Source organism: Proteiniclasticum sp. C24MP (assembly GCF_043951855.1).
GTDB lineage: Bacteria > Bacillota > Clostridia > Clostridiales > Clostridiaceae > Proteiniclasticum.
This window is the reverse complement of record NZ_JBINJW010000002.1, coordinates 173015-230685: the sequence shown is the minus strand read 5'-3', so window position 1 is coordinate 230685 and position 57671 is coordinate 173015. Positions and strand designations below refer to the sequence as shown.

Sequence of the window (57671 nt, the reverse complement as noted above, 5' to 3'; positions counted from 1 at the left end):
AGAATTGGATCTGACTGGACTGGAAGTGATCGGAACCTACAACAATGGCGAGAAGAAGATTGAGACAATTACGATGGAAAACGTCAACGGATTCGACAGCAGCATTGAAGAAACAGGACAGATCGTTACAGTAACCGTTGATGGCAAGACAGCCGCTTTCACAGTGGATATCATATCCATCGTGCTGGAATCCATAGAAATCACGAAGCAACCAGCCAAGCTGAGCTACTTCGTGGGAGAAGAACTGGATCTGACAGGACTGGAAGTGACCGGAACCTACAACAACGGAGACAAGAAGATTGAAGCCATCACCATGGATAACATCACCGGATTCAGCAGCAGTCAGGCGGAAACCGGACAGATCGTCACAGTAACGGTTAACGGCAAGACAGCCACTTTCGCAGTGGACATCATAGCCATCGTGCTGGACTCCATCGAGATCATGAAGCAGCCAGCCAAGTTGAGCTACTTTGTAGGCGAAGAGCTGAATCTAACTGGACTGGAAGTGACTGGAACCTACAACAATGGTGAGAAGAGAATGGAAACCATCACCATGGAGAGCGTTACAGGCTTTGACAGCAGCAAGGCGGAAACAGGACAAATTGTCACAGTGACAGTTGAGGATAAGACAGCCACTTTCACAGTAGATATCATAGGGATTATGCTGGAGTACATCGAGATCACGAAGATGCCGGAAAAACTGAGCTACTTCGTGGGAGAGCAGCTGGATCTGACAGGACTGGAAGTCACCGGAACCTACAATAACGGTGAACAGAGAATGGAAACCATCACCATGGAGAACATCACAGGCTTTGACAGTAGTAACGCAGAAACAGGTCAGGTGGTTACCGTGACAGTGGAGAGAAAGACGACTACCTTAACGGTGGACATCATAGCCATCCTTTTAGACTCCATCGAGATCACGAAGCAGCCAACCAAGCTGAACTACTTTGTGGGAGAAGAGTTGGATCTGACTGGACTGGAAGTGATCGGAACCTACAATAACGGTGAACAGAGAATGGAAACCATCACCATGGAGAACATCACAGGCTTTGACAGCAGCAACGCAGAAACAGGTCAGGTGGTTACCGTGACAGTGGACGGAAAGACGACTACCTTCGAGGTGGATATCATCGCCATCCTTTTAGACTCCATCGAGATCACGAAGCAGCCAGACAAGCTGAACTACTTTGTGGGAGAAGAACTGGATCTGACTGGACTGGAAGTGATCGGAACCTACAACAACGGTGAGAAGAAGATTGAGACCATTACAATGGAAAACGTGGCAGGTTTCAACAGCGGCAATGCAGAAGCAGGACAGGTTGTTACAGTATCCGTTGATAGAAAAACAGCAACCTTCACAGTGGAAATCATAGCGATTCTGCTGGAATCCATCGAGATTACGAAGTATCCTGCTAATTTGAGCTACTTTGTGGGAGAAGAACTGGATCTGACTGGACTGGAAGTGATCGGAACTTACAACAATGGTAAAAAGAAGGTTGAAACCATCACTATTGACAACATCGCAGGATTCAACAGCAGTCAGGCGGAAGCCGGACAGGTTGTTACAGTAACCGTTAATGGCAAGACTGCCACCTTCACAGTGGATATCATAGCCATCCTTTTAGACTCCATCGAGATCACGAAGCAGCCAGCCAAGCTGAACTACTTTGTGGGAGAAGAACTGGATCTGACTGGACTGGAAGTAACAGGAGTTTACAATAATGGTGAGAAGAAGGTTGAAGCCATCACCATGGATAACATCACCGGATTCAACAGCAGTCAGGCAGAAGCAGGACAGGTTGTTACAGTAACAGTAGATGGCAAGACAGCCACCTTCACAGTGGACATCCAAGCGATCCTGCTGGACTCCATCGAGATCACAAAGAAGCCGTCTAAACTGAGCTACCTTGTAGGAGAAGAACTGGATCTGACAGGACTGGAAGTGACCGGAACTTACAACAATGGTGAGAAGATGATTGAGAACATTACGATTGGAAACTTAACCGGATTTAACAGCAGTCAGGCAGAAGCAGGACAGGTTGTTACAGTTACAGTAGATGGCAAGACAGCATCCTTTGCAGTTGATATTGCAGAGAAGCTGAGTGTTCTCTACAGGACCCATGTGCAGTCATACGGCTGGCAGGATTTCGTGTCTGACGGAATGCTGAGCGGAACAACAGGAAAGGCTAAAAGGCTGGAAGCCATTGAGATCAGAACCGAGGGCAATGAAAATCTTGGGATCAAGTACTCTACACATGTGGAGAAAATCGGATGGCAGAACTATGTCGAGAATGGAGCACTCAGTGGAACTGAAGGCAGAGCATTGAGACTGGAAGCCATCAAGATTGAGCTGACAGGAACAGATGCGGACCGATATGACATCTATTATCGTGTTCATGCGGAAAAGTTCGGCTGGATGGGCTGGGCCAAGAACGGTCAGGCTGCAGGAACAGCAGGATATGCTTACCGACTGGAGGCGATTGAAATCAGTATCGTGGAGAAGGGGGAAAATCCTTATCCAGTCAATGTAAGTGCCTACAGAGACAAGAATACTGTTGAGAACATCTCTTACAGAACCCATGTGCAGTCTGTAGGCTGGCAGGACTTTGTATCGGATGGAGAAATGAGTGGAACCGAAGGACAAAAACTGAGGCTGGAAGGCATTGAAATCAGTCTCGGAGACCACCTGCCAAGCGGATCTGTGGAATACAGCACCCATGTGCAGAGCATCGGCTGGACTGATCCTGTAAGAGATGGTGCCATGAGCGGAACGGAAGGCAGAGCGCTAAGACTGGAAGCGATACGCATCAATCTGACGGGTGAAATATCCAGACAGTACGATATCTACTATAGAGTCCATTCAGAGAAGATCGGATGGATGGGATGGGCCAGGAACGGCGAAGACGCCGGCACATCCGGATATGCCTACAGACTGGAAGGCATTGAGATCATGCTGGTTGAAAAAGGTGCAAATGCACCTGGACCGACACTGGATCATTACAGAACCAGATAGCTAATAACAATTAAGTAAGAAAAGTGATTACAGTAGAAATGATGCTGTAATCGCTTTTTTTCATAAAATTTTATCATAATAATAGTACCAGATTAAATCAGGTTCATTTCTTGCGACTAAAGGTATACCGGATCTTTTTGCTTCTAAAGGAAAGTGATACTATTATTTGCGCGAAAGAATTAGAAAATACAATTGAATCATTACGTTCGATTCAAAGTGGATTGGTTTCATGGGTCTTTTAGCGCTAGAAAAATCCATATGTACATGCCTATAACCGTATGAGGAAAGTATTCAAATTGCTATGGATTAGTGAAGCTTTCAGAAAATACGATTGTGAAATTATTAGAATAACTTTTTTAAAACTATATGATGGGTTAAAATAACACTTGACGACTATATTTATTACAAGAGGAGAAACTGTTTATGAATAAAGCCATATCCTTTTTATTGTGTTTCATTTTATCTTTCAGCTTAGGTGTCACTACTGAAAAAAGTAGTGCAACGACGCAACCTGAGGATTTATCCGTTCAGGAAGGCCAGGAATCCAGATACGCTGTCAGGACAGATGGCGATGAATATTCTTTGTATGTTCCATCTGATGAGTTTGAAAGGCTGGAAGATGTCATTTCATCAGATGCAAACGGAGAATACAGATTCAATTTCATCGACTTCAATGACCTGGGACAAAAACACGAAATCGTGGATCATGTATTTCGTGTTCTGAATGAGGAGTTCAGAGAATCTGAAAATATCTATGTGTATGAGAGTGTGTTTCAGTTCCTCTCCAACGAGCATGAGATCACTGGTGAGGAGACGATCATGATATCTTCTGAAGAGAGACTGTTTCCGTACCTGGAAGTGGCGGAGGATGGTATTGTGCCAGAGGAAGAAGAGAAATCTGAGCGTGATACAGTCCATACTGGCGAAGTCGTTGACGACGAAACACCCGTAGTGGAAGAAAGGCCAGTCCTGGAGGAAGCTGTAGTCACCTACAGAACTCATGTGCAAAGTATCGGGTGGCAGAACTATGTGGAAAATGGAATCGTAAGCGGCACCGTAGGTGAAAGGAAAAGAGTGGAAGCCATCGAGGTCAATATAGAATCAGAGCTTGATCTGGGTGTGCGATATACGACGCTCGTCAATGGTCTGGGATGGCAGGAATACGGTTCAGACGGAAGTGTCAATGGTACCACAGGTCAGGGAAGAGCGATTGAAGCAGTTTCCTTGGAACTAACGGGAGAAGGCAAAGAGGCTTTTGATCTTTATTATCGTGTGCACTCAAGTAAAGTTGGCTGGCTTGGCTGGGCGAAAAATGGTGAAAAGGCAGGGACAGAAGGGTTCGGCTATCAGATGGAAGCCATGGAGATCAGGCTGATAGAAAAAGGTGAACCAGCACCAGGGCAGGATGATGATTCCTATATGGTATATGGAGAGATCGTCCAGATTGGTTACGAGTATCTTAATGATATGAATGAATGGAAAGAAGGAAGCGACGAGGAAGATCTTTCTTCACCCTTTATGAATCTGAGAATTGGTCTCACGACCAATCAGAAACTGGACATCAGGTATAGTGCCTACTATGAAAATTCGGGATGGCAGAGTTATGCAGGAAATGGGGAGGCAGCAGGAGGAAGCGATGCTTACGATAAACTCAAAGCCCTGAAGGTTTATCTCTCTGGAGAGGATAAGGACAGGTATGATATATTATACCGGGTCAGAATGTCACAGCGTGGATGGATGGACTGGACGAAAAATGGCTTTGCAGCCGGCTCAGAATCAGTAGGGGACTATGTGGTGGACCTGGAAATCAGAGTGACGGAGCGAGATACTGAGGGAATTCAGGGAGGAATCTCCTATATCGGCAGCGGGAAAGAGCATCTGGTGTCCTATGAGACACATATACAGAGAAGAGGCTGGCTGGATCCTGCCTATGATGGGGAAACGGGTGGAACGCTGGATAATCTGAGAATGGAAAGCATGAGGATTTCTTTGGGTCAGCAGCTGCCTGAAGGAAGCATTCATTACAGTGCACATGTGCAAAGCTATGGCTGGATGGAAGAAGTCAGCGATGGACTGCTTAGTGGAACAGTGGGTGAAGGGAAAAGAATGGAAGCCATTTCAATTGCCCTCTCTGGTACAGTCTCTGAACTGTATGATGTGTACTACCGTGTGAAAGTCCAGAACCTTGAATGGCTAGGCTGGGCGAAAAACGGTGAAGCTGCAGGAACTGAATCTTTTGGTCTTTTCATCGAGGCAATAGAAGTGAAACTTGTGGGAAAAGAGGAGCGTAAGCCTGAATCCATGCGAATGCCCTATAGAAGAAATGAGGGGAATCCGATTCTTCTATACAAATCCTCATCCTCGGGATATAGCGAAGAGCAGTATCTTCTTCAGGAAGAGACAAGTGGCACGGTGGGAGAAAGACTAGGACTTACAGATCTTGACGCAGCAGTGCTTGGTTCCTCCGGACTTACCATAGAGTTTGAGGGGTACAAGACTGGAGATGGATGGGTCAGAGGCAAGTCTGGTGATGGCCTCACCTTGAAGAATGCAAATCTCCTGGAATCGGTGAAGTTTGAACTTCATGGAGAACAGAAGGACAAATATGATATCTACTACAGAATTCATGTCCAGAAGCTCGGCTGGATGGGCTGGGCGAAAAACGGATTTGCTGCAGGCACCCTGCATCTGGGGCTTCGTATTGAAGCCATGGAACTGAAACTCCTTCCGAAAGATTCTGAAGCTGATATCATTTCAGAAGGTTATTTCAAGACGACTACAGAACCTGCTCCTTTCTCCTATCGTGCCCACATACAGAAAGTGGGTTGGGTGGACTCGGAAAATACCGGTGAGATCATCGGTACCATGGGGCGGAGCTTAAGACTGGAGGCACTGGGACTCACATTAGGGGAACATATGCCTTCCGGCAGTATTGAGCTTGGCGCCTTTGTAAAAGGACTCGGCTGGATGGAAAGTGAAGAGGATACTCTGGTGGGAACGTCAGGGGAAGGAAGGAGACTGGAAGAGGTTTCCATGCATCTTTCGGGGTATATAGCTGAAGTCTTTGACATCTACTACAGAGCGCATGTTCAGAGACTAGGGTGGCTGAGCTGGGCTAAAAATGGAGAAAAGGCTGGAACCGCTTTTTACAACTATCAGATTGAAGCTGTAGAAGTGAAGCTTGTTCCCAAAGGGGAGGTTTTCTCCGGAGATGTTACAGAATCCTATGTCATGAAGATCCCTGCCTACATCAAGACAAGATATATGACCCGCAACGACTGCTATACTAGGGACAGGCAGATCATACCTCAAGGTCTCATGGTGCACTCCACTGCATCACCTGGCGTCATGGCAGGTCAGTGGTTCGACAGGTGGAACAAGTCCTATGATGCCGGAGAAATAAACAGGCAGGCTGCAGTACATGCTTTTGTGGATGACAAGGAAGTGTGGCAGTATCTGCCATGGAATCACAGAGGATGGCATGCCGGTGGAAAGGCCAATGATACCCATATCGGCATCGAGATGGTGGAACCTGCAGGTCATGGCTACAGCGGCAGCAGAATGATCGGGTATGATCCAGTGAAAAATGCGGAGTTCTTCAGAAATGTATGGGATAAGACAGTGAACCTGTCAGTAATACTGGCTAGAATGTACAGTTTCGACCACAATGACATCATCAGCCACAATGAAGGCGGGAAACTGGGGGTAGCAAGCTACAGCGCGGATGTCGCGCACTGGTTCCCATATCACAACAAGAGTATGGATGATTTCAGATTGGCTGTTAAGAAGGGACTGGGTCTGGAATAGAGCCTCCTGTGCTTGATAAACTGTATACTTAATTAGCAATATATCTAATTCAACAGAGAACAGATCAGCCAAAAAGGTTTCTGTTCTCTGTTTTCAATTGCCATTAAAACTATCTGACATTTGTCTTTCATAGCAAAATTCAACATAGGTGAAATCACCATATGAAATACTAATAAAAGTAATATAGAATAATGGATTTTCATATTTCAGAAACATCATAATTATGTTGTTCACTACCATCATTGTTGATATACTGAATTCAATTAGGTTTACTATCATAATCACTAGATTCATCAACTTATTTAGGGGGAAACATGTATATGAAAAAATGGTCGAGAAATGTATCATTTATTTTAATAATCTTAATTATGGTACAGGCATTATATGGAGGGTATTCATATAGAGAAGTATCTGCGGATGAGATTGAGAAAACTGTTGCTGAAGAAGTTGACGCAAGAGAAGTTGTCACACCAGATGCTGCAGATATTACAGCACCAGTCGCAGATTTGAGTACATTGGAAGTGAGCCAGAAGACAGCGGTTCCTGGAGATGTGGTCACTGTAAGAGTAAAAGCGAGTGATGTTGGAACTGGTATAAATCAGGTGAGTATCAGTGTCAAAAATGCACTCACAGATTACAGCATCACCGAATACATAAAAACAGCCGATGAAGATGGATATTACAGCTTCAGGATGGAGGTAACGGAGAATACTCAAAGTGGTTTATGGAAGGTTTATTGGATTGTTGCATACGATAATAACGGGAATAAGACAGCTTATTATAGTAGTTCATATGATTTCAGTGTGTCAGACTTCGAAATCATCAATGAATCAAGTGATATAACCCCACCAGTCGCAGATTTGAGTACATTGGAAGTGAGCCAGAAGACAGCGGTTCCTGGAGATATGGTCAATGTAAGAGTAAAAGCAAGTGATGTTGGAACTGGTATAAATCAGGTGAGCATCAGTGTCAAAAATACACTCACAGATCACAGCATCACCGAATACATAAAAACTGTCGATGAAGACGGATATTACAGTTTCAGGATGGAAGTAACGGAAAATACACAAAGTGGGTTATGGAAGGTTTATTGGATTGTTGTATACGACAACAACGGGAATAAGACAGCTTATTATAGTAGTTCATATGATTTCAGTGCGGCAGATTTCCAGGTAATCAACGAATCAAGTGACATAACTTCTCCAGTGATTGACTTAAGTACATTAAGTGTTGATAAGAAAGAAGCGGTTCCGGGAGACTGGGTAAGCGTAAAAATAAAAGCTAGTGATGTTGGAAGTGGAATACATCAAGTCAGTATCAGTGTCAGAAATGTGCTCACAGGATATAGTATGACCGAATACATAAAAACTACCGATGAAGATGGTTATTACAGCTTCGAGATGGAAGTAACGGAGAATACACAAAGTGGGGATTGGAAAGTTGAATGGATCATACCATATGATAACAATGGGAACCAAACAGCTTATTATAGTTTGTCTCATGATTTCAGTGCGGCAGATTTTTCAGTGCTACCAGCGGGAATCTTCCCTAATAAGATTACAGCAATGTATATAACTGAGAATACTTTTTGGACGAATAGAACTATTGATACAGATATCTATGTTGGTCCTGATGCAATTCTTACAATTGATGGCAATGTTGAAATGAACGGAAACCTCTATATACTAGGTTCGGTAGTCTCTTATGGAAATCTCACAGTGAATTCAATATTTGCGAATGCAGTATATTATGGATACTCCACCCCGGTTTATCAGGGTTCCATGAATTTCAGAGGAGGCACTCATTCTGTTTCGAAACTTACAGTAACAGATCAACCGATACCGAGTATACCAATTGAAGTATACAGCGATAATACTGTAGGTGAAAATAGGGTTCTTCCCATTCTAAAAGGAGCCACTTTACCCATAGGAGATCTATACATTGAAGGTGAGAAAGTTGACTATAATTATAATGGAACTTTCTCAATTCCTGACTATTTCGTAGGATCCAAGAAAATTCTGGAACTGAAAGTGATTGATGTCTTTGGAAAAGAGCATATTCAGATGTATGAGCTGATTAATCCCAATGAGCGGGAGCTTCTTGAGGTTGTGCTTGTATCTCCACCAGATAAGACAGAGTATGTGGTAGGCCAGAGTATTGATGTGACTGGTATTGAAGTGGTTTCTGTATTTGATGATGGAACTAGAGAGTTTATGGTCATTACGGAAGATCAGATTTCCGGTTTCAATAGCAGTCTTCCTGCTGAGGGGCAGGTTGTCACAATAACTATTGGGGATAAAGTTATCACTTTCCTAGTGGATATTATTGCTGAAGAGTTGGAATCAATTGAAGTTACATCAATTCCGGATAAGCTAACCTATGTTGTAGGACAGGAGATTGATCTCACTGGACTAGAAGTCACAGGTACCTACAACAACGGGGAGAGAAAGATTGAAACAGTCACACTGGAAAATATTACCGGATTCAACAGCATTCAGGCAGAAGCAGGGCAGATTGTAACGGTAACTGTCGATGGAAAAACGGCGACCTTCATCGTGGACATCATACCGGTCATGCTGGAAAAAATTGAAATTGCAAAACCGCCGATAAAGCGGAGTTACTATGAAAGTGAAGATCTGGATCTCACCGGACTGGAAGTCATTGGATCCTACAACAACGGTGAGAGAAGAATTGAAACCATTACGATGGACAACATCACCGGATTCAATAGCAGAAACGCTGAAGTGGATCAGATGATAACAGTGACAGTCGGCGGAAAGACCGCCACCTTCACAGTGGACATCACAGCCATCGTGCTGGACTCCATCGAGATCACGAAGCAGCCAGCTAAGTTGAGCTACTTTGTAGGTGAAGAACTGGATCTGACAGGACTGGAAGTGACCGGAACCTACAACAATGGTGAGAAGGTGGTTGAAGCCATCACTTTGGACAACATCACCGGATTCAACAGCAGCAACGCTGAGGCAGATCAGCTCGTTACAGTAACAGTAGATGGCAAGACAGCAACCTTCACAGTGGATATCATAGCGATCCTGCTGGACTCCATCGAGATCACAAAGCAGCCGGCTAAGTTGAGCTACTTTGTAGGAGAAGAACTGGATCTGACTGGACTGGAAGTGACGGGAACCTACAACAATGGCGAGAAGAAAATTGAGTCAATCAGCATGCTGAATATAACAGGATTTAAAAGTGATATAGCAGAAACAGGTCAGATTGTTACTGTTAATGTGAGGGGGAAGACAGTTACCTTTATGGTGTCTATTATGGATATTGTTCTGAAATCCATCGAGATCACGAAGCAGCCAGCCAAGCTGAGCTACTTTGTAGGCGAAGAGCTGAATCTGACTGGACTGGAAGTGACTGGAACCTATAATAATGGTGAGAAGAAGGTTGAAACCATCACGATGGACAACATCACCGGATTCAACAGCAGTCAGGCGGAAGCCGGACAGGTCGTTACAGTAACCATTGATGGTAAGACAGCCACTTTCACAGTGGATATCATACCCATCGTTCTGGAATCCATCGAGATCATGAAGCAGCCAGAAGCGTTGAGCTATTTCGTAGGTGAGGAACTGAATCTAACCGGCATTGAAGTGACCGGAACCTACAACAATGGAGATAAGAAGGTTGAAGCGATCACCATGGACAACATCACCGGATTCAACAGCAGTCAGGCGGAAACCGGACAGATCGTCACAGTAACCGTTAACGGCAAGACAGCCACCTTCACAGTGGATATCATAGCCATCGTGCTGGAATCCATCGAAATCACGAAGCAGTCAGTCAAGCTGAACTACTTTGTAGGAGAAGAATTGGATCTTACTGGACTGGAAGTGATCGGAACTTACAATAACGGTGAACAGAGAATGGAAACCATCACCATGGAGAACATCACAGGCTTTGACAGCAGCAACGCAGAAACAGGTCAGGTTGTTACAGTAACAGTAGATGGCAAGACAGCCACTTTCACAGTAGATATCATAGCCATCGTGCTGGAATCCATCGAAATCACAAAGCAGCCAGACAAGCTGAGCTACTTTGTGGGAGAAGAACTGGATCTGAATGGACTGGAAGTGACTGGAACCTACAACAACGGCGAGAAGAAGGTTGAAGCCATCACCATGGACAACATCGCAGGATTCAACAGCAGCCAGGCAGAAGCAGGACAGGTTGTTACAGTAACAGTAGATGGCAAGACAGCCACCTTCACAGTGGACATCATAGCTATCGTGCTGGAGTCCATCGAGATTACGAAGATGCCAGAAAAACTCAGCTACTTCGCAGGGGAAGAATTGGATCTGACAGGACTGGAAGTGACTGGAACCTATAATAATGGTGAGAAAAAAGTTGAGACCATCACTATGGACAACGTCGCAGGATTCAACAGCAGCATTGCAGAAACAGGACAGGTTGTTACAGTAACCGTTAATGGCAAGACAGCCACCTTCACAGTGGATATCATCACCATCCTTCTGGACTCCATCGAGATCACGAAGCAGCCGTCTAAACTGAGCTACTTTGTAGGAGAAGAACTGGATCTGACCGGACTGGAAGTGACCGGAACCTACAACAATGGTGAGAAGAAGATAGAAGCTGTCACTATGGACAACATTACCGGCTTTGACAGCAGCATAGCTGTAACAGGCCAGATCGTCATAGTATCAGTAGATGGCAAGACAGCATCCTTTGTAGTAGAAATTATTGAGAACCTGAGTGTTTCATACAGGACCCATGTGCAGTCATACGGCTGGCAGGATTTCGTGTCTGACGGAATGCTGAGCGGAACAACAGGAAAGGCTAAAAGACTGGAAGCCATTGAGATCAGAACCGAGGGCAATGAAAATCTTGGGATCAAGTACTCTACGCATGTGGAGAAGATCGGATGGCAGAACTATGTCGAGAATGGAGCACTCAGTGGAACGGAAGGCAGAGCATTGAGACTGGAAGCCATCAAGATTGAGCTGACAGGAACAGATGCGGACCGATATGACATCTATTATCGTGTTCATGCGGAAAAGTTCGGCTGGATGGGCTGGGCCAAGAACGGTCAGGCTGCCGGAACAGCAGGATATGCTTACCGACTGGAGGCGATTGAAATCAGTATCGTGGAGAAGGGGGAAAACCCTTATCCAGTCAATGTAAGTGCCTACAGAGACAAGAATACTGTTGAGAACATCTCTTACAGAACCCATGTGCAGTCTGTAGGCTGGCAGGACTTTGTATCGGATGGAGAAATGAGTGGAACCGAAGGCAGAAAACTGAGGCTGGAAGGCATTGAAATCAGTCTAGGAGACCACCTGCCAACCGGATCTGTGGAATACAGCACCCATGTGCAGAGCATCGGCTGGACCGATCCTGTAAGCGATGGTGCCATGAGCGGAACGGAAGGCAGAGCGCTAAGACTGGAAGCGATACGCATCAATCTGACGGGCGAAATGGCCAGACAGTATGACATCTATTACAGAGTCCATTCAGAGAAGATCGGATGGATGGGATGGGCCAGGAACGGCGAAGACGCCGGCACATCCGGATATGCCTACAGACTGGAAGGCATTGAGATCATGCTGGTTGAAAAAGGTGCAAATGCACCTGGATCAACACTGGATCATTACAGAACCAGATAATTTAAAAATGTAATATCAATAAGGCGATTATAGTTTGAAATAAAGCTATAATCGCTTTATCTTTTCTACACTATGTTCAATATTAATATAACGCCACTAGATCACTCTGGGACTTTGAAGAAAGGCTACATTATCAATAAGTGGTTATAAGCTGTGTGCTGATGAGATACACTTCTTACTGAAATGTGTGAATTTAGAAATATCAATTCCCATTAGGTGTATAAGTTGCTAAAATGGAAATATCAGTTTGATAAAAGGGGGACAAAGTATTGTATTCTAAGTTGACGAAGCGTATTTCAAGCATACTGATCCTATTGATCCTATCCATAAGCATTGTGATGCAGAACGGAGGTGGACATGTATTTGCAGATGAACTCATAGGACCTGTAGAGAAGAGACCTTTAGAGGTGAGGGAAAACCTCACAGAAGAGCTCTTTCAGGAAGGTTCCTTCACTGGGAATGTGGAAGCGGATGCCATTGCAGATGAGAATCTGGAAAAACATCTCAAGGACAACATGAGAATGTTCCAGTCTGAAATCAGTCTCACCGGCTATTCACTGCCAAGAGAAGAGTTCAGCAGCTTCTGGAAATCATTCATTAATACAAATCCCGACCTCTTCTATCTGTCGGGTTCGGTCAGTTACTCCATCGTGAATAATATGGTGGTGAAAATCTATCCAGGATATCGCTACACCAAGGCAGAGGGAGAAAGAAGGATCACAGAGTTTGAAAATGAGGTGGAAAAAGTAAGGGGAATCGTGAAACCTGGTATGTCCGACCTCGAAACCGCCCTTATCGTCCATGATTATCTGGTGAATCAGATCTCTTACGATTATGACAACTATCTTGCGGGGACAATACCTGGAGACTCCTATACCGCATATGGTGCCCTTGTGCTTGATAAGGCAGTATGCAACGGGTATGGACTTGCATATCTGCATCTCATGAAAAATGTATTTGACATTCCAACGCTGTATGTTGTCAGTGCTGAAATGAATCATGGCTGGAATATGGTCATGATTGACGGAGTCTACTATCATGTGGATGCGACCTGGGATGATCCTGTGCCGGATCAGCTTGGTTATACAGGCCATGATCATTTCCTGGTCAGTGACAGGAGAATCACAGAACTCAATCATAGAGGATGGAGTTCACCTGTAAGCGCCCCAAGCACAAAATACGACAACTACTTCTGGAAAGATGTCAGGACATCTTTTTCAATGATTCTTGATGAGTACTATTATGTGTCTCAGGATCAGAAAATAAGAGCATGGTCTCCTGAAAACAACACAACTAGGGATATCCGCACCATTACTAGTTCCTGGAGAGCGCAGAATGGCGGATATTATGCGGGCGCATTTCAGAAGCTTCAGACTGCGAGGGGGAGGCTTTTCTACAGTCAGCCCGATGGAATCTATTCTGTAGACAGAAATGGTTCCGACCTTAGAAAAGAATATGGCGCAGATCCCACGAAGGGGAATATCTACGGATTCAGGCTTTCAGGCAGTCAGATGGAATATGTCCAGTCCTTTGATCCTCGACTATCAGGAAAGGAACAAGTGATCCGTGTGGAGCTCAGTAGAGGTCCTGGGGTGACAGGCGTTGCTTTCAGAGAATCCCGTTATGAACTAAACACTGGAGAGACCATGGACCTTGTACTGGATTTCACGCCACTGAATGCAGAGAACAAGGACTATGTGGTTGAAATACAGAATCCTGCTGTTGTCGGTTTTGAAAATGGAAGACTTACGGGGAGAGAAATCGGGTCAACCGAAATTCTGATCAGAACGGTGGATGGGGATCATCGAGCCAGAACCACAGTAACAGTGACAGAAGCATACACAAGCATAGAGATTGGAAGCGTTCCAACCAATACGACGTATTATACGGGAGACCTTCTTGATCTGAGCGGGCTGGAGGTTTACGGCATTTTACCTGATGGAAGCAGAAAGGTTATTTCGGTCACCATGGAGCAGATCAGCGGATTTGACAGCAGCGCTCCTGTGGAGAATCAGGTTGTGTATGTGCATGTGGGTGGCAAAACCGCTGCTTTCACTGTAAATATCCTGCAGAGACAAGAAGCGGGACTGCTCTATAGAACCCACGTGCAATCCATTGGATGGCAGGACTTTGTTTCCGAGGGAGAAATGAGCGGAACAGAAGGAAGAGCGCTGAGACTGGAGGCTATTGAAATCACAGCAAATGGGGTTTCGGATCTTGGCATCCGGTACTCCACACACATAGAGCGGATCGGATGGCAGGATTACGTGTCAGATGGAGCGCTTAGTGGAACGGAAGGCAGAAAGCTGAGACTGGAAGCCATTAAAATGGAGCTGACTGGAGAAGAGAGCAGTCAATATGATCTCTATTACAGGGTACATGCAGAAAAATTCGGATGGATGGACTGGGCGAAGAACGGAAGTGCTGCAGGTACGGCAGGATTTGGTTACAGACTGGAAGCCATCGAAATCAGGCTGGTGGAGAAAGGGACCAATCCCGATCTTTCAGTAGAAGCGTCGTACCGGTCAAAAACAGACCCCAAGGATATCCTCTATAGAACCCATGTGCAGTCCGTGGGCTGGCAGGATTTTGTTTCCGATGGAGAGATGAGTGGAACCGAAGGCAGAAGGCTGAGACTGGAAGGCATTGAGATCCTTCTGGGGAATCATCTGCCTACGGGGTCGGTTGAATACAGTACCCATGTGCAGAAGCTGGGCTGGCTGGATCCTGTAAAGGATGGAGCCATGAGCGGAACGGAAGGCCAAGCCTTGCGGCTAGAGGCCATACGCATCAGCCTCAGTGGAGTGGTGTCCAACCATTACGACATCTACTATAGAGTTCATGCGGAGAAAGTAGGCTGGATGGGCTGGGCAAAGAACGGGGAAGATGCAGGCACAGCAGGATTTGCCTACAGACTGGAAGGCATTGAAATCAGGCTGGTAGAAAAAGGCGGACCTGCTCCAGGCAGTACCTCTGATCATTTCAGAGTGAAGTAAACAGAAGTAAAACGAATTTAGAAAATATGCGAGGCCATGAACTGAGAGTAGTTCATGGCCTCGTTTCATGCAGTAAGACAATTTACTGTTAATACTACTGGACTGCTATAGTCGCATAGAGGGTGGTTACGTATGCTATTTTACAGTTTTATGGATGAAATGAATGAATAATATACTCGGTTTCGCTTGAAATCATACTTTTTATTTGTAAAATATAAACAAAATACGTTTTTTATAATAAGATAGATATGAAATCATAGAGAGGAGTTTTTTTATGAGAAAAACCGCTATTTTAGTTCTATTTCTATATTTATGTTTCTCTGGTACCAGTATTGTTCATGGAAGCCCTGCGAATACGAAGTCTCAGGAGACAGATGCCTCTTCCGAAATGGACGACGTTTTGCATAATCCTGAAGCAGAAGAGCAGAAGGACCTGAAGAATGAGAAGGGTCCTGATGAAGTAAAAAACATGAAAGATATGAACAGTTCAGATGTGTCAGAGGCGCCAGGAGAACCAGATGAAACAAGTGAGAAAGAGCAGAATGATGAAGAAGCTATCGATATCGGACTCACCTACAGAACCCATCTGCAGAGCAAAGGATGGATTGGGTTTAAGGCGGCAGGCGAAGTCTCAGGATTTCCTGAAAGTGGGCTTAGAATGGAATCCGTAGAAATTGCAACCTCATCTGACATCGGATTGAGATACGGAGTTCATGTACAAGGCATGGGATGGCAAGGTGAAAGAAGATCTGGTGAGATAGCAGGAACCACAGGGGAAGCAAAGCGTATAGAAGCCATCTGGATCGATATGGATGAGAAGACCAAGGAAGCGTATGACATTCTCTACAGCGTCTTTGTGGAGGGGTTTGGATGGCTCGACTGGGCAAAGAACGGAGCGCGAACAGGATCCATGGGATTGGCAAGAAGGATGGAGTCCATAAGAATCAAACTTGTGCCGAAAGAGGAGGTGGCAGATTATAACGTGAGAAATCTGCTGCTGGAAGAGAAGGAAATTCACTATACCGCTCATATGGAGAAGCTTGGTTGGAGAAACAAACCTGAGAGTCAGTTTTACGCAAGAACCATAGGAGAATCTCTCAGGCTTGAAGCACTGAACTTTGAAAAAGCGATAGATGGTATTGAAATACTTCATACTTCCCATGTTTCGAAAATCGGATGGAGTGAGGAGCGGTCTTCCGCTTCCATTTGCGGTACGACAGGGATGGGGCTTTCCATGGAAGCCATAAAGCTTCGTCTTGAAGGCAGTGACTACTATGAGGTCTACTACCGTGTCCATGTGCAGAGTATAGGCTGGATGGGATGGACAGGAAATGGAAAAATGGCAGGAACTACAGGACTGGGTCTTCGTATTGAGGCCATCGAGATCAAAGTTCTGCCCAAAGGTTTAAATAAGATCAAAGTGGATGAGAAGCGTTCGAGTCTGGTGTCTGATCAGGTGGGAATCGAATACGGTGCTCATGTTCAGAGTTTCGGGTGGATGAAGGTGGTGTCTGATGGAAGTACTGCGGGCACCCTAGGCCTGGATAAGAGAATGGAAGGCTTCACAGCCTCTGTGAAGAATAATCCATGGCTTCAGGTCAGCTATTCAGCGCTTGTATCTGGCGAAGGATGGCAGAGCTCTGTAGTAGAGAAGCAGGTGGCGGGTACAACTGGACAAGGTGGCGCCATTGAAGCAGTACGGTTTGAACTGAAAGGAAGCCTTGCGAAATACTATGACATCCTCTATCGAGTCTATACGCCTGAAGCGGGATGGCTTGGCTGGAGCAGTAACGGCAGACCCAACGGAAGCAACGGATTCGAGCAGATCATAGAAGCTATGGAAGTTCTGATTCAGCCGAAGAAAATGAAATCAGAACATGAGATCACGAATCCCTTTCGAGAAAACCTGATTCCGGCGGCGAAAAAAGTTACGGCTTATTATACGACTGAAGCAAGTGCACTTTACAGTGCTGCGGGAAGTGATAGGATCCTCAGCAGCATTCCCAGGTCCGTATTTCTTTTCGGCCGTGTTAGAGACGGTTATTGGCTTGAGACAGAGTATAAGGGGATAAAGGGATACGTGCGCATGAGTCAGGTCTCAGGGCATCAGGTGACTGCGGCAGGAAGCACAATCATCGTGAACAAAGGACATGGACTTCCTTCTTCCTTTGCACCCGGAGTGAACCATGATGCGAATACTGCATTAAACAGCATGGTCAGAGCTGCCTCTTCCATAGGCATTCAGCTGAATGCGTATTCCGGATACAGAAGCTATACCTATCAGAGCACATTATTCAATCGATATGTGAGAAGAGATGGAAGGGCAGTTGCAGAAACCTATTCCATGAGACCGGGCTTCAGTGAACATCAGACAGGTCTTTCCTTTGATATCGGTGGAAGAGATTCTTCCATGTGGACCAGTTCCTCCTTTGGTAGAACGACCGAAGGAATCTGGTTAAGAGAAAATGCGCACAGATTCGGATTTATACTAAGATACCCCGATAAGAAGCTGCCTGTCACGGGAATCAAGTACGAACCCTGGCATTTCCGGTATGTCGGCGTGGAACTGGCGGAGGAGATCAGAAAGAGTGGTAAGACCTTGGATGAATATTTCGATGTGGTTTCCCCGACATATTGAGAGTAATTCCGGTTGGTTCTATAGTGATTAAATAAAATGATAGAAAGAGTGCATACAGATTCTGAGAATCCTGTATGCGCTCTTTCATTCTCTCATAATCACTAAAAATGTACTGATAGAACTATAAAGAATGTTATCTAAAGAATAGATTTAATATATTAAAAAAGGGATACAACAAACCTATAAACCGGTGATATCACGATGAAATGTTAAAGAATTATTCAGGTTTCTGAAATTCATAAATTCAATGAATACGAACGATTACATTGACTAATTCTGCAAATATAATGGCAGTTACTTTAAGTTTATTAAAAATACTCTGCTTTGATAAATAATTTATCTGGGATGTTATAATATAAAGGTATTATTTTTTTGTGTAAGTACGATTCTGATACACAATCTGATTAGATTTCATGCGATATATGTGGATGTAGAAAAGAGATATTCTGCTGAAAGTTGAGTCTTTTGGATACGATTTATATTGAAATGTAAACTTTAGTTTAAAGAAGTCGAATCATGAAACTAGTTATTACCCTAATACTTATATAGATTCTGTTTCTTTCTTATAATTTCTAAAGAAAATGAAGAAAAAGTTCTATTTACAGATATTCCCCAGTGTAATTTAATATGAGCTAAAGCTTTGCCTTCAACATTGCGAAGCATGTAGAAGGAAAGCGCTCAAATAGAATAGATAGTATGTTATACTGTTATCTTGAGAGCTGATTCATGGAAATGACATGAAGCAGCACAATATTTACTTTAATTAGAAGGAGCTAACAATGAACATGAATGAAGAAACAATAGATCTCAGTACCCTCTGGCAGATTATAAAGAAAAAACTCGGACTGATCATCATAGTAACGATTCTCATCACCATGACTGCAGGAATCTTTACTTTTTTCTTTGTGGAGCCGGAATACCGCTCTACGGTGGCGGTCTTCATCAGTGATGAAAGGTCAGGGACCTCTGCTACAGAAACCATCAATGACATCAACATGTATCAGAAGCTGGTAGACACCTATGCGGAGATTGCAAAGTCAAGAACCGTGTCAGAAGATGTCATAGCGAATCTGGAGCTGGATATGACTGTGGGAGACATTCAGAACATGATCACAACTTCTCCTAAGGGGAATACACAGTTTCTGAACCTCAGCGTCACATCAACGGACAGAGAGCTTGCTTACAACATGGCCAATCAGATGGCGAGAAGCCTGAAGGCTGTGAGCAGAGAACTGAGAGGAACGGATATCGTGCAGATTCTGGATCCTGCCAATGTGCCTGCAGGACCCTCCTCACCGAATATCAGGATGAACCTGGCCATCGGCTTTGTACTGGGTCTCATGCTTTCCGTATTCTTTGTATTTCTTCTGGAATTCCTGGATAAGACTGTAAAGGATCCAGAGTTCATCGCAAATGAGTTAAGACTTCCAGTTCTTGCAGCAATCCCTTATTCGGAAAACGAATCCTATAATTAAAAAGTAGAAAAGTAAGCTAAGGAGATGATCCCTTTGATATTAATGAAATTCAGACAGTATAAAAAAATAGTCATGTTTTTAAGTGATATAGGGATCGTTTTCCTTCTGTATTTTCTATCCTCATTATTGATTCATGATTTCCGTCTGCCTGGTGCTGATGGAAATGGATTCTACAGATATGTCTTTGTGATTTCGCTGATCTATGTATCAGTATTCTACTTCTTCAGGCTCTATGGAAGTCTCTGGACTGTGGCAGGCTATTATGACTACATGAACATCGTACTGGCCAATATTCTTTCCGGGTCCATCGCAGTGTTTTATGATCTTCTGATTCTGGATGAGAAACTCTCCTTGCCAGTGATTATCATTTCCAGTGGGGGAGTACTTCTTGGAACATTGGGTAACAGAATGTTCTTCAGAATCTATAGAAGGCTTCTCTATGAGAAGAAGAATATTAAAGGGAAAAACCAGTCTCGAAATAAGAATATCCTCATTGTTGGTGCAGGGGAAGCTGCGGCGCTCATCATCAAGGAAATCAGAAACCATCCGGAGCTTTCCATGCAGATTGTGGGACTGGTGGATGATTCAGACTATAAGCAGTACGCGAGAATCAGCGGACATAAGGTTCTAGGAAAAGTCCGAGACATACCGGAGATTGTCGGTGAGTGTGCAGTGGATGAGATTCTTCTTGCCATTCCCAGTGCTTCGCATGAAGAAAGAAGAGAGATTCTTGAAGTTGCGAAGAATACCCCTGCAAAGCTGAAGACCCTTCCTGGTGTCTATGAGATGGTGGATAAAGGACTAAATATCAAGTCCATCAGAGATGTAGAAATATCGGATCTATTAGGTAGAAAAGAGATTCATCTTAACAATGGAAAAATCTCTGAGTACATCGAAGGAAAGACCGTCCTTGTGACTGGTGGAGGAGGCTCCATTGGAAGTGAGCTTTCCAGACAGATCGCAAAGCTTAAACCAAAGCAGCTGATCATTGTGGACATCTATGAGAACAATGCTTACGCCATTGAGAATGAGCTGAAGAGAAATCACCCTAATCTGACCCTTCTGGTACTCATTGCCTCTGTAAGAGACAAGAAGAAGATTGACTGGATTTTTAAAACCTACCGTCCTGAGACAGTGTTTCATGCGGCAGCGCATAAGCATGTACCGCTCATGGAAACCAGTCCGGAGGAAGCCATTAAGAACAATGTTTTTGGAACACTGAATGTATCTGAATCCGCTCATAAGTATGAGGCGGAGAAGTTCATACTCATCTCCACAGATAAGGCAGTGAATCCCACGAACATCATGGGGGCTTCCAAAAGGCTCTGTGAGATGATAGTCCAGACTATGGACAGTACATCCAGTAAGACAGACTATGTGGCGGTAAGGTTTGGAAATGTACTAGGATCAAACGGTTCCGTGATTCCGCTTTTCAAGGAGCAGATCCGAAATGGTGGACCGGTCACCCTGACGCATAAGGATATCGTACGATACTTCATGACCATTCCGGAAGCGGTGCAGCTGGTGCTGCAGGCTGGTTCCTATGCCCAGGGAGGAGAAATCTTTGTGCTGGATATGGGCGAACCTGTGAAGATTTATGATCTGGCGGAAAATCTCATCAGACTTTCCGGTTATGAGCCTCATAAGGAGATCCAGATCAAGATTACGGGTCTTAGACCTGGTGAGAAGCTCTATGAGGAACTCCTCATGGCGGAAGAAGGTCTTGAAAGCACACCGAATGAGCTGATTTTTGTAGGAAGACCCAATGGTTTTGACAAAGGAAGTCTTAAGACGACCCTAGAGAAGCTGGAGGTTGACATTCATGATGAACGTATTTCAGGCGATCAGCTGAAAGAAATCATTCACGAGATTGTTCCCACCTATAAGCCGGACATAAGAAAAGAGTCACATTCCGTAATTTAAAAGATTGCTGCTATGCCTAAAGCATTAAACGCATGATGCACTGACTATTGAATATTAAAGCAGTTTCGTGTTGCTAAACTTGTATATTTTAAACTGTTATAGGATTTCTCATTTGTCTTAAAGGGGTGAAGTCTCATGAGAAAAATTATTGCGGACAGTCACGGTCAGGCAAAAGTTGAATATGGACTGATTCTGGCACTGGTGGCTGTGTCTGTAATGCTTGTAATAAGCAGTCCGAAATTCCGTTGTGCTTTAAAGAGCATCTACATTAGTACAGCATATCATTTGTATTTGGCAGGAGCTGATGCAGGGGATAGTGAGCAGTTATTTCAGCAGTTTATGATTGAAAATGGACTGGACTCATCAATATTTGATTACAATGACGGGAAAATTGACTGCAGTGATGCTCCAGGTAATAATGAGCCTGATCCTGAACCAGAACCTGATCCAGTTCCAGTTCCTTGGCTTTGATTGGATGAGAAGAACGACGTGAGTATGGTGAAAGGATTACAAGATATAGTAGGTCAAAAATATCGGACCACAATATGTAGTTTTACAAAATTTGATTTTGTAGTCTATAAAAAAGTCAGACTACAGTCTCAAAGCCAGTGAAATCAATGGTTTCAGTATTTTGTAGTCTATGTAGTCTGAGAAATCGCAAACTTTTATGTATTTAACGCCGATTCGACGTGAGTATGGTGAAAGGATAAAGAGGCTGTAAGTTAGTAATATCAAGGGTTTCAAGGGTTGCAGTATAAGGGTGAATGTTACAGAAGCATTACACGACTAAGCATCCAATCAAAGCATACATTTATGCAAGATTTAGTGCTGAATGAAGTGCCGCATACAACATATAGATTTGAGGTGTATGGAATGGATTTTTTAATAGTAATAATATCTTCATTAATATCGGGAATCTTGGGTGTGATAATATCCACTCTTTATTATAAAAAAGCTGAGCGTCGCAAAGAGAAGATGAATTTGATAATGCAATTATTTGGAAATCGGTATGACATAAATGGTGATAGATTTTCAGAAGCTTTAAATAGCATAGTAATTGTTTTTCATGATTCGGATGATGTGATTAAAAAGGTAAAAGCTCTTCATGATATAGCATCAGCTAATGCTTCGAATAAATCAGAAAAAATAAACTATGCTTTGATTGACTTATTTAAGGCTCTTGTTACTGATGTGAAGCTTGGAAATAAGGAGCTGAATGATAGTTTTATGCTCAATGTATTCAATAATAAGCAGAAAATTAATATCAAGAAATAAACTGGAGGCGTCATATGTTTTTAAAGACTGCTGAAGATGTAGTTCAAGTTTTTGAAAAACTAAATAATGAATCAAATTTTTTCAGAGGTTATAAGGATTACGATTACCATATGAAGCCTTCATTAGGTCGTGGTGATTATATTGAGTTCGAGATTTTACATAGTTATTACAACTCAAATAAACAAAAAATTGAGTTTAATACTTTTGTAGATGTTATAGAGCATGCTCAACATTATGGAGAAAAGACGAGGCTGTTAGATTGGACGTCAAGTCCTTGGGTTGCGTTATACTTTGCAAATTTTAATTGCAGAAATAATGAGGAACTAACTTATTTAGCTGTTTTAAATTCTGAAATACCAAGTTATGTAGAGGTTCCGGATTTACCAATCACATTATCATTAATCGATGAATTTACTTTGGGAGAGCTTGATCAATTTACACTTGATGAATTGGATAAATTTATGATAGAAGGCAACACAAAATATTTATCTAACATTAAATTTAAAGCTTTATATGACAACTTTATTGAAAGTTTACCAAAGGACAAATATTTGGTAAATAGATATAGCGATGAACAATCAAATTCAAGAAAAAAATCACAAAAAGGTCTTTTCACTTTCCATAAAGACCCAAAGGCTCCGATGGGAAAGAAAGATTTTGATCTGTATACACTTGAATTACCAAAAGAGGAAAAAGTTAAATTGCTCGATATAATTTCTGAGAAATATGGTGTTAATGGAATCACATTAGGTTTTGGCGTTAATTAAAGGCAGGAGGAACTAACATGGTTTATTTAAAAATCAAAAGATTAATAGATATCATACTTTCAACACTCGGACTTATTATTTTATCTCCTGTTTTTTTAGTACTCATAATAGCGATTAAACTAGACTCTCCAGGCCCGGTGCTGTTCAAACAAAAACGTGTCGGAATCCACAAGAGTCATTTTCATATATTGAAGTTTCGTACCATGAGAATTGATACGCCGAAGGACACGCCAACTCATCTATTAGAGAATCCTGATCAGTGGATCACAAAAGTTGGTAAATTTTTAAGAAAGACAAGCCTAGATGAACTACCACAGATTATCAATATCTTTAAAGGTGAGATGAGCATTATCGGTCCGAGGCCAGCTCTTTGGAATCAGTATGATTTGATTGAAGAAAGGGACAAATATGGTGCCAATGACGTGCCTGTAGGTCTTACAGGCTGGGCGCAGATTAATGGTAGAGATGAGTTGGAGATAGAAGTCAAGGCTAAACTAGATGGAGAATACGTTGAGAAGATAGGATTCTGGATGGATGTTAGATGCTTCTTTGGAACGATATTTAGTGTCCTGAGAAGTGATGGTGTAGTTGAAGGTGGGACTGGAACAAAGAAAGCTGATAAAGAGTCAGTGAAACATTAGGGGTGAGCAGATGTTATTAGTGACAGGGATTACAGGACATACAGGCAGATATTTCTTGCAAGAACTTATTGATCATAAATATGAAGGACCAATCCGCTGCATAGTTAGGGAAACATCTGACACTTCAATGTTAGATAACAGCGGATTAAATATTGAGAAAGTTTATGGAGATCTAAATGATCAAGAATTTATGAATGAATGTGCTAAAAACGTTGATTCAATTATGCATATTGCAGGGATTCAAAACAGTTTAAATGTAGTTGTTGCAGCTAATTTAAACAAGGTTAAAAATGCTGCGTTAGTACATACGACTGGAATATATTCTAAGTACAAATCTGCTTCAGAAATCTATCAATATATCGAAGAAGAGATAAAGTTATTAACTAAAAAAAGTGATCATAAGCTTAATATAATTATTTTAAGACCTACGATGATATATGGTGACTTGTGTGATTTAAATATGAGTAAATTTATAAAAATGGTTGATAGATTAAGATTATTTCCAGTGATAAATGGAGGTAGAGGTCTGATTCAGCCAGTTAACGCAAGAAGCTTAGGGCAAGCTTATTTTCTTGTTTTAAAGCATTTATCAAAGGCTACAGAAAAAGAGTATATTATTTCTGGTGAAAAACCAATAAGTATGAAAGAAGCATTTGAACTTATTAGTTTACACCTCAATAGAAAAACTTATTTCATAAGCGTTCCGCTTACGGTAGGAGTTGCATTTGCAATTATTTTAAAAGTAATTAGTGTAGGGAAAATTGATTATGTAGAAAAGGTTCAAAGAATGGCTGAAGATAGAAGTTTTAGCCATGAATTAGCACGAAAAGATTTTGGGTACAAGCCAATTGCTTTTAAAGAAGGTATTGGTATTGAAGTGAAACAGTACTTGGAAAAGAAGAAATAACGCTATATAGCTGAAGGAGCTTTAAATATGAAAATGCTATTTATTACAACAGAAGGATTTGATACTCCTGGACCTAACAATCAAATGGCGATGACGATGATAAATGATTTTTTAGAAGAAGGCTTTGAAGTTCATTTAGTACAAAGCCGACGAAAAAAAATAAACCCTGATATACCCGATTTGATAAAAGATAAACCGGGTTTTTCTTGTGACGTAGTGGATCGAAAAGTCATTGATAAGTCCAGATTTGTTAATAGATACATCGATGAAATGAAATATGCCTTTCAGAGCTTTACATACTGGAGAAAAGTCAAAGATGCAGATGTGATATTTTTACAATCTTGTCCAACGGTTGTATATCAACTTTTACTTCTGAAAATATTCAGTGAAAAACCTATTGTTTATAACATATATGATATATTTCCAGGCCATGCGTATGACATTGGCGTAATGAAAAGTAAAACTTTATACGAAATCTTACGATTAATACAAAAAATCTCTTATAAATTGAGTACCGTAATAACTGTGCTGTCTGAGGACATGAAGCGAAAAGTTGTTGAACAAGGAGTAAATCCTTCTAAAGTCAGGGTTGTACCAGCTTGGTATGATGATAGGGCAGTTAAAGAAATTAGCGATGATGAAAACAGGTTTATTAAAAAGTATAAAATACCAACAAATAAATTTATAGTTCAATTTGCTGGTACAATCGGTTATGTGTTTAATTATAAAGCTATACTCGAAGCCGCGGAATATTTAACAGATTATAAAGATATAGTATTTCATATGATAGGAGACGGAAATGTAAAAGAAAAGTTTATAACGGAAGCTAAAAAAAGAAAACTTAGTAATATAGAGTTTTACCCTCTCCAACCTATTGAAATAGTTCCAGACGTATATAGCGCATGTTCAGTTTGTATAATACCCTTAAATAAGGGTGTAATTGGTAATGGAGTCCCAAGTAAAGCACCATTATTAATGGCCTGTAGGCGAGTAATTGTTAATTCAGTCGAGAAAGACTCTGAGTATTTTAGAATGTTCAATGCAAATGATATTGGTATATCTGTATCTAATGATGATCATAAAACTCTAGCTAAAGCAATCTTGGACTTATACAATAATTCAGAAAAGTTAAAAACAATGGCAGATAATGCCAAAATATTTGGGGCAGAGAATTATTCTAGTACTCAAAATACTCGAAAGCTCATTGAACTATTTTATGAATTCATAAATGATAATTACTAAAAGGAGACTAAGAATGTTTAAAAATAAGACTTTGTTAATAACAGGCGGAACAGGTTCTTTTGGAAATGTAGTGTTAGAAAAGTTTCTAAATACAGATATTAGGGAAATAAGAATATTTTCAAGAGATGAAAAAAAACAAGATGATATGAGAAGGTACTATCAGAATGACAAAATAAAGTATTATATTGGAGACGTTAGAGATTTATCTAGTTTAAAAAATGCAATGCACAATGTCGATTATATATTTCATGCGGCAGCATTGAAACAAGTTCCTTCTTGTGAATTTTTTCCAATTGAAGCTGTTAAAACTAACGTTATTGGAACAGACAATGTATTAACTGCGGCTATAGAGGCTGGTGTAAAAAAGGTGATTTGCCTATCAACTGATAAAGCCGCCTATCCAGTTAATGCTATGGGGATTTCCAAAGCCTTAATGGAAAAGACATTTATAGCAAAATCTAGAACAGTATCACCGGATAGAACATTGATATGTGGAACAAGATACGGCAATGTTATGGCTTCAAGGGGATCAGTTATTCCTTTATTTATTGAACAGATTAAAAATAGACAACCAATCACTGTAACAGATTCCAAAATGACAAGATTTATTATGAGTCTAGAAAATGCTGTTGACTTAGTTCTATATGCTTTTGAGAATGCTGAAACAGGTGATATTATGGTTCAAAAATCCCCCTCGTGCTATATTGGTGATTTAGCTCAAGCTCTTAAAGAACTATTTAACGTTGACAATGAAATCAAAATTATTGGTACTCGTCATGGTGAGAAAATGTATGAAGTACTGTTGACTAAAGAAGAGGCTGCAAAAGCTATTGATAAAGGTGATTTTTATAGAGTTCCAGCGGATAATAGAGATTTGAATTATGAAAAATACTTGGAGCAAGGGTCGCCAAGGATTACTTTGACCGATGAGTATAATTCAAACAATACTAAAATTTTAACTGTTGATGAGATAAAAGAAAGATTATTATCTTTGGAGGAAATTAGAGAAGAGTTACGTAACTGGGAGGCTAGATAATGAAAATATTAGTCACTGGATCCAAAGGATTTATAGGAAAAAACTTAATAGCAGAGCTAAGAAATAAAAAGTATAAAGATATTTTTGAGTTTGATAGGGATACAGATCCTTCTTTACTTGATGAATACTGCAAAGAAGCGAACTTTGTATTTCATCTTGCAGGGGTAAACCGACCCAAAGATCAATCTGAATTTATGGAAGGTAACTTTGGCTTTACCTCTGACCTGTTAAATTCTCTTAAGAAGCATAATAATACTTGTCCCGTAATGATTTCATCATCTATTCAAGCTGAACTTGATAATCCTTATGGTGAAAGTAAAAAAGCTGGGGAAGATTTACTATCTGAATATGGGAAGGAAACTGGCGCAAAAATTCTAGTGTATAGATTTCCTAATGTATTTGGTAAATGGTGTAAACCTAACTACAATAGTGCTGTTGCCACATTTTGTCATAATGAAGCACATGACTTACCGATTCAAGTGAACGATTCAAGTGTAGTAATGAATCTTGTTTATATAGATGATGTAGTAAACGAGCTTATAAATGCTTTAGAAGCAAACGAAAATAAAGTGGGAGATTTTTGTGAAGTATCTGTTGTACATACAATCACTCTTGGCGAAATAGTCTATTTAATTCAATCATTCAAGAAGAGTAGAGAAGATAGATCGATACCAAACATGTCTGATGCATTTGCTAAGAAACTCTACAGTACATACTTGAGCTACTTACCAGAAGACCAGTTTAGTTATGAGCTTAAAATGAATGTAGATCAGAGAGGATCTTTTACTGAATTCATTAAAACGCCTGATCGTGGTCAGGTTTCAGTAAATATATCAAAACCTGGTATTACAAAAGGAAATCACTGGCACCATACAAAGAGTGAGAAGTTTCTAGTTGTTAGTGGTGAGGGTGTCATTCGGCTCAGACAAATAGATTCAGATAAAGTGTTAGAGTATTACGTTGGCGGCGACAAAATGGAAGTTGTTGATATACCAACGGGATATACACATAACATAGAGAATCTTTGTGATACGGATATGGTTACAATCATGTGGGCTAATGAGGCTTTCGACCCTGAAAAACCAGATACAATATTTGAAGAAGTATAGTTAATGTTAGCTAATATATGAAAAGAGGTGAAGCTGTTATGACACGGATTAGCGTTTGCATAGCCACATACAATGGAGAAAAGTTCATAAAAGAACAAATAGACTCAATAATTTTACAGCTATCAGATATAGATGAGATCATCATCTCTGATGATCATTCTGATGACAGTACTATAGAAATAATAAGAAGTTATAACGATCCAAGAATTAAAATTTTCTATAATAAAAAACAGCGAGGTTTCACTAACAACTTCGCAAATGCTTTGAGTGAAGCAAAAGGTGAGTATATATTTTTAGCAGACCAAGATGACGTCTGGCTAGAAAATAAAGTAAGTATTACTCTTGAAAAACTGGGAAAATATGATTTTGTGATCTCAGATGCAGATACCGTTGATGCGTCTCTAAATGTAATTAACAGTTCAAGATTTGAGGAGTATAACATTAAAAATGGGTTTGTTAGAAATTTAATTAAAACTAGGTATCTAGGTTGCTGTATGGCTTTTAATAGGCGAGTTTTGAAGTCGTTGTTTCCTTTTCCAGAGAATGTGGAATATTGTCCTCATGATCTTTGGATTACTTTGATTTCTGAATACTATTTTAAGTGTGAGGTTATAGATAAACCACTAATACTATATAGACGACATCAAACAAATGTTTCTTGTGGTGGATTCTCAAAAGGAAGACCATTTCACAAGAAGTTGATGGGACGACTTTATTGTTTAAAGGCTGTATTATCGCAAAAACGATATATCGAAAGAAATACCAGTAAAAATACTTAAAAAAGTTTGAAAGTATTAATAAATATGAAGGAGGTGTTTGTTATTTACAACGAAATTTTATATATAGCATTCATTTACTTATCGGAAACAGATGGTATTGCTAAAAAAGTATTATCTCAAGCAAGGGGCTTTAGCAAATCTATGCAGAAATGTTCTCTTTTGTGTTGCGAAGATGATTCAATCGTACATTTGGAGATAATTAATGGTGAGATAGTTAACAAAACTATAAAGAGTAGACTTAATCAAGTAGGTTCAAACTCTAAAGAAAGAATCATGACAATAAAAGAATTAATTGAAGTTGCTAATGCTCTAATAAAGAATGAAAAAATGTTAATATATATACGTCATATGATACCTACGGTATCACACATTAGATTCCTAAAAAATGCTAAATTATCCGGCCACAAAATTGGATATGAAATACCAACATATCCTTATTATTATGAACAATTTCATGTAGCGCATAATAAAATGAAAGCCATTATAAAAATATGTAATGATATCATACATTGGCCGTTGATTTACAAGTATGTGGATAATATATACACAATAATGAGCAATAGTAATTCAAAAGTATACAAGAAAATGTACTTAATTAAAAATGGAGTTGAAATAAACACAAAAATTAAATTTACAGAAAAAAAGAACGAGGATAAATTCAATTTGATTGGAGTTGGTACAATATGGCCATACCATGGCTACGATAGAGTAATTGACGCTATTATGGAATCTAAAGGAAAACTGGAAAATGGATTAGATATTTATTTTCATGTTGTAGGGGAAAGTGATGAAATATCTAAGCTTGAAAGGTATTGCAAATTAAATAATCTGACGGGTCATGTTATTTTTCACGGAAAGAAGTTTGGCAATGACTTAAATGAGCTTTATAATATTTCTCATATAGGGGTAGGAACTCTAGCGCTAAATAAAAGGAATGCAGATATTGATACTGCAATCAAAAATATTGAATACTTGAGCAAATCATTACCTATTGTAACAAGTGGGAAAATTTTTGACATAAGTGAAGACAGCAATTTATATTTCATATCTAAAAATGATCAAATAATAGATTTAAATGAGGTTTATAAATTTTATAAATCATACAAAAATTTGTACAAGAAGGATATATTAGAAAAAACATTAGTTGAATTTAGCTGGGATAGTATAACTAAAGATATTATTCGAAATCTAAACAACATATAGAAGTACTAAAATTTTTGAAGAGTGTATTTAAGCGATATGCATAATAATACTTAAGAAGATTAAAATACTATCGAAATAAGGGTGGCTTAATTATGGACGATTATAGAATAGATCAAAATATAAATATGTTTAAGAAATTTGGAGTGCGTAACTTTTTTGTGATTCTATTCGTATTCACCATAGTTTTCACACCTAGTATTGGCGGATATGATACAAGGTATGCATATATTATACTATGGTTCGTTTTTGCTTTTTTGAGACGCAATAATCAAATTGTTGGTATTACAAAGTTTGATATTCTTTTTTTTATTGGTACAATAATTATTGGAATCTACGCATTATCTATTTCTGCACTAAATGCATCAAACGATTACTTTGAAGTATTTAGAAGCTTTCGCGCTGCAACTACCTATTTGGTTATTGGTTTGTTTATTTATAGGTGGGAAATACGGACACATGAAATATTAAGGATTCTTGAGACTATTCTTTTTATACATGCGATTAGCATCATAATAGGAGTTATCTATCCAGATTTCGAACAAATAATAGCTTTTATAAGTGGGTTTGAAAAAACAAATTTAAACTTGAGATCTACAGGTTTTTCGCCTAGTTATGAAGGAGCAGGTTTCTTATGTATAGTGGGTATTATTTTAAATATTCCAAATGTTATTATAAAGAAAAGCAAATTTTTCAACAATAAAAGCTTAATTTATATAATAGCTGTTATATTTACATCAAGGACAAGTATATTAGTTCTTACTATGTTGATTGGTGTTGTATTTATGTACGCACTAAAAAAAGGTATGTTAAAAAGCAGTATAAATATATTGAAATATATATTCCCGTTACTAATATTAGCTGTTTCTTTTTTCATTATGACAACAAATTTCGGGTCTAATTATAGAACAGAAGTATATAAGTATATGCCAAAGCTTGCAAATACTATAGAGCGATTTGACTCTTCTTATACGGATTATGGAATTCATACGTCAGTTGTTCAGCGACATATTAGCATAGATGAAAATATAAAGCCTATAAAACTTATATTTGGAAGCGGATATAGAATAGCAAATAAAGATCCTGGATATATAAAATCAATTTACTCTATAGGTTTTATTGGTATGTTTGCAGGAGTTTTTATGTATTTAAAATCCACAAAAAATCTATATAAAATTTGGAAGAAATATAAATTAAAAGATAATATGTATCCAGTTATTTATTTTTGGATTACAATATTGATTTTATTATTTGAAATCAAAATGACATTTATTATGTCAAGTATATACTTTGAATTGCTAAGCTTACTATATTTAGGCGCAATAAATGATATGAAACTTGAAATCAAAAAACACCATTTTGGGAGTTTGAGAGTATAATAGAGAATTTATATTCATAAGCTGTAAGTTGAAATGTGTTTTGAATATTTGGGTTTATTTTACAAGGAGGTTATAAGATGAAAGGGATTATTTTAGCAGGTGGGTCAGGAACAAGATTATATCCACTAACTATGGTTACTAGCAAGCAATTGTTGCCGGTATATGACAAGCCAATGATTTACTACCCGCTTTCAGTACTAATGTTGGCGGGTATCAAAGATATCTTAATTATTTCAACACCACATGATTTACCAAATTTTGAGAAGCTCCTTGGTGATGGCAGTGAATTTGGTATCAACTTATCATATGCGGAACAACCATCTCCAGACGGATTAGCCCAGGCATTTATTATCGGAGAAAAATTTATTGGTGACGATAATGTGGCTATGATTCTTGGTGATAACATCTATTATGGTAATGGGTTTACTCCAATTCTAAAAGAGGCAGCAGAAAATGCACAAAATGGAAAAGCTACAATATTTGGATATTATGTTCACGATCCAGAGAGATTTGGAATTGTTGAATTTGATAATGAAGGAAAGGTAATCTCTGTAGAAGAAAAACCTCAGAGTCCAAAGTCAAATTATTGTATTACAGGATTGTATTTTTATGACAAAAGAGTTGTTAATTTTGCTAAGAAAGTCAAACCTTCTTCAAGAGGAGAGCTAGAAATCACTGACTTAAACAGAATGTATCTCGAAGATGGAACCCTCAATGTAAAATTGCTCGGTAGGGGTTATGCATGGCTCGATACTGGAACAATGGATAGCCTTGTTGAAGCAGCAGAATTTGTTCAAATGATAGAAAAGAGACAGAGTATAAAGATTTCCGCCCTTGAGGAAATCGCCTATCATAATAATTGGATTGATAAGCAAACACTATTAGTATCTGCTGAAAAATATGGGAAATCGCCATATGGAGAACATCTCAAGAAAGTGGCAGAAGGGAAAATAAGATATTAAGTGAGGTAACTCAATGAAGATTATAAAAACAGAAATCGATGATATTTTGATATTAGAACCCAGTGTTTTTGGTGATCATCGTGGATGGTTTACTGAAACTTATTCAAAAGCTAAATTTCAAGAATTAGGCATAGACGTTGACTTTGTACAGGACAATCATTCTATGTCAGCGCAGAAATGGACACTAAGAGGGCTGCATTTTCAGGAAAACCCCAAAGCGCAAACAAAGCTGGTAAGATGTACAAAGGGAAGGATTTTAGATGTTGCTGTTGATTTAAGAAAAGGTTCATCTACATATAAACAATGGTTAGGCGTTGAGCTGTCTGAGGATAACAAAAAACAGCTTCTCATTCCAAAAGGGTTTGCCCATGGTTTTTTAACATTAACAGATAATGTAGAAGTTCAATATAAAGTGGACGAATATTATGCTCCTGAGTGTGATAGAAGCATTCGGTTTGATGATCCCGAGATTGGAGTAAATTGGGGAATTGAAGCCCCAATACTTTCAGAAAAGGATTTAAAAGCACCTTTACTTAAGGATAGTGACGTAGATTTCAGCCTTAAATTTATGGTTACAGGAGTAAATGGTCAACTTGGTCATGATGTCATGATGCAATTAAAAGAAATGGATTTTGATTTTATTGCTCCAAGAAGAAATGAACTCGATCTTACAAATAAAGATCAAGTAAAAAAATATATCATAGAGAAAAACCCAGATGTGGTTATTCACTGTGCTGCTTATACAGCGGTTGATAAAGCAGAAGATGAGAAAGACTTATGCTACTTAGTTAATGTAGAGGGCACTAGAGCTGTAGCCGAAGCAGCAAAAGAGATTAACGCTAAAGTAGTTTATATAAGTACAGATTATGTCTTTGACGGTCTAGGGCAAGAGCTACATTCCGAATTAAAGGAACCAAATCCTATTAATTATTATGGATATACAAAAGAACAAGGTGAGAAAATCGTTAGAGAATTGACAGATAATTACTTTATAGTTAGAACTTCATGGGTGTATGGGATAAACGGTAATAATTTTGTGAAGACGATGATGAAACTCGCAGAATCAAGAAAAGAAATTAATGTGGTGAGTGATCAAATAGGAGCGCCTACATATACAAAAGATTTAGCTCAATTCATTATTAATCTAATCCAAACTAATAATTATGGGACTTACCATGGTGTGAATGAAGGCTTCTGCAGCTGGCATGAATTCGCAGAATCAATCTTCGAAAAATCTGGAATAAACATGATTGTAAATCCGATCTCTACTGAGGATTATCCAACCAAAGCAAACAGACCTTTAAATTCAAGATTATCAAAAGAGAATACAACTAAAGCTGGTTTAGATAGAATGCCACATTGGAAAGATGCATTAACAAGATTTATTGCAGAAATTAATTGTCAGGAGGATTAGTGGAATGAAAACAATTTTAGTCACAGGAGGAGCGGGCTTTATTGGCAGTAATTTTGTAAAGCTCATGCTCAAAAAGCATCCAGAATATAAGATTATAAACATTGATGCCCTTACATATGCAGGGAATCTAGAGAATCTAAAAGATATAGACAACAATTCTAATTATGAGTTCATGAAAGTTGATATAAGAGATAGAGAGAAGATTGAAGAAATATTCAAGAACATTGAAATTACTTCAGTTGTAAATTTTGCAGCAGAATCTCATGTGGATAGAAGTATCGAAGAACCAGAGGTGTTTTTAACAACTAATATTATCGGAACTCAAGTGCTCTTAGATACTGCTAAGAAATATTGGAAAGTGTGTCCAAGTGATAAGTATTGCAAGGAGTACAAGCCAGGAGTAAGATTCCTTCAAGTGTCAACTGATGAAGTATATGGTGCGCTTGGCGAAACGGGTATGTTTGTTGAAACTATGCCGCTTATGCCAAACAGTCCTTATTCTGCGTCAAAGGCTAGTGCAGATATGATCGTTAGAGCATATAACGAAACATTTGGTATGCCTGTAAATATCACTAGATGTAGCAACAACTACGGCCCATATCAATTCCCTGAGAAACTAATTCCACTAATTATCAATAACTGCCTAAAGGGAAAAGAGTTACCAGTTTACGGAGATGGGATGCAAGTAAGAGACTGGCTTCATGTTTCTGATCATTGCTCAGCAATTGACACGGTTCTTCATAAAGGAAAAGATGGAGAAGTTTATAATATTGGCGGGAATAATGAAAAAGCTAATATTTCAATAGTTAAGCTGATTATTAGTACTCTTGGAAAATCAGAGAACTTGATTAAGTACGTTAAAGATAGACCGGGTCATGATAGAAGGTATGCAATCGACAATACTAAAATCACGACTGAACTTGGTTGGGAGCCGGCATATACATTTGAGCAAGGTATGGAAGAAACAATTCAGTGGTACCTTGAGAATACTAAATGGATCGAGAATATCATTTCTGGTGACTACGAAAATTACTATGACATGATGTATGAAATGGAATAGAGGTGAAACATGATTAAATTATCAATAATTATACCACATTATAATTCACCTAAAATGTTAAAAAAATTACTATCTACTATACCTAAGATAAGTGAAATACAAATTGTAGTTGTAGACGATTTAAGTGATAAGAATATAAATGCCTACCTTCAAGTAAAAGAAACTAACAAAGGAGTAGTTTTTTTAGAAAACACTACTGGAATTAAAGGAGCAGGTGCATGTAGAAATATTGGCCTTGATGTTGCTCAAGGAGATTGGGTATTGTTTGCAGATTCAGATGATTATTTTCTTAATGGATTCTATGGAAAACTAAGTAAATATTTTGATACCGATAACGATGTTGTTTTTTTTGTTCCAACTAGTTATGATTTAGTGTCAAATAAAATTTCTGATAGACATTCGAAATATGAAAAACTAATATTAGACTATCTAAATAATGGAGATGAAGATTCAGAAGCTAAACTTCGATATGAGTTTCTTGTTCCATGGACTAAGCTAATTAATAATGAATTTATACGTAGTAATCACCTTTGTTTTGATGAAGTTTTGGCATCAAATGACGTTATGTTTTCGACTAAAGTCGGACATAAACTGAAAAAGTTCGCAGCATCAGATGAAAAGATCTATTGCGTCACTCGTAGTAAAGGAACACTTACTAGAAATATTAGTGAAATTGTATTTGATTCAAGATTATTTGTTCATATTGAATACTGCAAATTTGTGAAATCAAATCTTAAGAAGACAAAATGGAAAAATTTTAGACTCGATGGAAGGACATATATTATAGCCGCCATAAAACAAAAATATGGTTTCAAGAAAGTCATATGGACATTTTATACACTTAAGAAAAATAGAATCAAGATAATGGATGCTAAGTTTTTGAATCCAGTTACTTTGTTGAATAAAATAATTTATGTCAATAGGGAATATAAACGAAACAACAAGTATTTCAAAGATTAATATAAAGAACGATTAATTATTTTATGTAGTGAACTATTAATTTATAAATCTAAACTTGATTTTAAACAATTTTGGAAATTAAACATAACAAAGATAACGGTTGGATAAATAACTAAATATCTACAACATTTTTGGAAGGGGCGTAAAACATGAAAATAACAATTGCAGGAACAGGTTATGTTGGCCTGTCAAATGCTATACTTTTGGCACAACATAATGAAGTTATCGCATTAGACATTATTAAAGATAAGGTTGATATGATTAATAATAAAAAATCTCCAATTGTCGATCCAGAGATTGAAGAGTATCTAACCACCAAGGATCTTAATTTAACAGCAACAACTGACAACTTTGAAGCATACAAGGATGCTGATTATGTCATCATTTCTACTCCAACGAACTATGATCCTGAGAAGAACTATTTCAATACAAGAACGGTAGAAGCGGTAATTGCTAATGTGTTATCGATAAATCCAGATGCTGTAATGATTATTAAGTCAACAGTACCTGTTGGATACACAGAGTCAATCAAAGAAAAATTTGATACTGAGAATGTGATATTCTCTCCTGAATTCTTGAGAGAAGGAAAAGCTTTATATGACAATCTTTACCCATCAAGAATCGTCGTTGGCGAGAAGTCTGAGAGAGCAAAAGTATTTGCTGAACTTCTAGCTCAAGGAGCAATCAAAAAAGATGTTGATATTTTATATACTGATCCTACTGAAGCAGAAGCTATTAAGTTATTTGCAAATACTTATCTTGCACTTAGAGTAGCCTATTTCAACGAGCTAGATTCATATGCGGAGGTAAGATGTCTGAACACACAGCAGATCATCGAGGGGGTTGGACTCGATCCACGTATAGGTACTCACTACAATAACCCTTCATTTGGTTACGGTGGATACTGCTTACCAAAGGACACAAAGCAACTTTTAGCAAACTATGAAGACGTGCCTCAGAATATCATGTCTGCAATCGTAGATGCTAATAGAACTAGAAAAGACCATATAGCTGAGATGATTATAAAGAGACAACCTAAAGTTGTAGGGATATATAGACTTACGATGAAGATGGATTCGGATAATTTCCGACAATCTGCTATACAAGGTGTAATGAAGCGTATTAAAGCTAAGGGTATAGAAGTAGTGGTGTTTGAACCTGCACTTAAAGAAGACAATTTCTATAACTCAAGAGTGATTAAAGACTTTGATGAGTTTAAAAAAATATCCGATGTTATTGTAGCTAATAGACTATCTGATGAAATTAAAGATGTAGTGGATAAGGTTTATACTAGAGATTTATTTAGTAGAGATTAGAAATTTTAATGGAAAATTTATTTAGAAATAATTATTAAAATATGGAAATACAAATACAACAAGCGAGGATTAAATATGATTATAAAACTGGAAAGTATAATTAACAATGACCTCTGCTCAGGATGTGGTGGCTGTAGTGGCATATGCCCGGTTAATGCTATAACAATAGATATTCAAAAATCATATAAACCCGATATTGATATGAATAAGTGTATTAAATGTAACTTGTGTTATCAAGTTTGTCCAGGAAAAGGGTGGGAACCAGTCAAGCAATCAGAAAGAAGATGCGCAGAACAGAAAATAGAGATGGACATGGAATATGGACCTGTAAGAGAGTTTTATTTAGGGAAAGCTGTAGACAATAAAGTACTTCAATCTGGAGCATCTGGCGGTGTTGGAACTGCTCTTTTATTATATCTATTAGATGAAAAGATTGTTGAGGACGTAGTAGTAGTGACATTAGATAGAGGAATTCCTAAAGTTATTGTTACAAGTAATATTGATGTCATTAAGAGTGCTGGTGGAAGTAAATACATTCCTATACCCCTTATGGAGAAGGTTATTCATGAGCTGCATAAAAGACCGAGAAAAATAGCAATAACAGTAACTCCGTGCCAGATGGCAGCCTTAGAGAATGTAATCAATATAGATAAATATATTGATAGAGATTTGATATATGCAATTGGTCTATTCTGTGGTGATGTAAAAGATATAAAATCCCTTAGTGTAATAAAAAATAAGTTAAATGTGGGTTCTGATAGTCAGTTTTTAGGTTGGCGATATGGTAAATGGCCAGGAGGAGCCGCTTTTAGAATGAAGGATAAATCATTAAGAATTGAAAGTTACAAATCATTCTTGGAGATATCTCAACCATTTTATACGTTGCATAGATGTTTAATGTGCCCTTCAAGAGAAAATTGGTTAGCTGATATAGCACTTGCAGATAACCATAAAGGTAAATCTAATGATACTGTAATAGTAGCTAGAACTAATAAGGGCCATGAATTATTGTGTAAGGCAAATACTGCAGGTGTAATAACTTTAAATAAGATGGGGGAAAAAGATTCTGATAATTTCTATGTATCATTAACTAAATTCGTGCCAGCTTTACAATATATAAAGTACAGAGAGCGTAGAAAATTGCCTACGCCTAAGTATGATTACAATCCGATTCTGTATCTACAAAAAACTACTAGACGTCTTAGAATGACTAAATTAGTAAGATACAAAATGTTTATTTATACACGCAATAAATATGTTCTTAAATTTTTAACTAAATATCCGGTAGTTATGTCGCGTATAGGACGTTTTATTAATAATTTTCCAGATGAATTACCAGGACTAAGAATATATAGGAAATTAATTAAAAGTCTAATTAGGTAGGTGATTAAATGGAATTGAAGTTATACGAACTAATTGTAAAAAGTGCAAAAGTTGGGCTTGAGCTACAACTAGAAAATGGTAGCTTTCCCAAAGGGACAAACGGACCCTGGAAAGATTCGGATACACATGTACGGACCACAGCTCATTGGGCAATGTTACTCTATAAAGCATACAAAATTACTGATGAGCAAGAGTACTTACTTGCAGCTAGAAAGAGTTGTAACTATCTAATACAAAAAGAAAATAGACCCTATGGGAATACGTTTTATTGTCGTAGTAACGACGATAAGGATAAATGCAACGGTTTGATTGGTCAAGCGTGGGCTTTAGAACCCTTGATTATTATTGGGATAGAAGAAAATAATAGTACCTATATAAACACCGCAAAAGAAGTAATTGAAAATATTCCTTATAACAAAAAGATGAACTTATGGGAAACTATTGATATTGATGGAGCAAACCATGGTTGTCATTTTACAATAAACCAACAAATCTGGTTTTCTGCGATGAATTTATTATTGGCAAATTATCTTGAAAACGACAATTTAATCGAGAATAGTAAGAGTTTTTACTCTAATTTACCTAATTATATACAGTGGGTAGATGATAACAATTTAATAAGACACCGTGTGATTCTTGAGTCTCCAGTTAAATCCTTTGTAAAGAAAATATTACTTAAGCGAAGCAATGAGAATTTTAATACCGAAGTAAGATTAAGATCTAAAGGATATCAAACATTCATATTATTTGGTCTAGCGCTAGCGTATAATTACTTCCCTCAATATGATTTTTGGCAAGACCCTAGAATGATGAAGATGATTAAGAAATCTTTTAATTATGTTCTTAGCAAATACCCATATGGATACTTGGAAGCTGATGATGGATTCAGATGGAGTTATAATCCTGTAGGAATAGAAATGTCGTATGCCTCAGAAGCATTCTCTGAGTACTTAGAAATAGATAATCATCATTATGAAATTGAAAAATGGATAAGTTTACAAATTTATGGGTATTACAATTTTGATGATGATTTAATGAACTTAAATACCACAGATTCTAATATTTTGTCATCGCGCTTGTATGAAGCAACATACATTAGTGATTGTATAATAAAACCGTATGAATGGCATACAAATTGGGTGAATAAAAATGTCACTTAAAAATAGGATAACACAAAGTCATTTAATCAAAGGATTCCTAATGATTTCAGGGGGTACTGCTTTTATTCAAGTAATTAATATCGTTTTATCTCCGATTATTACTAGATTGTATTCTCCTGAGGAGTTTGGAATTCTTACTTTGTATTCATCAGTTATGGCTGTTCTTATTGTATTTGGTTCATTTTACTATGAGTCTGCAATACCTATAGCAGAAACAGAGGAGAAAGCTATAAATGTATTTGCATTATGTATTGCTATTTTAGTTTTAGTAGTTTCAGTAATCAGCGTGCTGTTATTTTTTCAAGGTGAAAACTTACTTATTTTGTTAGATGCTAAAGATTTAGCAAATTACGCATATCTTATTCCAATTGGGGTATTCGCTGTAGGGTTATATAATATTTTAATGAAGTGGACTTTACGTGAGCGGGATTATAAAAGTATATTCAAATCAAAAGTAAGTCAGAGTGTTTCTAATAATCTAGTGAAAATTATTTTAGGGTTATTGAACTTTGGTTCTTTAGGTTTATTACTTGGAAATATTACAAATCAAAGTGCTGGTGTGACCGTATTATCATTTAATGTATTCAGGAAGAAAAGCTTAGTAGGTCTGATTCGAATTTCAGAGATTATTTGGTGCGCTAAAAGATATATTAATTTTTTTTGGTATTCATTACCAAATGCAGTGGTTTTAAGTTTTACAACACAAATACCTGTTTTCTTCCTTACTTCAATCTACGGTAGCGAAATTGTAGGGTACTATGGATTAGCTAATTCGATAGTTAAGTTACCAGTTGCACTGATAGGAGCATCAGTAGGGGAAGTTTTTTATGCTGAGGCAGCATCTATTGGCCTAGAGAATCCTCAAAGATTAATTAATCTTTCAAACAAACTTCTTAAAAAGTTGCTTGTTATCGGGATTATCCCTTTTTCAGTATTAGGTATTTTTGGTCCTCAATTATTTTCATTTGTTTTTGGTCATAATTGGTATGATGCAGGTATGTATTCCCAGATGCTTTCCATTGGTGTGTTTGCTAACTTGGTTTTTCACCCAATTAGTAGAATTTATGGTGTGTTTGAAAGACAACGATTAAAATTGGTTATTGATTTAGTTAGATTTATTGCTATTGCAATTGGATTCTTAGTTGCTAGGGAATTTGATGTGCAACCACAGTTTGCTGTTTTAATTTATTCAATATTAACTATGATTTTCTATTATTTGACTTATCTATTTGCACAGATAATAATGAAACGATTTGTAAGTGATTTAAATCATACTAATTAATATGACAAATAAACATTATCTGATATTGACATTTTAGTTATATTGTTAAGTCAACATAGAGTTTGAATAAAGGAGGTCTTAACATCACATGAAAGTACGCAAAGCAGTCATACCAGCAGCTGGCCTTGGAACGAGATTCTTACCAGCTACAAAGGCTATGCCAAAGGAAATGTTACCAATTGTAGATACACCTACAATTCAATATATTATACAGGAAGCTATTGATAGTGGAATCGAAGAGATTCTTATTATAACCGGAAAAAGCAAAAGAGCAATCGAAGACCACTTCGATAGAAATGTTGAATTGGAATTGGAACTTGAGAAAAAAGCCAATGAAGAATTATTGAAAGTGGTTAGAGACATCACCGATCTTGTCGATATCCACTACATAAGACAGAAAGAAGCCAAGGGATTAGGGCATGCCATCTACTGTGCAAAGACCTTTGTAGGCAACGAGCCATTTGCCGTTATGCTTGGTGATGATGTAGTTTATACTGAGGACACGCCATGTCTTAAGCAGATGATAGATGTTTATGATGAGTATAAGACATCCGTATTAGGCGTTCAAACTGTTAAAGATGAAGACGTATGTAAGTACGGAATCGTTGATGGTGAAAGAGTAAGTGATAGAGTCTACACCGTGAAGGGGTTAGTTGAAAAGCCTGCTGTAGATGAAGCACCATCCAATGTTGCTATATTGGGTCGTTATATCATCAATCCAGGTATCTTTGATATTTTATCTGAAACAAAGCCTGGTAAAGGTGGAGAGATTCAGCTGACGGATGCACTTAAAGAGTTAGCTCTTAAGGAAGATATGTACGCTTATGACTTCATTGGCAAAAGATATGATGTAGGAAACAAGCAAGGATTCCTTGAAGCCACTGTGGAGACAGCACTTAGACGAGCTGATCTGAGAGATGAATTCTTATCATATTTAGTGAAGGTTGTTGAGAAGGAAGTTGGATCTTTGGCTGAGGTTGCTGCAGGGAGAGAAGATTAAGAAGCAATCTGATATGATAGAAATGAAATGAGACAACTCTCTAACTATCCCCACCTATCCCCAAAACTCCCCAAGAAACTTTTCATCCACATAAGTAAATTTTGGGAATCTTATATGAAGCGTTAGAAGTAATAAGGGTTACATCAACTAAAGCTTAGATTTGAGAGGTGCCGGGCACGGACAAGTGGACAAGTTGATTAGGGTGATGGAGAGATGAGCAGCTATACAGAATAAACAGATAGGCAAATAGGCTGGTATCAAGATCGGTAGTGACGATGACATCAAGATAGCCATGATCACTTTGAAACCCAGATGAGCAGTGATGGTAACACCTGGATGTGCTGTGATGGTAAACAGCCCAGATAAGCTGTGATGGCAAACATCCCAGATCGGTAGTGATTCTGGTTGAGCAGTTTTACACCATGATTAGCAGTGAACGAGAACGGGCATTTTTTAGAAGCAGAGATGTCCGTTTTTTTTTAAGAAGATGAGTTTACAGAATATTTTGTTGATGGATGGGGTATGCGATATGGATCTAGAAAAGACTAGAAGAAAGTATAATTCGTATAAAGAGTTCCTTCTCAATGAGTTAATGTACATTGATTCAATGTTTGAACTGTACATTTACCTCAAAAATCAGCATGTAAGTAGACTTGACATATTAAATATTTCGCCAGCGTTCTTCGGATTAACTGAGAATGCCCTTTTAGAAAGTGCGACAATTAGGTTAAGCCGATTATACGATAGTGATAAAAAAACTGTTACACTGAAAAAGTTTTTAAACCATGTTGAGCAAAATAGAAAGTTGATATTTAATGAAAATGATCAACCCGTTATTATCGACCAAATTAGAGAAGACAACAAAAAATTTGAAGACTTTAGTGAGAAGATAAACAGTTTGAAAGAAGTCAGAGATACAAGTCTAGCTCATAATGATTATTGTAAATTGGAAGATGGGTTTGATGTTTGGGCTGGGAAAAACATTGTAATAAGAGATATCCGTGCATTGATTGCTTTTGGAGAAAATCTTATTAACAACTATTCGAGATACAGCAGTAATACTGCCCACTCCATTAAGGCTACCAATAAATTAGATGTAGAATATATGCTTAGAGTATTAGAAAAGAATAGGAAAAGATAAAAGAAATAAGAAATATCATAGATTGTCGGGATGGTATACGTTGAGGAAGATTGGGTTGATGTTATGAATGTGGAGCATCGAGGAGAAGATGAATAAGATAAGCATCAGTCAGAGTTATAGCATTGAGGAGGTGTATTTGTGGATTTTGTAGTTGGAGGATATCCAGATATCGAAAACAAACTTAGTGAAGTTGACTTGCTAAAGGTTGCGGCTTTGTATGGAGATAAGATAACATTAATAAGCCCGATGTATCAATTATATGATGCAATAACGGTAAACGTTAATGCTAAAAACAACGAGTTAGCAATCGTGAATAGCATCATTAAGTTACTTCCTTTTTGTGAAATGGCGGATTCAAGCTTTGCCGAGCAAAGCACACCAATTTATGATTTCAAGAATATCGTCGCTTCAAAATCATATAGAAATGCTCCTATAAAATATAAATTAGAAACAAGAAGACAGCTAAAACAAACTTATGACGAAATAATGGAAAAACTAAATGAAATTTTAGGTGCTGATGAAATTAATGATATTAATAGACTAAAGAGAGAAAACAGACTAATTGTTCAAAAGTTTAATAACTCTAGCTTGGTGGATGATAATTTTATTAATGAGTATATCTTTAGTGTAAGTAACAGTATGAAGCAGGCATATCCACTGTTAGACCATAGGTTGGGTGATTTAATTACCAACTATAGAAATGTAATACAAGATGACATTTCAAAAATCGAAAGAAAAAATATTATCACATCAGGATTAGCTCGCAAGTTAATGATAGAGCTACCAGCTTTTGATTCAGCATCAATGGATGAAATAATTGATCTTAGGCGAGAATTAGATAGATATTTAGTCAGATTTAGAGCCGCTATTTTGACTTATTCAGAAGAAATTACCGTTCTACCTTGGGATAGCGAATTTGATTTGAATTGCGAACAAGTTTTTATCAAACATGTAGAACCTGCAATACTTGAATTGAAGGAACAGGTGGATGATAACAGGATATATAAAAATCTCTTTGGTTCTTTGCTATCAGATGATAAATTGAAGAGCTTTATTGGATCAGTTATCATTTCTTCTGCAACATATATATCAACAAATGGGACAGATACAACTATCAACCCCGAACTCTTAGCTGCAGGAGCTTTTGGGCTATCTGAATTAACCAAGGCCGGATATAAAACATCTGAAAAGAACAAACAAATAAAAAGAAACAATCTGTATTTCTATTACAAAGCGTCTGATAAATATAAGTAAAAGAAGTGCTATTTGAGGAAAGATGAGTCATTTTAATTGGTGGTGAAACTATGAGAGCGCAGTTGTATTTAGATAATCGAATACGAAAAACGCTGAAAGAACCATATGAGACATTTGCTAAGACATATGTTGAAAGAGTTATACCGATATTCTCATCGTTAGAGGAAGAGTCACAGGCTATTGCTGATGAGAAATATGAGGATCTTGGAAGGTATTTTAATCCTGAGAGCGATGATCCTGCAGACTATGCAGAGATGGCATGGGAAGCAGGACTCGAACATTATGAGAGTATGTCACTCATGCAGTACAATATGAGATTAATGTGGATCTCAACCCTATATCAATTCTGGGAACAGCAAGTTAGAAAATTTGTCTTTGAAGAAGTGACGAGGACTCATAAATTTATCGATAAGAAAGGTAATGACGTTGATTTTGCAGGCTTCTGCACCCGTGGAATCGATGATATAAAAGAAGAGTTCAATGAATTTGGACAAGACTTAGAGAAACTCATTTCCTGGTCTAAGATTGAAGAACTAAGATTGCTAGCCAACGTCATAAAACATGGAGAAGGTTGGTCTGCTACAAAGTTGAAAGAACTAAGGCCAGACTACTTTGATGCAGGAGTTATATCAACTGATTTGCTTGATTTGTACAAAACAACACTTGGAGAACGAGTACTTAATATTGATGACAGTGAGTATGAGATTTACTGTGATGCAATTATTCAATTTTGGGATGAACTTCCTGAAGTGATGTATTCGAAATATAATTTTTACGCAAATTTGTGAAATGGGTATTGACCACAACATTTTTTTGTAGTATAATTACGCTATAAGGTGAAATATGAGTAAATGATAAAAGATGAACGAGAGAATATTATTTTCAACAGTTCACCTCAGAATGAAAGGAGGTGCAAATCGTGAGAGAAAAATATATTAGGTTTGGAGATTTCATTAAGAAGAAGAGACAAGAACATCCAGATGAACTAACACTAAAAGAAGTTTCTAAAATGCTCGGAATATCTCTTTCATTTCTAAGCGATGTTGAAAATAACAGAAGGAAGCCCTTTGATAAGGACAAGATGGAACTGTTCGCAGAACTATTTGATCTCGATGATGAAGAAAAAGCAATGATGTATGACCTTGCAGCCAGGGATCGCGGTGAGGTGCCATCGGATATTGAAGATATCATGATGTATGGTGAAATAGGGGATATGGCGAGACTCGCCTTAAGGCAATCTAACGCAGGAAAGATAAGTGAGGATGATTGGAAACAGTTTATAAGAGATATGGAAAAGAAGAATAATACTAGCGAATGAAAAGAGTAAAACATATTTTATAATGGGCAATGGATAATTTAAGAGAAGATCAATTAGAAATGAAAGCTAAATAAAAAAGTAAAAGCAAAATTAAAAAATGATAAGTCAAATTAAGGGTCAATCACAAAAACTGTAGGATTGACCCATTGAACCTTCGTTTTAATATCTGTTAAAACAATAGAATAAATTAAGAACCTCCGCTATGATTGAAATACATCGTTCCAGAGACACAAATCCAATCACAGCGGAGGCTCTAAATGAATTATACACAAAAAGAACAGATCAGTACAATAACCAGTTCCCAAAGTTACCTGCGTTTCCCATCTTTTCTGTCTGGCTTCACCAATACCGATAGCATACTGCATGATTCATCCTCTGGTAGGGGAGTGTTTCGCCTCCGGGGTGTCCTCGAGGTAAATGATTCGGACCGCATCTGCCAGGAGTGCGGTGGGGTGATGCACATACACAACACGTTCTCGTGTAATCTCTGGCATCTTAACTTTGGACAGAATTACAGCTTCCTTGAATTCGAAAAGAAGCAGTTCCTGTGCCCGGCATGCAAGACTACAAAGATCCAGCAAGTGCCGTTTCAGGCTCAAGGCCACCGGATCACGGCAGAGCTTTTGCAGTATACAAGGGATCTTCTCGCCGCCGGAAGCTATACGCTCAAACAAGTTGCTGAGATCACAGGCCTTGGCAAGAACACCGTCAAGACGATCGATCTGAAGCGTCTGAAGGATAAATATACCATCGATGGTACAACGCTCATCAAACCAGAGCGGCAGGCCAGGTGCCTCAGCATTGACGAGTTCAAGCTCCATAATGGTCACCGCTACGCCACGCACATCATCGACCTACAGACCGGGCATATCCTCTGGATCGCCCACGGCAAGCGCAAGCAGGTCGTCTTTGATTTCATAGACCACGTAGGCCTTGAATGGATGAACGGTGTAGAGGCTGTCGCCTCTGACATGAACTCGGATTTCCAGGAAGCCTTTGAGGAAAAGTGTCCACACATACAGCCGGTTTTCGACCACTTCCACATCATCAAGAACTTTAATGACAAGGTGGTCTCAGAAGTCCGAAAAGACGAACAGAGACGTCTCGAAGAGGATGGTAGATCCAAAGACGCAGAGTCCCTCAAGAAGACCCGCTACATTCTGATGTCCTCCCGGGAGACCCTGAAGCGTAAAGACCGGGAGGCAGCAGATGGTAAGGTGCTTTCAAAGAGCGGCTTACTCTTTCAAAAACCGGAGGTCATTCGCAAGCCAGGCAGCGAGGAGAAATACGACCAGCTCATCAGGGAAAACAAGCTCCTGTTTACGCTGGATATCATCAAGGAGATGCTGTCGGAAGCCTACAAGGCTCCCCGTGAGCCTGAGATGGCAAGCCTGATAATCGAGATCATGGAAATCTGTTATGCTTCGGAGAATAAGCACCTGCAGTGGTTCGGTCGCCTTATGGACAGACACTTCGAGGGAATCATTGCATTTGCGACCTACCGAATTTCGAATGGTCCGATCGAGGGGATCAACAACAAGATCAAAACATTACGGCGTCAGGGATATGGCTATCCTGATGATGAATACTTCTTCCTCAAGCTATTCGATATTAGTCGGAAGGCTTATGTCAGGAACCCACCATCCCACAAAATTTATGATTGAGCCCAAATTAAAGTGAGAAAATCAATTTCAAGAAAATCGATTATATGTGAATACTTATAAAATGAAAATCAATTAAAATGAAAATCACTCAAAAAAAAAGAATAATAAAAATAAGAGCTAATCAAAAAGAAGATCAATTATATAAAATGTGAATATGCCCTCAAAACGATAATCAAAAACTTAACGAGCCTAGTAGAGAAAAAATAAAACCATTGAATAATATTTTAAAATAATTTAAAACCACTTATTTCAAGTTAGATTATATAGCCAAATTATTTATTAGAGAGTATTAAAGACATATATTTTGAAGCAAAGACGTAATACCGAATACAAACATTTGTTGTTAATAAAGCCCGTATTAGGCGCGGTTGCTTTATCCCGACAAGAATGCGAAAGAGTGGTGATCAGTTTTGATTGAATTCCGATGGAATAAAATAGACAAGAAGAGCAACACACCTGTAATCAAGGACGTGGAGCTTGATGAACTGGCGGAGATGCTGCTGAAGGATTATAAATCGGCACTCCTAAAAGAGCCAAGAAAAATTGGGTCTAACCTAATAAAGTGGACACTCCAAGTTTTGGGTAAAAAACCGCTGCTAAGCCTTGCAATAAGCATCTTCCAGTTAAGAGAAATTTAATTCTTTACGTACTATATGTAAAGTGTCCACTTTTCAAGGGCGGAAAAGTGCGTAAGAAAAGAAGTGAGAATTTCATCTGCACTTCATTTGAGAAGGATATATCATTTAAACCATAGGGATGCAATTTAGTTAAGAAAAGCACCAAAATTATAAGTCAATGCAACCGAAGCACTCCCAGCCAAGGAGTCCTTTGCTGAGAGTGCTTCGATAAATCAACTTACTTATGAAATAATAGGGCTTTTCGTGCTTCAAGAAACGAACTTATGGTTTCAATTTTCTAGATAGAAGGCAAGTTGGCATAATACTCGGTCCGCTTCTCATAAGGACTTCTGTAATCATTGAAGCTGTGTATTCTTATATTGTTATAGAAATCGATATAGGCTGCAATACCCAGCTGAACTTCTTCAATGTTTTCGAAATCATAGAGGTAGACAAACTCCTTCTTCAGAGAACTGAAGAAAGATTCCATCGCTGCATTATCACCAGGAGTCCCGGGTTTTGAATAGGATGTTCTCCCGTTGCTATTTGAGATCAGATCACGAATCTGTTTGGAAACAAACTGGGTACCGCGGTCGGAATGAAAAATAACTGGTATTGTTGAAGCGGATGTTCCTGTTTTCTCCAGAGCTTTTCGGATGGTGGCCTTTACAAGCCTCACAGACTGATCTTTATAAATCTGGAATGCAAGGATGCTGCGATCATAAAGATCCAGTACGGTGCAGAGAAAGACTTTACCTTCCGAAGTGATAATCTCTGTGATATCGGTGCAGAGAATCTGGTTGGGTGCATCAGCGAAATAATGTCTGTTGACAAGATTCGGATAGGATTTCAAAGCTCTTCTGAAAATCGACTTTTTTCTGGAATGGATACTGCTGCTGAGAAGTCCATTCTCCTTCATCAGTCTGTAGACTCTCTTCTCTCCAAGAAGAGGGAATGATTTCTCAAGAACTTTATGCATTTTGCGATACCCATAGCTTTCAAATTTATGTGCATGCCTGATATTTCTCATCATACGTATGATATCTTCATTGGGATTTTCTTCCTGACTGCGTTTATACCACTTATAGTACCCAGAACGGGAAACAGAAAAATATCTGCACAGCGTTTTGATGGGCAGGTATTCCGCATATTTTCGAACCAGGAGAAACAGAGCACGCTTTCTCGGCTTGATGCCGTTTTCGTATAAACTGTTCAAGATCCCTAGAATGGGATTATTCTTTAACTCTTTCTTCATGTAACCAACCTCATCTGCAAAGTGAAACAAGACAACGTTAACCAATATACCAAAATAGTGCTGCTTAATCAAATAGTATTACTCTATGGAAGAATAAAGAAACAATATTTCTGTTGATCTATAAATTGGAGTTGAGATTATTGTGAAGATCTATATCATATCGGGAAAGAATGCTATAGCGGAGATCCATTCGGTGGAAGCCTCGCATCCCATGCCTTCTAGGCAACCAGAAGATGTGTTCACGGGACAGAAGTTCATGATTGAAAAAGAAGAGTATCTGCTCCTTACCCATAGAGAGACGCAGTACTCCATTGCAGCAAAAATCAAATCCGGCCTTTCACAAACTGAATTGGAGAAAGAGATCCTGGATGCAGCATACGATTCCTTAAGAAGAGAAGGAATCCCAGATGAAATCGAACGAGATTTTCTGGGTGTGGATCAAGGGATCACGTATCATAATCTTATAAACAGGATGGACGTAAGGTCAATGAAGACGAAAGCTAAAATCCTGAAAGAGATGATGGAGCATGCAGGAGATAAGCGCTATCTTAAGAACCTGGTACAAAAGAACATCAACAGAATTCCGGTGAAAAAAGGAAAGGATCTCATCATACCTTCCCAGCGTCTCATAACATACCTGGAAGAACGATATGAAAGACCTGTAATCGATCAGAAAGCCTATGAGTTCAGGATCCGCTTCAGAAGGAAGGAAGAGAATCATACTGTAATCATGGCGGTCCCTGAATGGTTTCCTACCTATCAGCTGCACGAAATCATAGGCTTACTCCTAGGATTTGATATCGATGCATACTGGATGGATGACTATGAGTATATCATTTCATCCGGCATGCAGAACACGATGTCTTCTTTTTTGCCCGAAAAAGAACATATGTTTATAAGTGATGAGAGTGCTTGCACCATCAGAAGCCAGGAAGAACTTACAGATTTTCTAAGCAGATATCTCCTGGTTCGGGATCTGGAAAGAGAACGGATTCTATATGATTTTGGAACAGCTGCAAGGGTCTTTCAGATCAGAGTAGAAAAAGGTGAGCGTATAGAGCGCACTTTCTGCAGAAGTCCCAGAATCCTCGGGAGGATTATAGGTCATAAGCAAGACAGCAGCACTTCAGAAAAAGTACAAGGTCTCAATACTGAACTGGAACTCTATTATGAATGAATATTCGCTTGAGAGGATGGGTTTGCTTATAAAAAGACAGGATATCCATTGTGAACCATGCCCTGAGGAAGTATAGTTTATATAGAGACAGGTACATCAAGGAGAACATGATTTCCATGGGGAAAGAGCAGGTGCTTTGCTCCATGGAATTACTGCTGCCAGGAAGTAATCAATTACGGATCTGTAAAACAGAAATTGAAGTGGAGGTGCACCATGCGCGATAAGGCCTATATGACTGAGGTGGAAAGTCTTCTGGAGAAGCTGACGGAAAAAGAAAAAGATACGCTGATTCTCAGTCTGGCAAGACGTCAAGAGGAGAAGTATGAGAAAGCTTTTCTGAAGCTGATGGGAAAGAAAGAAATCTCTCCTCTGCCCATCCTGATGAACCAGGATGAAGTGATGTCCTTTCTTAAATGGCTAGGGGAAGTCAATCAAGGCATTCTCTATCTGGAATGCAGCTATGATGAAACAGATGAGGACTATCCCTGGGATACAGGTTATGAAATTCTGTACAGGGATAAAGAAGGAATCGGCAGTAGAATGAAAGAAGGGGTTCTTCTGGCAGAAAAACTTCTGCAGGGAAAGTACTATGAGGAAGCCCTTGCCCTTTACGATGCCACTCTAGGCACAGCCGTCACAGCCATAGAAGAGGAGTCTGGAGAATGCATGGAGATGAGTTTTTCAGATCTTGTGGATGAGGAAATCATTCAAGTGGATGAAGCCTTCTTTACGCTCTCCAGACTTCTTGCCGTCTATGATTGTAAAGAAAAGCGTGAAAGAGCGGAAGACTTCTATGAGATGCTCTCACAGCCTCGAGCGCATAAGCTGAAGCTCAGGGACTTCTGGTCCGTCACCTCAGAAGAACTGAAGGGCAGGGAAACCTTCCTCCAAGAATGGATCGATTTCCTCTCGGAAATCTCCGGAGACCGGGCGGAAGAACTTCTTTACGAAGCGGCCCATGAACTGGGAGGCGTGGAAAAAGTAACCGGGCTTGCGGGAGCGCTGAAGGACATTCACCCCAGACTGTATCTTCGCAGTGTAGAACTGTACATGGAAGAAGAGAAAGAGAATGAAGCCCTTGCCATCGGCTGGAAAGCTCTGGAGGAGATTCCAGGCTCTCTTGTGATCCGTGCAGAGATCTGTGACAGAATGATACAGCTGGCTTTGAACATGAGTGACAGCGAAGCTGTCCATAGGCTCATGAAACTTGCATTCTCTTCTGATTCGACGCTTCCACGTTATTTGAAGCTCTTTCAGCTGCCTGCATTCAGAGAAGTTATCACAGCTGCTTCAGAAGAAATAGGACTTCTTCCCAAACGCCTATATAGTGCAGAGAGATCCTTCAGCAGGGAACTTACGACCAACAGCATCAGTGACCATGAACGGGATGTGATATACTTTTTCAGCGGCAGCTTCCATGAGACTTTCGAGAAGTGTAAAGCAGATTCCACTTCTCTTGGCTGGAGCAGTTCTCTGAAAGGAGTGGTGGTTCCGCTTTTAATTCTTGTATTAAACAAAGAAGAAGCTCAGACAGAACCTGCGGATATGCTATGGAAGGAAACACTAATGAAACTTGAGTACGGCTTCAGCGAGGAAATCCTTCTTCAGGACTTCATGAACTGGAAACAGGTCATGGTAGAAGAAATAAGAGAACTTGAAGACTATATGGATTGGGTCAGAGATGAAACGGATAAAAGAGTGGACGCTGTTGTGGGTGGCGGGTTCAGACAGAGCTATCATAAAGCAGCGCTTCTCATCACCAATCTAGGGGAAATGCTGGAGTCCAGAGGCTATACAGGCAGCAGAATAGAGCTTGCGGAGCGTTATAGGAACCGTTACAAGAGACATAGGGCATTTAAGGAAGAACTAAACGCTCTGGGTCTGTAGCACAACCAGTACAATCTGTTTGAGGGGGTTTGGAATGGATAGAAGGGCACTCGAAGAAAGAGTAGAGCAGCTCCAGGAGGAAAATAGAAGACTCAAAGAAGAGAATCATGCGCTGAAAGCCCGTTTCTTGGAAGAGCAGAAGGAAAGCCAGGAGTTTCAGATTCAGACGGTACTTAAGCTGGAACCGGACTCCTCCGATTCCAGCGAACTGATTTCCAGAACCAGCAGCGCAAAGGAGAAAATCGATCTTTTCAAGTCTCTGTTCAGAGGCAGAGAGGATGTCTGCGCAAAAAGGTGGAAGAATCAATCCGGATACTCTCCATACTGCTTGAACGACTTCAAGGACGGAATCTGCAGAAAGCCGAAAGTGAAATGCGCAGCGTGCATGCACAGCAGATTTGCACCATTGGATGAGGAGAGAGTCGAAGGTCATCTTCGAGGAAAATATGTATTAGGCATTTATCCGATGACCCAGAGAGATACCTGCTACTTTCTTGCAATGGATTTTGATGAGGAGACCTGGAAAGAAGATGCGAGGGCGGTGCTCGCTGTCACGCATAGATTGAATCTGCCTTCCTATCTGGAACGTTCTCGTTCAGGGAATGGATGTCATATCTGGTTTTTCTTTGAAGAAGAAGTCAAGGCGAAAGCAGCCAGAAGACTCGGTATGTCCATATTATCCATGGCCATGGAAGAATGTGGAACCATTCAATTCAGCTCCTATGACCGTCTCTTTCCCAGCCAGGATTTTCTACAGAAAGAAGGATTTGGCAATCTCATTGCACTTCCACTACAGAAGGAGCCTAGAGAAAATGGGAACGCTGTGTTTCTTGATGCGAATTTTGAAGTGATTCCGGACCAGTGGGCTTATATGGCACAGATGAAGAGGATTTCGAAAGAGACCCTAATTAGGATCGGCAGAATGGTTCCTTTGGCAGTGAAAGAAGAAAAAGAGAAAGGGAGTGTAAGGCTAGAGAAGAGCATCGGGGTTGAACCGGATGATTTTCCCGTATGCGTTTCACTAGAAAGACGAAACGGAATAAGGATCACTAAAGAAGGACTTTCGCCCCGAGCACTTTATTTTCTCAGAGGACTGGCGTCCTATGCCAATCCTGAATTCCTGCAGAAGCAGGCTATGCGACAGACTACATACGGAACACCAAGAATGACCATTGTCTATGATGAAGATGAAGATTTTATCACTCTTCCCCGGGGAAAAGAGGAAATCCTACTGGAGAAGCTTACCTCCTTAAAGATACCCTATGAAGCAAGGGATGAACGAAAGAAGGGAATGGAAATTTCCCTATCTTTTAAGGGGCAGCTGAGGGCGCAGCAGGAAGAAGCGTATGAGGCGCTGTCACAGCATGAGAATGGAGTGCTTTCTGCAACCACCGGATTCGGTAAGACAGTAGTGGGCGCAAGACTCATAGCGGAAAAAAGATGCTCCGCCCTGGTGCTTGTCCATACTCGTGAACTTGCTGATCAGTGGAGGAAGAGGCTGGAAGACTTTCTCGATATCCATGTGGACTTGGAGCGAACTCCAGGTAAAGGAAGTGGTAAGAAATCCGTCATCGGTCAGCTTGGAGGAGGAAAAAACGCACTGCATGGAATTGTGGATATTGCGTTGATGCAGTCTCTGTTTGAAAAGGATAAAAGTGTCAAGCCACTCCTTCATGAGTACGGACTGATTATAGTAGATGAGTGTCACCACATCTCAGCAAAAAACTTCAGCAGGATTCTGGCTGCCGCAGATGCGAAGTATGTGTATGGTCTCACAGCGACACCCATCCGGAAGGATGGTCATGACCCCATGATCTTCATGCATCTGGGACCGGTACGCTATAGAATTGATGCGAAAAAAGAAGCGGAAAAGAGAGCCTTTGATCATTTCATCCTGCCCAGATATACAACAATTAGACTACCATTGGGAAAAGAACAGAAAGAGTGGTCCATCACAGAAATCTATAAAAGAGTCTGTGAAAGTGAGAGTAGAAATACGATTATCATAGAAGACTTGCTGGAAGCGGTGAAACATGGAAGACATCCACTGGTACTGACTGAGCGTGCAAGTCACGTAGAAGCACTTTCGATAATGATGGAAGAGAAAGGGCTCTGTCCTATTGTTCTTACAGGAAGAATGAAGACGAAAGATAGAAGAGAAGCCTTGGAGAGAATCGCTTCCATGGACGAAGGTGACACTGCAGTAATCGTCGCCACAGGAAAGCTCATTGGTGAGGGATTTGATGTGCCTAGACTTGATACGCTATTCATGGCCATGCCCATCGCATGGAAGGGAACCATAACACAGTATTCCGGAAGACTGCATCGAAATTCTGAGAACAAGAAAGAAGTACTCATCTATGACTATGTGGATGTACATATTCCAGTGCTTGAAAGAATGTATCAGAAGCGTGTATCAGCCTATAAAGGACTCGGGTATGCATTAAAAACTCAGGAAGCATACAATCCTGAAGAAGGTATATTTGATGAGGAAAGCTATTTAGAGCCAATGATGGAAGATATTAGAAGAGCGAAGTCGAGCATTCTCATTTCCAGCACCTATGTTTCAGGGAAGAGATTGAAGGAGATGAAGGCGCTGCTTCTTGAAAAGTATAAAGAAGGAATCCGAGTGACGTTGAACATCAGACCGCTGGAAGATGATGCTGAGATGCATCGAAAAGTATTGTATGAAGACCTTCATGAACTGGAAGAGAATGGGATTACAGTACGTTATGACAAAGAAAACTATCTCAAATTTGTAATGATGGACCATGATCTACTCTGGTATGGTGGGATTGATCTATTGTCCGGTAAAAAGGGGAATGATTCCATGATCCGTGTCTATAGTGAATCTCTGGCAGATGAGCTTACAGGGATTTTGGCTAAGGAGTAGATTAATCAAAATCAGAATGCACTGGATGAACTTACTAATACGGACTTAAAGACCATAAGGATAAAGCATTCTGCCAATATCACTCAAGTTGAAAGAAACAGCTCAGTTGTAATACTGGATCAATAGCTGAAGAGCAAATTGAAAAGCTCCTCCCTTGGAATCCTCAGGCCAAGAAACAATGTTCAATATAATAGTCATTCCGGCGACCTTACGGTCGTCTTTTCTTTTTGTCTTCACAGATTATCTCATGCCCACTTCTACTGATATATACATCCGATAGAAGATCGCATACTGCTGAAGTATAATTCTCGCGCAGTATACTTCAAGTTGAACAGGTTGAAGAGATCTATAACTCGGCTTATGGAATAAGAAGCGCGGTATGCATCGCCGGAAGAGTGGCTCAGAACATCATAATACAGTGATTCAAAGCTCAAACATATTTTATGCATTCTACGCGTTTGGACACGGTAAATTATTATATGATTATACTGATGTTATAAATATATATCACTTTTCAAATAATAAAGCGGATAAATGACTTTCTGCGACAAGTATTATCATGAACATGTCGAAGAAATTATTAACAATTAGTGTATTACTCAAAAACTATTGATGTATAATGTCGGATAAAGTAGAATAATAGTAATGGAAAGAATAAGCAATATATTTTAGAGTGTCTTTATTCCGAATAAAGAAAAATAAGTAGGTAGAACATAGAACTTATGATTATTTGGAAGGTGGGTTATTAATGAAAATTGGAAAAATGATGCGGTGGTTTCTAAGCGTTTTCTTATCGGTACTGCTAGTTTCTCCGTCTGCCCTTAAAGTGAATGCAGAAGAAGGACCGAATTATTCTCTGGATACAGAGAGTTCAATAATTTTAAATGTGGATGTAGCAGACTCCACAAACAGTCTGACGACTGTTCGAGCAATCTGGACCTATGGAGATTATGCATATCTTCTCATTGAGAGTACAAAAGAACTCCTGACAGTCAGCATGGATGGAATCGATGCAGCTGGAGACAATGTGAGACAGTATGCCAAAGGACAGTCCATCACAGTAGGAAGCACTGTGTTTAGTCCTGTTAAAAGCAATTCATTCCTTACCGTAGCCAGATTCCCAGCGGATTCTGTAAGCAGCGGAAGCACACATGACATCCAGGCCACTTTAGGCGGTGGAGGACATGTGCTAGGAGAGCTGACCAGCTTTGCAGTGCCAAAGCTTCAGATCGACATCACAAAAGAATGGAATGGCGGACCCATGAATCCCGTCACAGCTTCTCTGTATAGATCCGATCTTACAGATCCCATCGGAACTTATGTTTTTGATACAGTAAATAACACTGCCACCATCACGGATCTGGGTTATTCAGATGGTCTAGGACGTATTTATAATTACACAGTTGTGGAAGACGAAGCCACTGTGGAGGAAGGATACACAGTCTCAGTAAACAAGGCCTATTCCTTTGAAGCAGATCTTCATCAATACGACTTCACCATCACCAATTCCTATACAAGACCTGTAGTGGATATTCATGTGGAAAAGAAATGGAATGATGGAGACGATTCGTCAAGACCTGAGTTCATTACACTGAATCTCTTTTATCTGAACGAACTGGAACAAAGAGTAGACGTGAGAAGTGTCGATGTCTATCCGGATGAAAACGGATCATGGAACTATACGTTTAAAGACCAGTATAAATATGATGACGAATATGGAATCATCGATTATATGGTGGAAGAAGAAACCGTTGAAGGATATAAGAGCTCTGTAGTGGAAACATCCTTAAACAGCTTTGTAGCCACCAACACGAGGCTCATCTCCATTGAAGGTACAAAGACCTGGAGAGATGATCCATTGACAAGCACAAGACCGGAATCCATCACTGTAGTACTATTACGAAATGATAGTTTCTACAAAGTGATACGTGTTGAGCCGGATGCATCAGGAGACTGGAACTTCAGATTCGATGCACTGGAAGAGTATGATGCAGCAGGAAATCCCTATTCCTTCACAATAGAAGAAATAGAAGTGGATGGCTACTTCACAAGCATCAACGGCTATGAAATCATCAATACACAAAGCATAG

Annotated in this window: 38 protein-coding genes and 1 pseudogene (2 of these 39 running past the window's edge); 38 read left to right on the top strand and 1 reads right to left on the bottom strand. The window is 39.2% G+C overall.

Annotation, left to right across the window (positions count from 1 at the left end; translation table 11 throughout):
- The 34 genes and pseudogenes from ACHAL6_RS04145 to ACHAL6_RS03980 form a co-directional block, all read left to right on the top strand.
- Positions 1-3016 carry the 3' portion of a bacterial Ig-like domain-containing protein gene (locus ACHAL6_RS04145; protein WP_395268980.1) on the top strand. Its footprint begins 746 nt before the window's first position, so only the last 3016 of its 3762 coding nucleotides appear in the window; its start codon lies off the left edge, out of view; it ends in the stop codon at positions 3014-3016.
- 423 nt (positions 3017-3439) lie between these two features.
- Positions 3440-6823, top strand: a complete 3384-nt coding sequence (locus ACHAL6_RS04140; RefSeq protein WP_395268968.1) for an N-acetylmuramoyl-L-alanine amidase — start codon at positions 3440-3442, stop codon at positions 6821-6823.
- A 320-nt stretch (positions 6824-7143) separates the two neighbouring features.
- Positions 7144-12471 carry a bacterial Ig-like domain-containing protein gene (locus ACHAL6_RS04135; RefSeq protein ID WP_395268967.1) on the top strand — a complete coding sequence of 1776 codons (5328 nt, stop codon included), beginning with the start codon at positions 7144-7146 and terminating at the stop codon, positions 12469-12471.
- A 269-nt stretch (positions 12472-12740) separates the two neighbouring features.
- On the top strand, positions 12741-15467 hold the full coding sequence (locus ACHAL6_RS04130) for a bacterial Ig-like domain-containing protein (RefSeq protein WP_395268966.1): 2727 nt from the start codon (positions 12741-12743) through the stop codon (positions 15465-15467).
- A 274-nt stretch (positions 15468-15741) separates the two neighbouring features.
- A complete protein-coding gene (locus ACHAL6_RS04125) occupies positions 15742-18105 on the top strand; it encodes a D-alanyl-D-alanine carboxypeptidase family protein (protein WP_395268965.1) in 2364 nt (787 codons plus the stop codon).
- Between the two features lie 779 nt (positions 18106-18884).
- Entirely contained in the window at positions 18885-19580 is a 696-nt protein-coding gene (locus ACHAL6_RS04120; protein ID WP_395268964.1) for a YveK family protein, read from the top strand.
- A 42-nt stretch (positions 19581-19622) separates the two neighbouring features.
- Positions 19623-21503 carry a polysaccharide biosynthesis protein gene (locus ACHAL6_RS04115; RefSeq protein ID WP_395268979.1) on the top strand — a complete coding sequence of 627 codons (1881 nt, stop codon included), beginning with the start codon at positions 19623-19625 and terminating at the stop codon, positions 21501-21503.
- A 135-nt stretch (positions 21504-21638) separates the two neighbouring features.
- Positions 21639-21974: a Flp family type IVb pilin gene (locus ACHAL6_RS04110; protein ID WP_395268963.1), complete on the top strand. Its 336-nt coding sequence runs from the start codon at positions 21639-21641 to the stop codon at positions 21972-21974.
- Positions 21975-22376: 402 nt separating this feature from the next.
- A complete protein-coding gene (locus tag ACHAL6_RS04105) occupies positions 22377-22778 on the top strand; it encodes a DUF6680 family protein (protein ID WP_395268962.1) in 402 nt (133 codons plus the stop codon).
- A 14-nt stretch (positions 22779-22792) separates the two neighbouring features.
- Positions 22793-23545 (top strand): FRG domain-containing protein, encoded by a 753-nt coding sequence (locus tag ACHAL6_RS04100; RefSeq protein WP_395268961.1) that lies wholly within the window; start codon positions 22793-22795, stop codon positions 23543-23545.
- Positions 23546-23562: 17 nt separating this feature from the next.
- The gene (locus ACHAL6_RS04095) at positions 23563-24186 is read left to right on the top strand and encodes a sugar transferase (protein ID WP_395268960.1); all 624 of its coding nucleotides are present in this window, start codon (positions 23563-23565) and stop codon (positions 24184-24186) included.
- A gap of 10 nt (positions 24187-24196) precedes the next feature.
- Positions 24197-25093 carry an NAD-dependent epimerase/dehydratase family protein gene (locus ACHAL6_RS04090; protein ID WP_395268959.1) on the top strand — a complete coding sequence of 299 codons (897 nt, stop codon included), beginning with the start codon at positions 24197-24199 and terminating at the stop codon, positions 25091-25093.
- Positions 25094-25120: 27 nt separating this feature from the next.
- Positions 25121-26335, top strand: a complete 1215-nt coding sequence (locus ACHAL6_RS04085) for a glycosyltransferase family 4 protein (RefSeq protein ID WP_395268958.1) — start codon at positions 25121-25123, stop codon at positions 26333-26335.
- A gap of 13 nt (positions 26336-26348) precedes the next feature.
- Positions 26349-27371 carry a polysaccharide biosynthesis protein gene (locus ACHAL6_RS04080; protein WP_395268957.1) on the top strand — a complete coding sequence of 341 codons (1023 nt, stop codon included), beginning with the start codon at positions 26349-26351 and terminating at the stop codon, positions 27369-27371.
- Positions 27371-28480 (top strand): capsular polysaccharide biosynthesis protein CapF, encoded by a 1110-nt coding sequence (locus ACHAL6_RS04075; RefSeq protein ID WP_395268956.1) that lies wholly within the window; start codon positions 27371-27373, stop codon positions 28478-28480. The genes ACHAL6_RS04080 and ACHAL6_RS04075 overlap by 1 nt, the downstream gene beginning before the upstream one ends.
- A gap of 38 nt (positions 28481-28518) precedes the next feature.
- Positions 28519-29259 carry a glycosyltransferase gene (locus ACHAL6_RS04070; RefSeq protein WP_395268955.1) on the top strand — a complete coding sequence of 247 codons (741 nt, stop codon included), beginning with the start codon at positions 28519-28521 and terminating at the stop codon, positions 29257-29259.
- A 6-nt stretch (positions 29260-29265) separates the two neighbouring features.
- The gene (locus ACHAL6_RS04065) at positions 29266-30462 is read left to right on the top strand and encodes a glycosyltransferase (RefSeq protein ID WP_395268954.1); all 1197 of its coding nucleotides are present in this window, start codon (positions 29266-29268) and stop codon (positions 30460-30462) included.
- A gap of 92 nt (positions 30463-30554) precedes the next feature.
- Positions 30555-31838 carry a hypothetical protein gene (locus ACHAL6_RS04060; RefSeq protein WP_395268953.1) on the top strand — a complete coding sequence of 428 codons (1284 nt, stop codon included), beginning with the start codon at positions 30555-30557 and terminating at the stop codon, positions 31836-31838.
- Between the two features lie 77 nt (positions 31839-31915).
- On the top strand, positions 31916-32800 hold the full coding sequence (gene rfbA, locus ACHAL6_RS04055) for a glucose-1-phosphate thymidylyltransferase RfbA (RefSeq protein ID WP_395268952.1): 885 nt from the start codon (positions 31916-31918) through the stop codon (positions 32798-32800).
- Positions 32801-32813: 13 nt separating this feature from the next.
- A pseudogene (rfbC, locus tag ACHAL6_RS04050) lies at positions 32814-33356 on the top strand (dTDP-4-dehydrorhamnose 3,5-epimerase); the annotation flags it as partial.
- A gap of 12 nt (positions 33357-33368) precedes the next feature.
- Positions 33369-34214, top strand: a complete 846-nt coding sequence (gene rfbD / locus ACHAL6_RS04045) for a dTDP-4-dehydrorhamnose reductase (RefSeq protein ID WP_395268978.1) — start codon at positions 33369-33371, stop codon at positions 34212-34214.
- Positions 34215-34218: 4 nt separating this feature from the next.
- On the top strand, positions 34219-35274 hold the full coding sequence (gene rfbB / locus ACHAL6_RS04040) for a dTDP-glucose 4,6-dehydratase (RefSeq protein WP_395268951.1): 1056 nt from the start codon (positions 34219-34221) through the stop codon (positions 35272-35274).
- Positions 35275-35283: 9 nt separating this feature from the next.
- The gene (locus tag ACHAL6_RS04035) at positions 35284-36234 is read left to right on the top strand and encodes a glycosyltransferase family 2 protein (protein WP_395268950.1); all 951 of its coding nucleotides are present in this window, start codon (positions 35284-35286) and stop codon (positions 36232-36234) included.
- A gap of 149 nt (positions 36235-36383) precedes the next feature.
- Entirely contained in the window at positions 36384-37550 is a 1167-nt protein-coding gene (locus ACHAL6_RS04030; protein ID WP_395268949.1) for a nucleotide sugar dehydrogenase, read from the top strand.
- Between the two features lie 75 nt (positions 37551-37625).
- Positions 37626-38933 (top strand): Coenzyme F420 hydrogenase/dehydrogenase, beta subunit C-terminal domain, encoded by a 1308-nt coding sequence (locus ACHAL6_RS04025; protein WP_395268948.1) that lies wholly within the window; start codon positions 37626-37628, stop codon positions 38931-38933.
- Positions 38934-38941: 8 nt separating this feature from the next.
- Positions 38942-40093, top strand: coding sequence for a hypothetical protein (locus ACHAL6_RS04020; protein WP_395268947.1), 1152 nt, complete (start codon positions 38942-38944; stop codon positions 40091-40093).
- A complete protein-coding gene (locus ACHAL6_RS04015) occupies positions 40083-41375 on the top strand; it encodes a lipopolysaccharide biosynthesis protein (protein ID WP_395268946.1) in 1293 nt (430 codons plus the stop codon). Before ACHAL6_RS04020 ends, ACHAL6_RS04015 begins: the two co-directional genes overlap by 11 nt.
- Before the next feature lie 88 nt (positions 41376-41463).
- Complete coding sequence (galU, locus tag ACHAL6_RS04010; RefSeq protein WP_395268945.1) at positions 41464-42375, top strand: UTP--glucose-1-phosphate uridylyltransferase GalU; 912 nt, start codon at positions 41464-41466, stop codon at positions 42373-42375.
- A gap of 529 nt (positions 42376-42904) precedes the next feature.
- Positions 42905-43516 carry a hypothetical protein gene (locus ACHAL6_RS04005; RefSeq protein WP_395268944.1) on the top strand — a complete coding sequence of 204 codons (612 nt, stop codon included), beginning with the start codon at positions 42905-42907 and terminating at the stop codon, positions 43514-43516.
- A gap of 138 nt (positions 43517-43654) precedes the next feature.
- Positions 43655-44770 carry a hypothetical protein gene (locus tag ACHAL6_RS04000; protein ID WP_395268943.1) on the top strand — a complete coding sequence of 372 codons (1116 nt, stop codon included), beginning with the start codon at positions 43655-43657 and terminating at the stop codon, positions 44768-44770.
- 50 nt (positions 44771-44820) lie between these two features.
- Positions 44821-45558, top strand: coding sequence for a hypothetical protein (locus tag ACHAL6_RS03995; protein WP_395268942.1), 738 nt, complete (start codon positions 44821-44823; stop codon positions 45556-45558).
- A 131-nt stretch (positions 45559-45689) separates the two neighbouring features.
- Positions 45690-46088, top strand: coding sequence for a helix-turn-helix domain-containing protein (locus ACHAL6_RS03990; RefSeq protein WP_395268941.1), 399 nt, complete (start codon positions 45690-45692; stop codon positions 46086-46088).
- Positions 46089-46345: 257 nt separating this feature from the next.
- Entirely contained in the window at positions 46346-47752 is a 1407-nt protein-coding gene (locus tag ACHAL6_RS03985) for an ISL3 family transposase (protein WP_395268940.1), read from the top strand.
- Positions 47753-48162: 410 nt separating this feature from the next.
- Positions 48163-48390: a hypothetical protein gene (locus ACHAL6_RS03980; RefSeq protein ID WP_395268939.1), complete on the top strand. Its 228-nt coding sequence runs from the start codon at positions 48163-48165 to the stop codon at positions 48388-48390.
- Positions 48391-48667: 277 nt separating this feature from the next.
- Here the strand turns inward: ACHAL6_RS03980 and ACHAL6_RS03975 are convergent, their stop codons facing one another.
- The gene (locus ACHAL6_RS03975; protein ID WP_395268938.1) at positions 48668-49624 is read right to left on the bottom strand and encodes an IS3 family transposase; all 957 of its coding nucleotides are present in this window, start codon (positions 49622-49624) and stop codon (positions 48668-48670) included.
- A gap of 142 nt (positions 49625-49766) precedes the next feature.
- Here ACHAL6_RS03975 and ACHAL6_RS03970 point away from each other — a divergent pair, with 142 nt between their 5' ends.
- From ACHAL6_RS03970 to ACHAL6_RS03955, 4 genes are all read left to right on the top strand, one after another.
- Positions 49767-50801 carry a DUF6933 domain-containing protein gene (locus ACHAL6_RS03970; protein WP_395268937.1) on the top strand — a complete coding sequence of 345 codons (1035 nt, stop codon included), beginning with the start codon at positions 49767-49769 and terminating at the stop codon, positions 50799-50801.
- 213 nt (positions 50802-51014) lie between these two features.
- The gene (locus ACHAL6_RS03965) at positions 51015-52688 is read left to right on the top strand and encodes a hypothetical protein (protein ID WP_395268936.1); all 1674 of its coding nucleotides are present in this window, start codon (positions 51015-51017) and stop codon (positions 52686-52688) included.
- A 34-nt stretch (positions 52689-52722) separates the two neighbouring features.
- Positions 52723-55581, top strand: coding sequence for a TOTE conflict system archaeo-eukaryotic primase domain-containing protein (locus ACHAL6_RS03960; RefSeq protein WP_395268935.1), 2859 nt, complete (start codon positions 52723-52725; stop codon positions 55579-55581).
- Positions 55582-56329: 748 nt separating this feature from the next.
- Positions 56330-57671: the start of a Cna B-type domain-containing protein gene (locus ACHAL6_RS03955; RefSeq protein WP_395268934.1), read on the top strand. The gene runs 3710 nt beyond the window's last position; the window shows 1342 of its 5052 coding nt (coding positions 1-1342); its start codon is at positions 56330-56332; its stop codon lies off the right edge, out of view.

What these genes read in the sequence shown, in the direction of transcription:
- ACHAL6_RS04140 (WP_395268968.1), top strand. Translation starts at nt 3,440, where the DNA reads ATGAATAAAGCCATATCCTTTTTATTGTGTTTCATTTTATCTTTCAGC.
- ACHAL6_RS04135 (WP_395268967.1), top strand. Translation starts at nt 7,144, where the DNA reads ATGAAAAAATGGTCGAGAAATGTATCATTTATTTTAATAATCTTAATT.
- ACHAL6_RS04125 (WP_395268965.1), top strand. Translation starts at nt 15,742, where the DNA reads ATGAGAAAAACCGCTATTTTAGTTCTATTTCTATATTTATGTTTCTCT.
- ACHAL6_RS04120 (WP_395268964.1), top strand. Translation starts at nt 18,885, where the DNA reads ATGAACATGAATGAAGAAACAATAGATCTCAGTACCCTCTGGCAGATT.
- ACHAL6_RS04115 (WP_395268979.1), top strand. Translation starts at nt 19,623, where the DNA reads ATGAAATTCAGACAGTATAAAAAAATAGTCATGTTTTTAAGTGATATA.
- ACHAL6_RS04110 (WP_395268963.1), top strand. Translation starts at nt 21,639, where the DNA reads ATGAGAAAAATTATTGCGGACAGTCACGGTCAGGCAAAAGTTGAATAT.
- ACHAL6_RS04105 (WP_395268962.1), top strand. Translation starts at nt 22,377, where the DNA reads ATGGATTTTTTAATAGTAATAATATCTTCATTAATATCGGGAATCTTG.
- ACHAL6_RS04100 (WP_395268961.1), top strand. Translation starts at nt 22,793, where the DNA reads ATGTTTTTAAAGACTGCTGAAGATGTAGTTCAAGTTTTTGAAAAACTA.
- ACHAL6_RS04095 (WP_395268960.1), top strand. Translation starts at nt 23,563, where the DNA reads ATGGTTTATTTAAAAATCAAAAGATTAATAGATATCATACTTTCAACA.
- ACHAL6_RS04090 (WP_395268959.1), top strand. Translation starts at nt 24,197, where the DNA reads ATGTTATTAGTGACAGGGATTACAGGACATACAGGCAGATATTTCTTG.
- ACHAL6_RS04085 (WP_395268958.1), top strand. Translation starts at nt 25,121, where the DNA reads ATGAAAATGCTATTTATTACAACAGAAGGATTTGATACTCCTGGACCT.
- ACHAL6_RS04080 (WP_395268957.1), top strand. Translation starts at nt 26,349, where the DNA reads ATGTTTAAAAATAAGACTTTGTTAATAACAGGCGGAACAGGTTCTTTT.
- ACHAL6_RS04075 (WP_395268956.1), top strand. Translation starts at nt 27,371, where the DNA reads ATGAAAATATTAGTCACTGGATCCAAAGGATTTATAGGAAAAAACTTA.
- ACHAL6_RS04070 (WP_395268955.1), top strand. Translation starts at nt 28,519, where the DNA reads ATGACACGGATTAGCGTTTGCATAGCCACATACAATGGAGAAAAGTTC.
- ACHAL6_RS04060 (WP_395268953.1), top strand. Translation starts at nt 30,555, where the DNA reads ATGGACGATTATAGAATAGATCAAAATATAAATATGTTTAAGAAATTT.
- rfbA (WP_395268952.1), top strand. Translation starts at nt 31,916, where the DNA reads ATGAAAGGGATTATTTTAGCAGGTGGGTCAGGAACAAGATTATATCCA.
- rfbD (WP_395268978.1), top strand. Translation starts at nt 33,369, where the DNA reads ATGGTTACAGGAGTAAATGGTCAACTTGGTCATGATGTCATGATGCAA.
- rfbB (WP_395268951.1), top strand. Translation starts at nt 34,219, where the DNA reads ATGAAAACAATTTTAGTCACAGGAGGAGCGGGCTTTATTGGCAGTAAT.
- ACHAL6_RS04035 (WP_395268950.1), top strand. Translation starts at nt 35,284, where the DNA reads ATGATTAAATTATCAATAATTATACCACATTATAATTCACCTAAAATG.
- ACHAL6_RS04030 (WP_395268949.1), top strand. Translation starts at nt 36,384, where the DNA reads ATGAAAATAACAATTGCAGGAACAGGTTATGTTGGCCTGTCAAATGCT.
- ACHAL6_RS04025 (WP_395268948.1), top strand. Translation starts at nt 37,626, where the DNA reads ATGATTATAAAACTGGAAAGTATAATTAACAATGACCTCTGCTCAGGA.
- ACHAL6_RS04020 (WP_395268947.1), top strand. Translation starts at nt 38,942, where the DNA reads ATGGAATTGAAGTTATACGAACTAATTGTAAAAAGTGCAAAAGTTGGG.
- ACHAL6_RS04015 (WP_395268946.1), top strand. Translation starts at nt 40,083, where the DNA reads ATGTCACTTAAAAATAGGATAACACAAAGTCATTTAATCAAAGGATTC.
- galU (WP_395268945.1), top strand. Translation starts at nt 41,464, where the DNA reads ATGAAAGTACGCAAAGCAGTCATACCAGCAGCTGGCCTTGGAACGAGA.
- ACHAL6_RS04005 (WP_395268944.1), top strand. Translation starts at nt 42,905, where the DNA reads ATGGATCTAGAAAAGACTAGAAGAAAGTATAATTCGTATAAAGAGTTC.
- ACHAL6_RS03995 (WP_395268942.1), top strand. Translation starts at nt 44,821, where the DNA reads ATGAGAGCGCAGTTGTATTTAGATAATCGAATACGAAAAACGCTGAAA.
- ACHAL6_RS03985 (WP_395268940.1), top strand. Translation starts at nt 46,346, where the DNA reads ATGAATTATACACAAAAAGAACAGATCAGTACAATAACCAGTTCCCAA.
- ACHAL6_RS03975 (WP_395268938.1), bottom strand. Translation starts at nt 49,624, where the DNA reads ATGAAGAAAGAGTTAAAGAATAATCCCATTCTAGGGATCTTGAACAGT.
- ACHAL6_RS03965 (WP_395268936.1), top strand. Translation starts at nt 51,015, where the DNA reads ATGCGCGATAAGGCCTATATGACTGAGGTGGAAAGTCTTCTGGAGAAG.
- ACHAL6_RS03960 (WP_395268935.1), top strand. Translation starts at nt 52,723, where the DNA reads ATGGATAGAAGGGCACTCGAAGAAAGAGTAGAGCAGCTCCAGGAGGAA.